This is a genomic window from Tunturiibacter gelidiferens, assembly GCF_014201335.1.
Lineage (GTDB): Bacteria > Acidobacteriota > Terriglobia > Terriglobales > Acidobacteriaceae > Edaphobacter > Edaphobacter lichenicola_E.
Window position 1 is genome coordinate 115,344 of record NZ_JACHEB010000006.1, and the last position, 57,671, is coordinate 173,014.

34 protein-coding genes (2 of these 34 cut by a window edge) are annotated in these 57,671 nt (G+C 54.6%); 24 read left to right on the forward strand and 10 right to left on the reverse strand.

Features of this window, described 5'->3' with window-relative positions:
* A protein-coding gene (locus tag HDF14_RS13840) for an ATP-binding protein (RefSeq protein WP_183977674.1) crosses the window boundary here: on the forward strand, positions 1–1,269 show its 3' portion. The gene continues 201 nt to the left of window position 1, outside the view; 1,269 of the gene's 1,470 nt are visible here — the last part of the coding sequence; its start codon lies beyond the left edge, outside the window; it ends in the stop codon at positions 1,267–1,269.
* 939 nt (positions 1,270–2,208) lie between these two features.
* Here HDF14_RS13840 and HDF14_RS13845 read toward each other — a convergent pair.
* Positions 2,209–2,625 (reverse strand): arsenate reductase ArsC, encoded by a 417-nt coding sequence (locus tag HDF14_RS13845; RefSeq protein WP_183977676.1) that lies wholly within the window; start codon positions 2,623–2,625, stop codon positions 2,209–2,211.
* 27 nt (positions 2,626–2,652) lie between these two features.
* Positions 2,653–3,555 (reverse strand): arsenite methyltransferase, encoded by a 903-nt coding sequence (gene arsM, locus HDF14_RS13850; RefSeq protein ID WP_183977678.1) that lies wholly within the window; start codon positions 3,553–3,555, stop codon positions 2,653–2,655.
* A 75-nt stretch (positions 3,556–3,630) separates the two neighbouring features.
* Between arsM and HDF14_RS13855 the strand changes: the two genes are divergently transcribed.
* The 20 genes from HDF14_RS13855 to HDF14_RS13950 all read left to right on the forward strand — a co-directional run bounded on the left by HDF14_RS13855 (position 3,631) and on the right by HDF14_RS13950 (position 30,289).
* Positions 3,631–4,050: an ArsR/SmtB family transcription factor gene (locus HDF14_RS13855; protein WP_183977680.1), complete on the forward strand. Its 420-nt coding sequence runs from the start codon at positions 3,631–3,633 to the stop codon at positions 4,048–4,050.
* A 44-nt stretch (positions 4,051–4,094) separates the two neighbouring features.
* A complete protein-coding gene (gene arsB, locus HDF14_RS13860; protein ID WP_183978045.1) occupies positions 4,095–5,189 on the forward strand; it encodes an ACR3 family arsenite efflux transporter in 1,095 nt (364 codons plus the stop codon).
* A 69-nt stretch (positions 5,190–5,258) separates the two neighbouring features.
* A complete protein-coding gene (locus HDF14_RS13865) occupies positions 5,259–5,576 on the forward strand; it encodes a PadR family transcriptional regulator (protein WP_183977682.1) in 318 nt (105 codons plus the stop codon).
* The gene (locus HDF14_RS13870) at positions 5,563–7,008 is read left to right on the forward strand and encodes a TolC family protein (protein ID WP_183977684.1); all 1,446 of its coding nucleotides are present in this window, start codon (positions 5,563–5,565) and stop codon (positions 7,006–7,008) included. Before HDF14_RS13865 ends, HDF14_RS13870 begins: the two co-directional genes overlap by 14 nt.
* An 18-nt stretch (positions 7,009–7,026) precedes the next feature.
* Positions 7,027–10,173 (forward strand): efflux RND transporter permease subunit, encoded by a 3,147-nt coding sequence (locus HDF14_RS13875; protein WP_183977686.1) that lies wholly within the window; start codon positions 7,027–7,029, stop codon positions 10,171–10,173.
* Positions 10,160–11,248, forward strand: a complete 1,089-nt coding sequence (locus HDF14_RS13880; protein ID WP_183977688.1) for an efflux RND transporter periplasmic adaptor subunit — start codon at positions 10,160–10,162, stop codon at positions 11,246–11,248. The genes HDF14_RS13875 and HDF14_RS13880 overlap by 14 nt, the downstream gene beginning before the upstream one ends.
* 100 nt (positions 11,249–11,348) lie before the next feature.
* Positions 11,349–11,792, forward strand: coding sequence for a hypothetical protein (locus HDF14_RS13885; protein ID WP_183977690.1), 444 nt, complete (start codon positions 11,349–11,351; stop codon positions 11,790–11,792).
* Positions 11,793–11,813: 21 nt separating this feature from the next.
* Entirely contained in the window at positions 11,814–12,491 is a 678-nt protein-coding gene (locus HDF14_RS13890; RefSeq protein ID WP_183977692.1) for a response regulator transcription factor, read from the forward strand.
* Positions 12,492–12,495: 4 nt separating this feature from the next.
* Positions 12,496–13,923 carry a sensor histidine kinase gene (locus tag HDF14_RS13895; protein ID WP_183977694.1) on the forward strand — a complete coding sequence of 476 codons (1,428 nt, stop codon included), beginning with the start codon at positions 12,496–12,498 and terminating at the stop codon, positions 13,921–13,923.
* A gap of 263 nt (positions 13,924–14,186) precedes the next feature.
* Positions 14,187–14,954 (forward strand): acid phosphatase, encoded by a 768-nt coding sequence (locus HDF14_RS13900; RefSeq protein ID WP_183977696.1) that lies wholly within the window; start codon positions 14,187–14,189, stop codon positions 14,952–14,954.
* Positions 14,955–15,130: 176 nt separating this feature from the next.
* Positions 15,131–17,638, forward strand: coding sequence for a TonB-dependent receptor (locus HDF14_RS13905; RefSeq protein ID WP_183977698.1), 2,508 nt, complete (start codon positions 15,131–15,133; stop codon positions 17,636–17,638).
* Positions 17,639–18,277: 639 nt separating this feature from the next.
* Positions 18,278–18,709: a hypothetical protein gene (locus tag HDF14_RS13910; protein ID WP_183977700.1), complete on the forward strand. Its 432-nt coding sequence runs from the start codon at positions 18,278–18,280 to the stop codon at positions 18,707–18,709.
* Between the two features lie 18 nt (positions 18,710–18,727).
* Positions 18,728–19,594, forward strand: a complete 867-nt coding sequence (locus HDF14_RS13915; RefSeq protein WP_183977702.1) for a hypothetical protein — start codon at positions 18,728–18,730, stop codon at positions 19,592–19,594.
* Positions 19,595–19,736: 142 nt separating this feature from the next.
* Positions 19,737–20,447: a response regulator transcription factor gene (locus tag HDF14_RS13920; protein ID WP_183977704.1), complete on the forward strand. Its 711-nt coding sequence runs from the start codon at positions 19,737–19,739 to the stop codon at positions 20,445–20,447.
* Between the two features lie 242 nt (positions 20,448–20,689).
* Positions 20,690–21,895, forward strand: coding sequence for a sensor histidine kinase (locus HDF14_RS13925; RefSeq protein WP_313899574.1), 1,206 nt, complete (start codon positions 20,690–20,692; stop codon positions 21,893–21,895).
* A 78-nt stretch (positions 21,896–21,973) separates the two neighbouring features.
* Positions 21,974–23,020, forward strand: coding sequence for a YncE family protein (locus HDF14_RS13930; protein WP_183977708.1), 1,047 nt, complete (start codon positions 21,974–21,976; stop codon positions 23,018–23,020).
* A 41-nt stretch (positions 23,021–23,061) separates the two neighbouring features.
* A complete protein-coding gene (locus tag HDF14_RS13935) occupies positions 23,062–24,531 on the forward strand; it encodes a TolC family protein (protein ID WP_260698272.1) in 1,470 nt (489 codons plus the stop codon).
* A 2-nt stretch (positions 24,532–24,533) separates the two neighbouring features.
* Complete coding sequence (locus HDF14_RS13940; RefSeq protein ID WP_313899575.1) at positions 24,534–25,862, forward strand: efflux RND transporter periplasmic adaptor subunit; 1,329 nt, start codon at positions 24,534–24,536, stop codon at positions 25,860–25,862.
* Positions 25,859–29,023, forward strand: coding sequence for an efflux RND transporter permease subunit (locus HDF14_RS13945; RefSeq protein WP_313899576.1), 3,165 nt, complete (start codon positions 25,859–25,861; stop codon positions 29,021–29,023). Before HDF14_RS13940 ends, HDF14_RS13945 begins: the two co-directional genes overlap by 4 nt.
* Positions 29,024–29,959: 936 nt before the next feature.
* The gene (locus HDF14_RS13950) at positions 29,960–30,289 is read left to right on the forward strand and encodes a hypothetical protein (RefSeq protein ID WP_183977710.1); all 330 of its coding nucleotides are present in this window, start codon (positions 29,960–29,962) and stop codon (positions 30,287–30,289) included.
* A 663-nt stretch (positions 30,290–30,952) separates the two neighbouring features.
* On the opposite strand, the gene HDF14_RS13955 is transcribed toward HDF14_RS13950, so the two are convergent.
* The 5 genes from HDF14_RS13955 to HDF14_RS13975 form a co-directional block, all read right to left on the reverse strand.
* Complete coding sequence (locus HDF14_RS13955; RefSeq protein ID WP_313899577.1) at positions 30,953–33,196, reverse strand: alpha-galactosidase; 2,244 nt, start codon at positions 33,194–33,196, stop codon at positions 30,953–30,955.
* Between the two features lie 1,509 nt (positions 33,197–34,705).
* Positions 34,706–35,911 carry a hypothetical protein gene (locus HDF14_RS13960; RefSeq protein ID WP_183977712.1) on the reverse strand — a complete coding sequence of 402 codons (1,206 nt, stop codon included), beginning with the start codon at positions 35,909–35,911 and terminating at the stop codon, positions 34,706–34,708.
* 2 nt (positions 35,912–35,913) lie between these two features.
* Positions 35,914–36,840 carry a hypothetical protein gene (locus HDF14_RS13965; RefSeq protein WP_260698273.1) on the reverse strand — a complete coding sequence of 309 codons (927 nt, stop codon included), beginning with the start codon at positions 36,838–36,840 and terminating at the stop codon, positions 35,914–35,916.
* A 311-nt stretch (positions 36,841–37,151) separates the two neighbouring features.
* Positions 37,152–38,582, reverse strand: coding sequence for a tetratricopeptide repeat protein (locus HDF14_RS13970; RefSeq protein WP_313899578.1), 1,431 nt, complete (start codon positions 38,580–38,582; stop codon positions 37,152–37,154).
* A 117-nt stretch (positions 38,583–38,699) separates the two neighbouring features.
* Entirely contained in the window at positions 38,700–42,470 is a 3,771-nt protein-coding gene (locus tag HDF14_RS13975; RefSeq protein ID WP_183977716.1) for a TonB-dependent receptor, read from the reverse strand.
* Between the two features lie 321 nt (positions 42,471–42,791).
* Here HDF14_RS13975 and HDF14_RS13980 point away from each other — a divergent pair, with 321 nt between their 5' ends.
* Both HDF14_RS13980 and HDF14_RS13985 read left to right on the forward strand, forming a co-directional pair.
* Positions 42,792–46,598: a tetratricopeptide repeat protein gene (locus tag HDF14_RS13980; protein WP_260698274.1), complete on the forward strand. Its 3,807-nt coding sequence runs from the start codon at positions 42,792–42,794 to the stop codon at positions 46,596–46,598.
* A 114-nt stretch (positions 46,599–46,712) separates the two neighbouring features.
* Positions 46,713–48,434, forward strand: a complete 1,722-nt coding sequence (locus HDF14_RS13985) for a CRTAC1 family protein (protein ID WP_260698291.1) — start codon at positions 46,713–46,715, stop codon at positions 48,432–48,434.
* A gap of 92 nt (positions 48,435–48,526) precedes the next feature.
* On the opposite strand, the gene HDF14_RS13990 is transcribed toward HDF14_RS13985, so the two are convergent.
* Positions 48,527–50,158 (reverse strand): tetratricopeptide repeat protein, encoded by a 1,632-nt coding sequence (locus HDF14_RS13990; protein ID WP_260698275.1) that lies wholly within the window; start codon positions 50,156–50,158, stop codon positions 48,527–48,529.
* 672 nt (positions 50,159–50,830) lie between these two features.
* On the opposite strand from HDF14_RS13990, the gene HDF14_RS13995 reads away from it, so the two are divergent.
* Positions 50,831–51,832 (forward strand): LacI family DNA-binding transcriptional regulator, encoded by a 1,002-nt coding sequence (locus HDF14_RS13995; protein WP_183977723.1) that lies wholly within the window; start codon positions 50,831–50,833, stop codon positions 51,830–51,832.
* Between the two features lie 142 nt (positions 51,833–51,974).
* Here HDF14_RS13995 and HDF14_RS14000 read toward each other — a convergent pair whose 3' ends face one another.
* Positions 51,975–54,380 carry a glycoside hydrolase family 2 TIM barrel-domain containing protein gene (locus HDF14_RS14000; RefSeq protein WP_183977725.1) on the reverse strand — a complete coding sequence of 802 codons (2,406 nt, stop codon included), beginning with the start codon at positions 54,378–54,380 and terminating at the stop codon, positions 51,975–51,977.
* Between the two features lie 59 nt (positions 54,381–54,439).
* Positions 54,440–57,671 carry the 3' portion of a TonB-dependent receptor gene (locus HDF14_RS14005; protein WP_221304692.1) on the reverse strand. 41 nt of this gene lie beyond the right edge of the window, so 3,232 of the gene's 3,273 nt are visible here — the last part of the coding sequence; the start codon falls outside the window, past its right edge — the gene reads right to left on this strand; its stop codon occupies positions 54,440–54,442.

Here is a 57,671-nt window from a genome sequence, read left to right on the forward strand (position 1 = left end):
AAGGACCGCCTCTACGGCCGGGTAGTGAGAGAAGTCGCGGAACTTGCAAGTAGAGAGGTGCCAAACAAACTGCGCTCGAATGGCAATGAGAACGACTCGGTCTTCTTTCTTCAGGCCGGAGACGACGGTAATCTGAAACTTTGGGTTGGTGTGGGTGACGGGACACAGCACTTAGCCGCCATTCGCGCACTTAAGGCAGTTTCCGATGTGCCTTACGACTTGAATGTCAAGGGATTCAAGCACCCCTTTCGGGTGGCGTCGGTGCGCATGGAGGATGGAAGCCACATTTACCTTGGACTCTCGGAGCGAGACGAATTGCGTGTGCTGAGGAACCTCCGATTCCGCTTCCTCTGCCTTTGGCTGCTCATCGTTTTGTTTGGCTTTGCGATCGTCTTCTACGCTACCCGACGCATGCTCAATTATGTCCGCGAGATCACTGAGGCTGCATCCAGAATTGGACAATCTGACTTGAGCAGTAGAGTTCCAACCAACAAGCGCAACGACGAGGTAGGGCATCTTGCGTTAACGCTCAACCACATGCTCGACCGGATAGAAAGCTCAATGCACCAGCTGCACACTATTACGGAGTCGCTTGCCCACGATCTTCGTAGCCCCTTGACAGCGATTCGGGGGAAACTGGAAATCGTTTTGTCGAGCGATCTAAAAGTCGAGCAGAGTGAACCAATCGTTTCGGCCATCGATGAACTGGATCGACTAACGGAATTCCTAAATACTTCGCTCGATGTTGCGGAAGCAAGGGCTGACGCGCTGAGGTTGTCCCGCACGGAAGTCGATCTCGATGAACTGCTTCGAGTCATGCTCGATCTGTACGAGCCATGTATGTCGGAGAAAGGACTTCGGGTGGATCTGCGCAGCGCCGGTCCTGTCACGGTCCTGGCAGACGCTGCCCTTCTTCATCGAGTAATCGCAAACCTGCTCGATAACGAATGCAATCATCTGCCCGCGGCATGCACTGTTTCCATACGACTTGGAGCAAGTGAGAACACGGTGATCTTGACTGTGGAGGATGATGGCCCGGGATTTGCCTCGGAGGTCGGCCTCCAGATGTTCGAGCAGCGGGTGAAAGGAAGAGATTCGAAAGGTCGTGGGTTGGGGCTTGCATTTGTTGAAGCGGTGGTGCGCGCTCATGGAGGAAGTGTAACGGCGTCAAACCCTCCACAGGGAGGGGCTCTTCTGACAATAAACTGGCCTCGCGCTGCAGAAGAGACGGTTGATGCTCCGCACTCTCTGACATTGGTCAACAGGTAGGCGCATGCGAGTTTGGCATAAGATCTGCATGACGCTCGATATGATCAAGTGGGAGCATTCGATCATCGCGCTACGCTTCGCTCTCCCGCGATGTTGGCAGCCTCGTGCTGACCTCACGCCTATCAGCCTTTCTGGATTGTTGTTAGAAGAACCTGACACGATGAGTTAGCGACCTTCCGATGGCAAATTGTTCATCGAAGGATTCATGTGTGGCAACGGACATCAATTTTGAGCCGATATCATCTGTGTTATTTATGCTCAGATATGCCTAAGGAGGTATGCGTTGAGCGATGATGAAGACTACCCATTTAGCTATTTGCTCTGTGTCATAGGAGCGCTCGTCCTCTTCGTTCTGGGAGGATAGGTGTTCTATATTTCGTCTTCAGTAGATAGAAATGTCATGCGGAGACCTGTTAAATGAACTTCCTTCGGTCTGGAGTATTCATCTTCATTTGAGAATTTTGTAATCGACGGTCAAGGGTTGCGAGTATCAAGCTGTTTCGAACTGGCAACCGCGATTCAGCGCCAAGTCGCCACAGATTCGATCTTGGCAACTTAATTCCACAACCTCAAATCTGGACAGGAGATCAAAGCTACCGTTGCCGAGCCGATATATAACTCGGACCACTCTATCGCGGTTCCCCAAGGGGGCGACCATGATCGCAGCCGTAACTCAGGCCAAGTCAGCCCTCCGCTTCGGCCGCGCCGTGGCGCTTTATTTTGACTTCCCCGCCTCGTCCTCCCCAACGACGCAAAAAACGTCCAGGCATAGCTCACAGGGGCCGGCTCGGCGGCCGGTCAGAACCTCGCCCTCGACTCCGTTACCGCGACGATGGCAACGGCTTTGGCCAAAATGCGGTGCCTGCAACAGCTCGGGGTGATCGGCTTCATCGTCGGAACCGCCGCCGGGCAGCGCAACATTGCCGCAGGGCTCGGCTACTACGGCGCAGTTACGCCACGGCTTAGTTGCTCCTGCACAATCAATTGCAAGACACGGCGCTTGATCTCTTCGCGGGTCTGTCGTACCGATTCGATCTCTTGTCCTTTGGGATCAGGCAATGGCCAGTCATTGTGTCGAAGACCTGGAACGTACGGACATTCATCCCCACATCCCATAGTGACGAGCATGTTGGCATTCTTTGCCAGCTCTGCCGTCAGCTTTTGCGGCTTGGCGTTGCTGAGATCAATTCCCACCTCGCGCATCGCGTCCACCACTACTGGATGTACACACTCGGCAGGTTGAGTTCCGACAGAGATAGCGTGCGCCAGCTCTGGATCGGCAAGTCGGTTGAAGAACGCAGCCGACATCTGAGAGCGACCCGCGTTGTGGACACAGGCAAAAATGAATGTACGCATCCCTGATGAATGTCCTTTTGACTGGGTTTACGAGCAGCAAGTTGGGCCACAGCACTTCTTGTCCGCACCAGCTGGCCTGATGGCATATACCTTGACGCTGGCCGCGGCAGAATTGACATCGTATTCGGAAAGGAGCTTTGCCAGGTCCTCATGCAGGGGAGCAGATGTAGTAGCGTCGGAACAGCAGGACGCTGCCTCCGTCCCGGTCATCGCCGGTGAGCAGCAACCGCTCTGGTTCTCGACTTTTTTATACGCGTTGAGATCGGCACCACTGTCTACGATTTGAACGTGCTCGAAACCCGCAGCCAATAGTCCCTGGTGATAATCTTCAATCCTAATAGCTCCCGCGATACAGCCTACATACGCCGCCATGCTCTGCGCAACTTCCACTGGCAGTTCCCCTTTAAGCGCAATATCGCTGACTGCCAAACGTCCACCTGGTTTGAGCACGCGTGCGATCTCGCGGAAGACCGCGGGTTTATCGTGAGCGAGATTGATAACGCAGTTGCTGATGACACAATCGACCGAAGCATCTGCAAGCGGAAGATGGTCTATAGTTCCCAGATAGAATTCGACATTCGTATAGCCGCCGCTCTGAGCGTTCGTCCGAGCGCGTTCGATCATCTCCGGTGTCATGTCGACGCCGATGGCTTTACCTTCCGGGCCGACCAGCTTCGATGCAAGAAACACATCCAGTCCTCCGCCTGATCCCAGATCGACAACCACTTCGCCCGGACGTATGGACGCGATTGCGGTAGGGTTCCCGCACGAAAGTCCCATGTTGGCTTCGGCAGGAATCGAGGTCAGCTCTTCCGCACTGTAGCCGAAAGCCTCTGCAACCGCCTTTACTCCATGATGATTGGTGGAAAGTTCACTTTCCGCGACTGCCGCGTACTTTGAGCGCACCGCATCGAGCACCTGTTCTGTCATGAGCTCCTCCTACATATCTGTCAAAAAGAATATATTCCTGCTGGACACATCCGTCAATGCAAATATAATCGGATCATGGCAGCAAGACAGAAACCCTTCAATATCGAGCGATTCTTTCAGGCACTTGGCGACAATACCCGGTTACGGCTCTTGAATCTCATGGGCGACCAGGAGATTTGCGTCTGCTATTTCGTGGAGATACTGGATCAACCGCAGCCAAAGATTTCGAGACACCTAGCCTACCTGCGTAACGTTGGCATCGTGACTACCCGGCGTGACGGCAAATGGATGCACTATAGGATCGTCATGCCACCGAACGAAGGCGCCGCAAGGGTCCTGCGCGAAATTCTGGAGTGGTTCAAAGAAGAAAAGGCCATGCAATCCGACCGAGCAAAGCTCAGCAAAGCTTGCTGCGCGCTGGAAAAGTTCGTGACCTTGCAGGGAGCGCCGTTGCCGGCTCCTATCGAAACGTCCGCAATCTTCGCTACGAGATGAATATGTCCAGCATCCCTTACACGCAAGGTCAATTATGCGCACCGATGCCGCGCAAAAAGCTGTCCTTCCTCGATCGTTTTCTCACTCTATGGATTTTTCTCGCGATGGCAATTGGCGTTGGTCTTGGGCATTTCATTCCTAGCTCGGCCACTTTCGTGAACAGCTTTCAGTCCGGGACGACGAACATTCCTATCGCTATCGGTCTCATCATCATGATGTATCCCCCGTTAGCAAAAGTACGCTACGAAAAGCTGGGCGAGGTCTTTCGTAACCATCGTGTTCTTGGAGTATCGCTCTTGCAGAATTGGGTCATTGGCCCGGTACTGATGTTCCTATTGGCCATCCTCTTTCTTCGCGGTGAGCCCGCATACATGCGCGGGCTGATTCTCATTGGCCTCGCGCGGTGTATTGCAATGGTTCTGGTATGGAATGAGCTTGCCGAAGGCGACAGCGATTATGTCGCAGGACTCGTTGCCATGAACAGCGTCTTCCAGGTCATCTTCTACAGCATCTATGCCTGGGTATTCATCACGGTCTTGCCGAAATGGTTCGGGTTCAAAGGAGCTGTGGTCAATATTGGCATCGGGCAAATCTCCAAGAGTGTCTTTATATATCTGGGCATACCGTTCCTCGCCGGGATGCTTACCCGCTTCGTGCTGCTGCTAGCCAAGGGTGAGGAGTGGTATCGGACCCGCTTCATTCCGCGCATCAGCCCCATTACGCTTGTCGCGCTTCTGTTCACCATTCTTGTCATGTTCAGTCTCAAGGGTGACCTGATCGTGAGATTGCCCTTCGATGTGCTGCGCGTCGCCGTACCGCTTGTGGTCTATTTTCTGGTGATGTTCCTCGTGAGCTTCTGGATGGGCCGAAAGCTGGGTGCCGACTACGCGCAGACGGCAACGTTATCCTTTACCGCTGCTGGCAACAATTTCGAGCTGGCAATCGCAGTATCGGTGGCCGTGTTTGGACTCAATTCAGGGGAAGCATTCGTGGGCGTGATAGGACCACTGGTTGAAGTTCCGGCCCTGATTGGTTTGGTGAACGTTGCATTTTGGCTAAGGCGTCGGTATTTCAGCTCAGAGTCCGTGGGCCTTGTAGGCCGACCGGTAGAGCATGCCCCTAAATTCGGCGGGGCCTAAGAGCTTGACGAGGCTTCATCCCAGCTTAATGTTTCTTCTGATATCGTATCTCGATAACGAGGTTCGATAATGAAGAACGATCCCGACAACCGCGATCTGTACTCCGGCATGATTCGTCTTCACATTCTTCATCATGCGGAACACGAAGCCATTTTTGGGGCGGGAATGTCGGAGGAGCTTGCCCGGCATGGATACAAGATCAGCCCAGGAACTCTCTACCCGATCCTCCACGGTTTAGAAAAGCGCGGATATCTCAAATCAGAGGAAGAGCGGTCTGGTAGGAGTATTCGCCGCCTTTACAAGATCACGGCTTCCGGTCGGCGCGCGCTCAAGACAGCAAAGCTCCGGGTCCGCGAGCTTTTTGGAGAGTTGATTGAAGGCAAATAGCCCATTCACGCGAGATGTCCGCAGAATTCGAGGGATCGTTGTCGGCTGCCTCCTCGCAGCGAGTGGCTCTACCGTTGCCTTAGCGCAATCGTCGGTCACAGCTACTCCCGCTGTGACACCTGCTCTCACGATCGTTCAAGTCGTTCAGGATGCCGAGCAGAACTATCCTGCGATTCATGTCTCTGAGCAGGATCTCAACGCGGCTGTGGCAAATATCCGGCTAGCAAGGACTGCCTATCTTCCACGTCTCGACGGGATCGTTGAGATCAACAGGGCTACACGAAACAACGTCTTCGGCACTCTGTTTCCACAGAACACGCTGCCCAGCATGTCCGGGCCGGTAATCGGCACGAACAATGCCGGCTCCGTATGGGGGAGCGCTGCAGGGCTTCTGATCAACTGGCAGCCATTCGACTTCGGTTTACGGAACGCCAAAGTGGAAGCGGCCGCAGCAGCACGTGACCGAGCGAATGCGTCTGTTCAAAGGAGCCAGCTTGAGGTCTCAAGTGCGGCGGCGGACGCGTTTCTAACGGTTGTTGCGGCTCGTCAGACTCAGAATTCCGCTCAGGTTGCCGTCGACAATTGGGAAATCCTACGGAAAAGCATCCACGCCCTCACGGCTGCGGAGTTGCGTCCCGGCGCCGACGAATCGCGGATTGAAGCGGAAAAGGCGGCTGCGAATACTCAATTGGCTCTAGCCACAGGAGCGGTCGAAATGGGAGAGGCAACTCTCGCGAAGTTTCTCTCGAAGCCGGATGACATAACGGAACCACTTATCTCCGAACATCTTCTTGGAGAGGTCCCACTGGCAGTCGAAGATGACGGAGCATTTCATCCCGAGAGTACCCCTGCGATGCTCCAGCAACATGCGGCCGTCTCACAATCCGCTTCGGAACTTCGCGCCACAGACCGAAGCTGGGTGCCACAGTTCAATCTGGAAGCGGGAGGGTACGGCCGAGGCACCGGCGCGGAGACAAATGGACAGCGCCTGAGCGGAGCCAACGGCCTCGCTCCAACCGTAGGAAACTACGCGGTCGGGTTGAACGTTACCTTTGGCTTTCTTGATTTTGCCAATATCCACGCCCGTGAAGCCTCGCAGGCGGCCACGTTGAAGGCCGAACAATCTCGCGAGACATTGGTTGGCCGACAGCTCCAGGAGCAGTTCAGCCAAGCACGAGCCGCCTTACGGGCGATGCGCGGCGTTGCGAAGAATACTCCTATCCAGGTCGAGGCCGCTCGAACCGCTCTTGCTCAAGCCACGGCTCGTTACAAGGCCGACCTTACGTCAATCGACGATATGGCACAGGCGCAGCGGCTTGTAGTGCAGGCAGAGATGGATGATTCGATTGCACGCTTGAACGTCTGGCGTGCATTTCTTCAATTGCAGTCAGTACGTGGCGATCTTCAGCCCTTTCTTCAGGCAGCTCAGTAGTTCAGGTGATCATTTGACATGCGTTTAGTCCTTGCAGCTCTGAGTCGTCCTCTCACCGTGATCGTCGCGTTGATTGCGATCATCGCTGGATTCTTTATTGCGGTCGGGAGGATGCGCATGGACATCTTCCCAGAGGTTGGCAATCCTGTGATCTACGTCGCCCAGCCCTACGGCGGCATGACGCCCGCGCAGATGGAAGGATTCCTCACGTACTACTACGAGTATCACTTCCTCTACATCACAGGCATTCAGTCGGTGGATAGCAAGAGTGTTCAAAGCGCAGCTCTGATGAAACTGACCTTCCGCGAAGGAACGAACATGCAGCAGGCGATGGCTGAGACAGTCGGCTATGTAAATCGCGCGCGCGCCTTTATGCCGGCTGGTACAGTCCCACCCTTCATCACGCGTTTCGATCCTGGAAGTGTTGCCGTTGGTCTTCTCCTGTTTACAAGCAACAGTCACACGCAAGGCGAGCTGCAAAATATCGCTCTGAATCAGGTACGCCCGCTGTTTGCGACCCTCCCCGGCGTCTCAGCGCCTCCCCCTTTTGGCGGGAACCAGCGCACTATCGTTGTCACGCTCGATCCTGACAAACTCAAGCAATATGGTGTCTCTCCTGAACAGGCGATCGCGGCGGTAACCAGCGGTACGGTCGTATCGCCCTCGGGCAATCTCTACGATGGCACTCTGAATCGCATCGTTCGAACAAACTCGACGCTAGGCCCGGAGCTCAACGATTTGATGAGTGCTCCGATCCATCCTCGCTCTGGAGCGAACGTTTATCTGCGCGACATCGGAACCATCGAAAATGGTACGGATATAGTTACGGCTTACGCGCACGTCGATGGTCACCGTACGGTCTATATCCCGGTTACAAAGCGTTCGGACGCATCCACTCTGGCAGTGATTCAGGCGGTAAAGGCGGCAATCCCGAGCTTTAAAAAGGTTATGCCAGATGACGTCGATGTCCAGCTAGCCTTCGATCAGTCCGGCTACGTATCGAATGCCATCAGTGGTCTAGTCAGAGAAGCGGCGCTTGGCGCGATCCTTACCGGACTAGTTGTCCTGTTATTTCTGAGAGACTGGCGCGGGGCTCTGATTGTCGTGGCCAATATCCCGTTCGCTCTCTTTACTGCCGTACTCCTCTTGTGGGCGACAGGCCAGACGATCAACATCATGACCCTGGGTGGATTGGCACTCGCGGTTGGAGTCCTCGTGGACGAGGCAACGGTCGAAGTCGAAAACATCCATACGCAGTTGCTTCCAGGTGTCTCTCGGGCAAGAGCGGTTCTCGAAGCCTGCCGCCGCACTGTTCTGGCGCGTCTCCTTTCGATGCTCTGCGTGCTGGCAGTGTTTGTTCCGTCCTTTTTCATGAACGGGCTGGGACGACAACTCTTTGTCCCGTTGTCTCTCGCCGTGGGCTTCGCGATGGTCGCCTCATACTTTCTGTCGAGCAGTCTAGTGCCGGTCTTCGCCACGTGGATCATGAAGGAGTCGCATAAGGGAGCAGAGAAAGAAGGCAGCTTCGGCAAGTTGAGAACACGCTATGAACGGTATCTGAATGTCATATTGGATCGCCGTTGGCCCATCATCATCGGATACTTTGCGGTGACCGCACTCATTCTCGTTTTGGTCGCGCCTCGCATCGGAAGTGAGATATTTCCGGATTCCAATGGACCTGTTCTAAGGATGCGGCTTAAGGCGCCCATTGGGACGAGAATCGAAGAGACAGAGCCTATGGTGATGCAGGCTCTCGATCTGATCCGCAAGACAGCGGGCAAGGATAACGTAGAGATCACCTCCGACTATGTTGGCGTTCAACCATCAAGCTATCCAGTCAATCTCATTCATCTCTTCACAAGCGGCCCGGAAGAGGCTCTGGTGCAGGTCCAACTCCGGCCTGGACATCCCGACGATGAGAAGCTACGAGAGGATCTTCGCGCCGCGTTTCACAAAGAGATGCCGAAGCTCACAGTGGCATTCGAAGCAGGGGACATCATTTCTCAGGTTATGAGCTTCGGATCGCCCACGCCCATTCAGATCGACGTTCAAGGCGTAGATATCGATCAGGACTACTCGTATCTCACAAAAGTGGAAACCGACCTTCGCAAGCTCGACTTCCTGCGGGACGTTTCCATCGTTCAGCCTCACCTCTATCCCACGGTCGAGGTGACGGTAAACCGCGATTATGCTGGCCAGTTCGGTCTGACGATGGCCGACGTGACGAACTCCCTGACGCCGGCTACAGGCTCGTCTCGATTCACAGCGCCCAACTACTGGCGCGATCCCAGGACGGGTAACGCATTTCAGATTCAAGTGCAACTTCCCCCAAACCGCATGCAAGGTCTCGGCGCGCTTTCTACCTTGCCGCTGATGCGCGATGGACAATCTCAGCCGCAGCTTGATCAGGTTGCCAAGCTCGAATACGGGACGATGCCCGAGATGATCGAACGCTTGAGCGGGCAGCGGATCGTCAGCGTCACTGCCAACCTGCACGGAATGCCTCTTGGCGAAGCTCGGAATCGCATCGCCGCACTCTTGAAGAACCTTCCAGCGCCTCCAAAGGGTTCAACCATTGCGGTACGAGGACAAATACCCGCTCTTGAAGAGACAATATCGGGCCTGCGCACAGGGCTCCTTTTGGCCATCGCCGCAATATTCTTGCTGCTCATGGCGAACTTCCAATCTCTTCGTCTTCCTCTCGCCATACTGTCGACAATTCCAGGTGTCCTCTGCGGTGTGGTTCTTATGCTGCGCTTCACAGGAACCACTCTCAATATTCAGTCCTTCATGGGAGCGATCATGGCAGTCGGCATTTCGGTCGCGAACTCCATCCTCCTGGTCAGCTTCGCAGAACAGGCAAGGCACCAGAATGAAGATGTCGAAACCGCAACCCGGACGGGAGCAACGAGCCGCATTCGGGCAATTTTGATGACAGCGACCGCCATGATATGCGGCATGATTCCCATGGCAATTGGCTTTGGAGAAGGAAGTGCTCAATCCGCTCCACTTGCCAGGGCTGTTATAGGAGGACTTGTCTTGTCTACATTGACGACCCTCACGGTGCTTCCGGCTATCTATGCGTTGCTGCAACGCAAAGCGTCCACCACCTCAAATTCACTCAATCCCGAAGATCCATCGAGCCGATACTATGTTCATCCATAAACGCATCTGCCTTGTCTTCCCTTTGGTGTGCTGCCTCTCAGCCTTCTCTCAGAGTCTTGCGCACGTGGAGATGGTAAAGGTCGAGAGCCGTCCATCCGCTCGAACGGTGCCTCTGACGGCCGAGCTCGCGCCATTCTTGCAGACTGATATTGAAGCCCGCGCTCCTGGATATGTGGAGAAAGTACTAGTTGATCGGGGCAGCCAGGTCCACAAGGGGCAGCTATTGGTTCAGCTCTCCGCGCCAGAAATCAATTCGCAGACGGCAGCTTCAGAGGCAAACCTCCATCAGGCGGAAGCCGAAGCTGCTCAGGCCGAAGCTCAAGAAGCCGCAGCCGAAAGCACCTCGACGAAGCTGCAAGAGGCTGCTAAGACTCCCGGTGCCGTAGCGGGAAATGAACTGTTGCAGGCCCAAAAGCAGCGGGATGCGGCGAAAGCATTAGTCGATAGCCGAAGAGCCGCGGTTCGAACCGCGAAAGAACGTCTCCAAGCGAGCCAAGCAATGCAGTCGTATCTTCGAGTGATCGCTCCGTTCGATGGAATGATTACCGACCGATTCGTGAATCCTGGAATGCTGATTGATGGCGGTCATACTCCGATGCTCAGACTCCAGCAGGTTGCGCATCTGAGATTGATTGTGCCCGTTCCGGAGACCTATACGGGCTCGATCGTCAAGGGAACATCGGCGGTCTTCCATGTTCCGGCACATCCTGGAAAAAGTTATTCAGCGAAAGTCGCACGAATTCCAAATGCTCTCGATCAGCAGAGCCGGGCCATGATGGTTGAACTGGATGTGTCCAACAAAGACGGAGGCCTGGCTCCTGGCATGTACCCAACTGTTGATTGGCCGGTAGGAGGTATTGGAGAGAATCTTCTCCTTGTTCCCGCGACTAGCGTGGTAACCACAACTGAGCGAACGTTCGTGATCGCGTCGGTTAATGGTCGAGCCCACTGGATTGATGTGCGAAAGGGCCCGCCTATGGGGGATAACGTTCCCGTCCGAGGTGAAATCTTTGCTGGCCAATCGATCGTCAAAAGGGCTTCCGATGAGATTCGCGAAGGTGCGCCGCTTAGTTGATAACTCCAGTTTCTCAGCCGCTAGAGAATCACTCGCGCTATAAGTTACGAAAACGCTTCTGCTATTAGTTTTCGGTCAACCCCAACCTCAAGAGCGTGCCATGGGAGCTATCGCAAGCGGCGGCGCGGTTGTCATCAATTCATCGCTAGTCCACAACTTGGACATTTCCTCTGAAATCATCAAAAACGGTCGCAAAACGCGAAAACTGGATATCGAACGCCGTGAACGAGTCTATCGAGACGGCCATCTTCCGATGCGGGTCGAAGGCCACGACGCCGTTCTGATCGACGATGGGTTGGCAACGGGAGCAAGCATGCTCGCTGCTGCGCCGCCTTCTGTGCCCGAATATCATTGCGTATGGACTGCGCAAGAGCGTGAGGTTCCCAAGGATAAGCAGGATGCGAATCTCTGTTGGGCCGAAGAAAACATTTTTGGCGAGGCACACGCAATCTGCAGAGACACACCGTATCGAATATCCGCCAGCACCGAGCCTATTCTGCCCTGTAACCTGATTTTCACATTGCAAACCAACATAACTTTGTAGCCTTGAAAGCAAGGGCTCGAAATGAACGTGCTGGTCATTGAAGACGACAAGAGGATCGCCAATCTAGTCGAACGCGCCCTGCGAGAAGACGGCCACCGCGTCTCTCTCTCCCATAACGGTCGCGAAGGCGCCGATATGATCCTCGCAGGCAAACACGACCTCGCCCTGCTCGACATCCTTCTGCCGGAGATGGACGGCTTTCAGATTCTCAAGCGAATCCGTGACAGACACTGCAAGATGCCGATTCTGGTGCTGACTGCCGTCGACGCGGTCCCCAAGATTCTTCATGCCTTCGACCTCGGCGCTGACGACTACCTCGTCAAACCGTTTATTCTCGAGATCCTTCTCGCTCGCGTCAGCGCTATCGCGCGGCGTGTTCCTACGATTGACCAAACGGCGATCTGCGCCAGCGGCGTTACGCTCGATCACACTCGCCGCATCGCTGCTCGCCATGGAAAAGAGATCCCTCTGACACGCAAGCAGTTTGCTCTGCTGGAGACTCTCATGCGCCGCAGCGGCCTGATCACGTCGCGCGAACAACTTATCGAAGCTGGGTGGGGCTACGAAGCCGACGTCAAGGAAAATACACTTGATGTCTACATCCACGGGCTGCGCGTGAAGCTCGAAGACCAGTCCGACAGGGACCGCCCTCTCATCCGAACCGTCCACGGCGCGGGTTACCTGTTCGTGGCGGACTGACCGGATGCGCTCCCTTTCGGTCCGCGCCAAATTGATGCTGCTTTACCTGCTGGTGACTCTTTCCGGCCTGCTACTCTTTGGCCTTATGTCGTTTGCGGCACTTCGCTACGCTCTCCTGCAGGGAAAAAAAACCCACCTTCAAGGCCGCGAAGACCGCTTGATTAGCCTGCTCAAGGAGAACAAGGCCAACGGCGGCGTCGCACCCCTTGACGAGCAACTTCGTAATTATGCGCTCGTCACTCACGAAGGCAACCTGGTCCACATCTACAATCCGGACGGCAGCATCCTGTTTCCTCTCGACAGCAAAGCGATCGACTGGCCGCTGTCTCTATCAGAAGATTGCACTGAGCCTACCTTCAGCTCTGTCGACCTCGAACAGCAGCCCGCGTTGGTCATGTGCCACATGATCCTCCTCGACGGCCGCCTCGTCCGTCTCCACGTTGGCGGCTCCCTTGAAGAAGAGACCGACATTCTCGAGAAGTATCGCAATGCCCTGCTGCTGCTTATGCCCGGCCTGCTCTTTCTCTCTTCCGTCAGCGGCTACTTCCTCAGCCGCCACGCCATGAAGCCTGTCGGCCGCATGACGCGCGCGGCCCTGGGCATTGGCATCGGCAACCTCTCCGATCGCCTTCCAGTCCCTGCCGCAAAAGACGAGATCCAAGACCTCGCCGTCGTCTGGAACCAGCTTCTCGCTCGCCTCGAAGCTGCTGTCTCTCGCCTTAGCCAGTTCTCCGCCGACGCCTCCCATGACCTGCGCACTTCCATTACGGTCATTCTCGCAACCGCCCAGCTCTCCCTGCATCGCCACCGCTCAGAAGACGAATACCGCGATGACCTCAACAAGATTGTTACGGAGTGTCGGACCGCCTCTACACTGCTCGACGCACTCCTCTCTTTGGCGCAGAGCGACAATTTCGTCCATGAAGTGGCTTTTAAGAAGATCGATCTCTGCGAACTCGTCGTGAGCGGCTGCCGACGCGTCGAAGACCTCGCCGAATCAAGCGGCATCATACTTGACTGGTATTTTCCCAAAGATCCCGTTCATATCGAAGGCGACGAGCTTCTCCTCCAACGGCTACTCGGCATTCTTCTTGATAATGCCATTCGCTATACCCCCGAGCACGGCGAGATCCGCGCCGAAGTTTCCCTCACTTCGAAAGAGGTTCTCGTCACTGTCCGCGACACCGGCATCGGTATGTCCGAAGATGTACGTCAGCACGTCTTCGACCGCTTTTACCAAGCCGATCTCCGCGAACGAAAGTCTCAGGCAGGCAGCGGCCTTGGCTTGTCCATTGGGCGGTGGATCGCTGACGCGCATGGCGCTGAGCTTACCGTCGAAAGCACGCCGTTGAGAGGGTCTGTATTTCAGATCAGATTCCCCGTGGACGCGACCCTCCACTCCCTTGAGCCGCGTTCTCACCTCGCCTCCTGAAGATCTTCAACCCTACGCGACTGCTCGCCAGAGCGGGGGCACCGCTGCACACTCTACAAAAGATCTAAGTTAGTTACAAAGTGATTTCAGCCGCGTCTCCAAAAATAAGGTCGAAGCCGGCTTAAGATTGCTGAAATAGACCTTAAGTAAACCTTAATATCAACAAAAAAATGGAAATCGGCACTGTTTTGCCGGCCATTTAACATCCTAGTTACAGAAATGAAGTGGTGCGTTCATAGTTCGACCTTACGCTCGGTTTCACGATGAGACACAAAAGACTGAGAGCCCTGCTGACGATCCTTTTTGCATCAGTAACTCTCCACGGGCAAGTGCAGCAGATCACCTCTGCTGCGGACAAATCCAACAGACCGATTCAACACAACGCTTACTTCCTCGATCCCACCCTACTCGATCTCACTCTGATCCTTCCACCGCCTCCGGCACAGACGTCGGAGATAACCAAAGCTGAACTCAGCGAAATTCATAGCATCGAGAAGGCTCGAACGCAGGAGCAGATTGCCGCAGCACAGGCCGACGACCAGGAAGAAGACATCTTCCTGTTCAAGCTGGTCTTCGAGAAGAACTTTACGGGAGCTGCTTTGCCTCTCACGGCCTCTCTCTCCGTTCACATCCGCGACGATGAGGCGGTCTTAGGCAAGCTGCTGAAGAGCTCCTTCCATCGTCCACGCCCATTCCAATTCGACAGCAGCCTTCACCCGGTCTGCGAACTGAGCAAAGAGCCGAACTCGTATCCCAGTGGGCACACACTCTCAGGCTATCTGCTTGCGTTCACGCTGGTGCAGATGGTGCCTGAGAAGAAAGAGCAGATCCTTCAGCGAGCCGACGACTACGCTCACAACCGTCTCGTCTGCGGGGTTCATTATGCGAGTGACGTCGAGGCAAGCCGCGATATCGCTTACGTCATGTTCGGCTACATGCTGGCAAATCCGCGCTTTCAGAAAGAGCTTGCGGCTGCGCGGGTAGAGACGCGACAACATCTTGGACTGCCGCTGACGACGCCTCACACCTGAAGCTTTGACTTCCCTGTTGAGTAATCAGACGCGTGATCCGCAAACAACATCCAGCTCGAAGATCGAACAGATTTGTACGGGAGGAACAATTGAAACAGAATCACAGAACTTACTTGAGTCGCGTGCTCGCGATTGTGTGTTTCGCGGCATTCTATTTGTTCTCATCGGCTTGCAACTTGTACGCACAGCAACAGGATTCTTCGGCATCCATTTCCGGAACGGTTATTGACTCGAAGGGGGCGCTCGTCCGCGATGCGGTCGTCATCGTGAAAAATCAGACGACCGGCGCGGTTACCCAGGCAAATGCCGACAACGCCGGGCACTTTGCGATGATTGGCATTCCATCAGGGCGCTACACGCTCATCGTGAACGCAAAGGGGTTTGCCTCAACAACCCAAGAAGACGTGCAAGCCTCGGCGCACCCGGCCGAAATCTCTATAACTCTTGCCATCGGCAGCCTTGCGCAAAGTGTCGAAGTGCAGGCCAACAACTCCATTGCAAGCCAGCATGCACTCTCGCAGGGTTCGCTCGACGCGGAAACAGTCCAATCCAACATTAGCGCCGAGTTCATCAGAAACTTCACGCCGGCCACAACCGATTTTTCCGAACTTATCAACATCGCCCCGGGCACCATCAGCTACAACCCCAACGGTGTGGGACTCGGACAAGGAACCATGTATTTTCGCGGCTTCCTAGACGGCGATTACAACATCACCTGGGACGGCATTCCCTTCAACGACAGCAACAACCCCACCCATCACTCCTGGTCGTTCTTCCCCGGACCGTGGATCGGCGGCGTCAACTTCGACCGCAGCCCCGGTACGGCATCGACCATCGGGCAAGCGACCTTTGGCGGTTCCATCAATCTGCTCTCTCCGGAAGTATCGTCGGAGCAGTCCATCCAGTCCCAGGTTTCGTACGGATCATTTAACACCCTGCTGGTCGATGGGCAATACAGCACCGGCATGCTGGGCCCGCACAAGAACATCGGCTTCACGCTGGATGTGCACCACATAACCAGTGATGGCTTCCAGACCTTGAACTATCTGCAACGCAACGCCGGAGATATCAAGATCTTCTACAAGCTGTCGGATCGCACCACCATTACCGGATACAGCGGTGTCGTGCGCCTCTTCGGCAATGCGCCCAACGTCTCCGCCTACCGCGCCCAGATTAACGTGTACGGCTGGAACTACCTGATGCAGAACAACGACCCCACCAGCGCGTTTTACCAGGCGTACAACCGTAACACGGTCCCGACGGACTTCGAGTATGTCGGCATTCGCTCCTCGCTCAACCACGGCTGGCAGGTGGATGTGAAGCCCTACACCTACAGCTATAACAACGCGCAGTACTATGCCAACGACAACCCGAACGATACGACCGGCCTTGCTATCGGTCCCAACGGCACCAGCGGATGGATCACCGAGGCCAACTGCTCCATTGCCGTGAATGACGCGAACGGTACGAGGGCACCTTGCGCAATCGACAAACTCAACAGCTATCGCAAGTATGGCGAGACTTCGACAGTCAGCCAGAGTTCGAAGTATGGCGTCTTCCGCGCCGGTCTCTGGTATGAGTGGGCTACTAGCAATCGCTTTCAGATCCCTTCGGATCCTCTCACCCGCCAGGACCAGTCCGTGCCCAACTTCCACGAGAATTACTGGACTAACTCCTATAACCCGTACGCCGAGTTTCAATGGCATGCGACGCAGAAACTGACCGTCACCGTTGGTGATAAGTACGCCATCTACACCCTGGACTTCAAGCAGTTTGCCGACAACGGCAAGGTCGTGGGGAATCTCAATGGCGCGCCTTTCACCACGTCCTCCGGTAGTTCGGGGGTCAACTTGCCTTCAGCGTCAGCAAACTTCCGGCTGGCAAGTAACTGGTCAGTCTACGGCCAATATGGCAAGGGCGACGAAATTCCTCCGACCAGCGTCTTCGACGTCACAGGCGGCGGCAAGGAAGTCCCCAAAATCCCTACCCCGCAGCTGACGAGCACGTATCAGTTCGGCACGGTCGTAAAGCTGAACCGCGTGACCCTGGACGCGGATTACTTTCATGTGAAATTCCAGAACAACTACATACCATTCCAAGTGGCCAACCCCAACAATCCGGGGTTTGACCTCAACGAGTACTTTCTCGGCCCGGACTCCTTCACGCAAGGTTTCGAGGCGGAGGCCAATGCCTCGCTGGGCTATGGCTTCAACGTCTATGCCAATGGAACCGTAGGGAAGGCCAACTACACCGGAACCGGCGTTCCCTCCGGTCTCAATGTGGCTGACACGCCTGCTTACACCCAGGGCCTGGGCCTGACCTATCAGGCGCATGGAATGGATTTGGGCCTCATCGAGAAGCGCGTCGGCGGCTACTACAACGACAACGGCGCGTTTCACAATCAGGCCTATGTTGCACCTTACAACAACGTCAATCTCTTCCTGAACTACACCATCCGGAAGGAATCGTTCTTCGACGGGTCGAAGATCAGTTTCAGCATCAATAACCTCTTCAACAGCGAAAACATCACCGATATCTTTCCCTTCAACAGTCCAACGCCTGTGGGCACGTCGGCATACCTTGCGACCACTGCCGTCTCGCAGCTGGATGAGCTCAACCTGACCTCAGGACGCAGTTTTGTTGTCAGCTTCAAATTGGGGATGTTCCCAGGCCGCCACAACTAATCGCACCCAGTCAGGCCGTGCTGGTGCTTTCATCGACACGGCCTGGCTCCCAAATTGAGAGTTATCTGGAATGGGGGAAGCCAACACTTCGCACACCTGGACCCGAATGCGATCCAGGAAGAAAGTTTCTTCGGTTCATTTCATCCTCTCTACCCTTGGCAGGTTTCTGTTTTGCTAGTGATGAAGCAGCTTCTGTCCTCTGCGACCTGGATGTCTTTCGCATGGCCATCCACCATCATTTCGGCGTCATAAGTAGTCTTTCTGTTTTCTCGCTCCGTGACGAATCTTTTGATGACAGCTCCCTCGGATTGAGCTTGGGGTGTCTTCTCAGCGGCAGGCTGAAGCTCTGGGCGGCTCAATGTCGTTCCTTGCCCAAACCCGATCAGAGAGAGGTCGCAAGTCAAAAGCGCGAGAGCAAACAGTGACAAATCTCTTCTCATGTCGTTTTACCTCCTTTGGCCTTCTGAGACCACAAACAGGATAATGACGTGCAATTTTTAAATGCGCCTGAAGGTTGAAGCTTACGTTGCCGAATTGTTGGGCGGCTGCCAAATTTGTTGGGCAAGGGTTATTCGATCCGAATCTTAGTAAATTCGAGCCTCTTAATGTTCAGTTAAGTCTCTGAGTTCACAATAAAGTATGGATTTGCGAAGACTCCCATGGTGCAGTTTGGTGTTGTTTGCCACAATCGGCGTTGCCCAAAATGTTACCGTCCCTGCGGGTACACCCTTTCCAGTACAGATTGAAGATCATCTCCACATGCGGGTCGGCCAGTCGATCGACGCAGAGCTTATCTACCCAATTTATGTTGATAACGTGGAGGTGCTTCCAGCGAAAACACCAATTTCAGGGACCGTGGTAGGCTTGCATTCCAATAACTCGCGCTGCATCACTGCCCGACTCCGCGGAGACTTCACTCCCTTTAAGACTCCTGTCGTTCGCTTTACGAGCATCACTCTAGCGGACGGTTCGACGATTCCTCTTGTGACCGGCGTCGCTAGCGACGGAGCACCCATCTATCGTCTGGTTGCACCGCCGCCACGGAAAGGAGGATTCCTCAAGCAACAGTGAGATAACGGTATCCAGATTTTGAAGGATAAACTTGCTATTGTGACTGGTCCGGATAAGCGTGACCGCTTAACGCAGTTTCTCTATACGCAGCTTCCCTACCATCCTCAGCGGATCGAAAAGATGACGGCTTGGACCGTTGAGCCTTCAGAACCACTTCATCTTTCGCTACGAGCCACAGACATGGTTGCAAAAACAAAGCCAGCAACACTCGCTGTACTGTCTCCAGAAGTCGACAGCAAGACATGGATCATTCAGGCTTATCTTAGCGACGCCTTGAGCTCCGCCATGTCGAAGCCTGGTGAGACGATAAAAGCAACAGTGGCTGAACCTATCTATAATGCGGACCACACCATCGCCGTTCCTCAAGGCGCGACGATCGTGGGAGCGGTAACGAAGGCAAGGCCTGCCCGCAGCTTCGGTCGCGGAGGCACTCTGCACTTCGACTTTCGACAGCTGATTCTTCCCGGCGGCAACGCGCAGAACGTTCGGGCGTCGCTTATCGGCGCAGATTCGTCTGCTCCAGACAAGCTTGCGCTCGATTCAGAAGACCAGGTAAAACCAAAGCCGCAGGGCAAACTTCTGGTTCCCTTCACGCTGCTCATGCTCGCTGCGCGGCCACTGGACGTAGACAAAGGCGACGGAGCGGGCGGAGGATTCGGAAAAGATGCAGTTGCCTCCAATAGCCTGGGAGTTATCGGGTTTATCATCGGAACGGCTTTGCCACAGCGAAATGTCGCTGCGGGAATCGGTTACTACGGAGCAGCGGTTTCTATCTACGAACGGTGGATCAAGCGTGGGCGAGACGTCACTTTTGCTCGCGACACTCGCCTGGTGCTTCAAACAACTCCACGCAACTCCGCAGTATTTCCGGCTCCGGAGCCTTAAACTTCTCGAAAGAGAATGACTAAGACTACGACGGTGTCCAGAATTCAGTATTTTGGCATTCATTATGCCACTAAAGGCTCAAAATGCTTTGAACTCTAGGCAGCTTAAGCTTGGCTTAAGCTTTCTGTGTTGAGATCTACTTATGCGTGTCTTACTTGTTGAAGACGAGATTCGCCTGGCTGAAAACGTTGCGCAGGCGCTACGCGATGGACCCGGCTTCGCAGTGGATCATGCCGAGGATGGGCAAGCGGGATTGAGTCTGGCTGAGAATCTCTGCTACGACCTGATAATTCTTGATCTAATGCTGCCGAACCTGGATGGTCAGACGGTTCTTCGCAGACTTCGCGAGCGAGGAGATGGTACGGCGGTCCTGATCCTGACGGCTCGAAGCGAACGATCTTCCATCATTCAACTCCTGAACTACGGCGCTGATGATTACGTTAGCAAGCCTTTCGATCTAGGAGAACTGATTGCCAGGGCGAAGGCGCTGATACGTCGTGGCAAGGGTACGGCAAGTCCAGCACTTCGCTTAGGCGATCTGGAACTCCACACCGGAGACCACAGCGTTTTCCGCGCAGGTACGCCGATTTTGCTTTCTCCCATGGAGTACAGAATTCTTGAGTACATGATGCACCGCCCACGCGCTGTCATCTCGAAGCGAGAGTTATTGGAGCATATGTACGATTTTAACTGGGCGCATCACTCTAATGTGATCGAAGCGCATGTTTCGAATCTACGACGGAAGCTCGGAGAAGGGACGAATCCGCCAACAATCGAAAATCTGCGTAATCGAGGTTACAGACTCGTTTTGGAGTCCACCACTTCCAGGGAAGTCGGGAACGAACCAGCATGAAGACTTACTCACTGACCCGTCGCCTGATAATAGCTATGCTTCTGGTGGAACTCTGCTCTCTCATGGCCTTGATAGGGATCGCCAGTGTCTATGAGGGGGTTTCACACTTTAGAGCCTTGGATGTAGCGCTGCGTGGTCGAGCGGATTCCTTACTTGGTGCAGTCCAAGACTCGGAAGACCCCGAAGATAATGTAATGCTATCTGGAGTAGAAGGGCTTGCTCCAAGACGAGACATTTATATCGTGCGTGACGATCGTGGCCGTGTGATCGGGGCGCAAGGATGGCCAAATGGCGAACATGAGCTGATCAGCGGTGACACGAGAGAGTTTCGTAATCTCACCGTAGGAGGAATTCGGTATCGAGTGATTCGCAGGCTCGGTTTGCGAATCGTCGATCCGGGGGATGCCAAGGGCGGCGTTGCTCGACATGTCATTATTCTCTACGGTTCTCGCACTCACCCGGTCTGGGAACGCGTCAGGAACGCAATGGCTTTCTATGCGCTCTCGGGCCTTCTCCTCCTTGTAGTAACGGGCTTCGTCCTCCTTCACCTACTGCGTCGTGGGCTTCAACCTCTATATGAACTAGCCGAGCAGGCTGGAGAGATCTCGATTAACTCTTGGAACCTTGGCCCCTCGAGTCAGGCCCGCTATGTACGGGAGCTCGAACCGCTGGTCTCGGCGATTGAGTCAGCGCTTCTCAGACTTGAGCAGTCCTTCGCTCAACAACGACAATTTGTCGGTGATGCGGCACACGAACTGAAAACCTCCGTGGCGGTTATGAAGTCGTCTTTACAGCTTCTAACGATGCGGACGAGGTCTGCAAAGGAGTACGAAGAGGGGCTCGAGCGAGTTAGAGTTGACTCCGAACGCATGGAGGAGCTTGTCGCAAAGATGCTGACCTTGGCGCGGCTTGAAGACGACTCCGAACAGCTCGAGTCCAATCGGATCGTAGAACTTGGCGATGTCCTCCGTGACGTAGCTGAGCACTTTCAAACAATGGCCAACTTCCGCCGCATCAGTCTGGTAGTCAAAGCGGATAATCCGGCCCTTGTTCTGTGTGATCCCGACCAACTTCGGCTGCTTTTCTCCAACTTAATAGACAATGCGATTCAGCATAGCGGTGTAGGCAAATCTGTCCGCGTAACCATCAGCAAACGGGGAGAGATGGCTGAACTGATCGTAGAAGACGAAGGTGAAGGAATTCCAGAAGATGTGCTTCCGTACGTCTTCGATCGATTCTATCGAGGAGATCCTTCCCGCAGCCGGCGGACGGGTGGCACGGGCCTGGGATTGGCGATCTCAAAGGCGATTGTTCTGCGATACCACGGAGCTATTCGGCTAGAAAGTCGCCTAGGGCGAGGCACGAAAGCCATCGTGGCTCTGCCATTGATTGAGAGCAGAACAGAAAGACTAGAGCATTGGAGCGCGATAACCCCCGAAAAAAGATAGCGCCGTCTTAATCTTGGCTTAAGCCAGCTCTGCGATATTTGTAACAACAGATTTCTTCTGTTCTGGAGCGTTCTTGACATGCAGAATACATGCAGACGAGTAGCCTTTTCTTTCACCTTCGCGGCGTCGACGCTAGTTCCCTTTTATTCGGCAACGTCTGCTACAGCCGAAAAGCCATTTGAGATCGAACAGAAATGGGCCGTCGGAGGCACGGCAGGATGGGACTACCTGACGGCCGACCCGATGACACACCGTCTTTACATCGCCCACATGACGCGGGTTGACGTCGTCGATACCACCAACGGAAAGGTCATCGGAGCCATTGAAGGATTGACTCGCTGCCACGGCATCATCATCTCTCCGGATGGCAAGACAGGTTTTGTTTCCGATGGCGGAGCAAACGATGTAGTGGTATTCGATACCTCCAATTTTGCGACACTAACAAAGATTCCAGCCGGAACGAATCCAGACGGCATGGCCTACGAGGTTTCCACCAATACGGTCTGGGCGTTCAATGGAGCGAGCAAGAACGTCACAGTGATTAATGCAGCGAATCGCAAGGTGGTCGGCACCGTCGCATTGCCGGGCAAACCGGAGTTTCCCCAAAGCGATGATCAGGGAACCGTCTTCGTAAATATCGAAGACAAAAATAGCATCGTCCGTCTCGACGCGAAGACGGAAAAGATTACAGCCACGTGGCCTTTGGCCGGATGTGAGTCGCCCTCGGGACTGGCCCTCGATAACGAGGGAGGCCGCCTATTTTCGGTCTGCGACGGCAAGAAGATGGTAGTCACCGACTCGCACACGGGCAAGTCACTGGCGACGCCGACGATTGGTGATGGACCTGATGCCGCTGGATATGATGCAGGTAAGAAGCTGGCTTTCTCTTCGAATGGGGATGGAACATTGAGCGTAGTTGATGCAAGCAAGACAACGTATCCAGTAGTGCAGACGCTTCCGACGATGAAAGGCGCGAGAACGATGGCCCTGGACGCGTCTTCCGGAAAGATCTACACGGTATCGGCCAAGTTCGGAGCCACCCCTACTGCAACCGCCGCGACTCCTCACCCGCGACCCGCTGCCTTGCCCGATACCTTTATCGTTCTAGTGATCAACCAAAAATAGAGCGGATATATCTCTCGCAAGGGGCGTCTGTGAAGTAGACCATGAAGCGAAGCTTTCAAATCAATACGATCTTCGCGTTTAGCTGGATGATGGCTTTCGTCATCGCGCCATCAACAGCTGAAGCGTGGCAGGCAACCACTTCCGGGATAGCTGCCTCGGACCTTTCAGGGTCCGCGCAGAACGCTGCCTCTCCGACCGGTGCCGCAGCCGCACAGGTGAACGGTGGGGCTCCGGCGCGGGTTGGCGTACAAAATGCGAGTCAAGCCGCGCCAGTGATTACGCTTGATCAAGCGCTCTCGATGGCAAAAGAGAATGAACCCGCATTTGCCGCTGCGGTGGCAGCGAGCAAGACCGCGCAGCTTGACCGCTCGATCGCCCGGGCAGCTTTGCTCCCTTCCGTCGTGTACCACAATCAGTATCTCTATACTCAGCCGAACGGCGGGTTAAATCAGGCCGGTTCCACCGGAACGCAAGCTGCCCCCAGGTTCATCGCCAACAACACGGTGCACGAGTACATCAGCCAAGGGGTCGTTACGGAAACGATTGGGCTTGCGCAGTACAGCGCACTGGCTCGTGCTGGCGCGGCGGCTGCAATCGCCAGTGCGGAGATGGAGATCAGCCGAAGGGGATTGACGTCGACCGTCATTGGGCTTTTTTATAACTCAACCGCTGCACAGGAACGGATTGTCATTCAAGAACAAGCCACGAACGAGGCTGCTGACTTTGTGAAACAGACTGAGCAACGCGAAGTAGCAAGAGAAGTGGCACACGCGGATGTCATCAAAGCACAACTGACACTGCAACAACGGCAGCGAGATCTTGGGGACGCTCAACTGCAGTCTCAGAGGGCTCGCCTTGATCTCGGTGTGCTGCTATTTCCCGATCCGCGCTCGCCGTACAGCGTGACGCTTCCTGCGGCAACTCCGCTTCCTGAACGAGGCGTGGTAGAGACGCAGGCGGCCGCGAATAATCCTGAGTTGAAGAGCGCCGTGGCAACGCTGCGATCGAAGGATCTCGACATCACGACAGCACGCGCTGCCTATCTACCTGACCTGGTGCTCAACTACTCGTATGGTATAGATGCCCCGCAATTTGCAGTGAATGGACCTGATAGCGTTCGTAACCTTGGCTACTCGGCTTCGGCGACACTCGACATTCCTGTGTGGGACTGGCTTGCGACGCAACACAAAATTAAGCAGGCCCACATTCTTCGTGATGCTGCGAAGGTATCGCTTACCTTCGCGCAGCGCACACTGATCGCTCAGCTCGAAGAGTTCTATGGAGAGGCTTCTCTCGCTCATGATCAGCTTGCTTCACTTGAGTTGAGCGTGCAGACGGCTCGGGAGAGCCTACGCCTGACCCGGATGCGTTACTCCGCCGGCGAGGCAACAGTCCTCGAGGTCGTCGACGCGCAGAACTCATTCACCACTGCAGAGCTCGCTCATCAGGACGGCACCATTCGCTATCAGCTTGCGCTGGCAAATCTTCAACTACTTACGGGGACGATTTAACCGTGGCCAACAAAATGCCAACTACGGCGACGCGACGCGCTGGGACACCGGCATTGGCCGCATCTTTGATGTTCCTGTCCGCTTCCCTACTGCTTCAGAACGGCTGCAAGAAGGCCGACGATACGGTCGATAAGCCCGTGGTCACAGTTCAAGCCGTCCATCCCCGAAGCGGCCCGATCACCGACGAGATTGAGACAGATGCCACTCTCTACCCTGTTGCGCAAGCCGCGATCTTACCTAAGGTGACTGCACCTGTACGTAAATTTTATGTTCAACGGGGAGACCATGTGAAGGCCGGCCAGCTAGTTGCAACACTTGAAAACGAAGATCTGGCCGCAGCCGCAATGGATAACAAAGGCGCCTTCGACGCGGCGCAAGGGACCTATGCAGCGGCAGCGCAGTCTGCGGTCCCTGAAGAGCAAACCCGATCTCGGCTTGATCTGGAACAAGCCAAAGCTACCCTCGACCTCGACAACAGCATTGTCGAAGCCCGCAAGCAGTTGTTGTCGCAGGGAGCGATACCGGGCCGCGACTACGATACTGCGCGAACAACTGCACTTCAGGCACAGGCAGCTTACGATATTGCGAAACAAAAGTACGAAGCTCTTGGCAAAATTGGAACCAGCGCTTCGCTGGAGTCGGCGAGGGGTCAGCTCGCCTCCGCGAAGGGGAAGTACCTGGGTGCGGCGGCACAACTTAGCTATACCAACATTAAAACGCCGATCTCTGGCGTCGTGACGGATCGCCCACTCTTTGCGGGCGAGACAGCTGCCGCAGGGGCTGCGGTTGTAACGGTGATGGATACCTCTTTCATGATCGCGAAGCTGCATATCGCTCAGATCCAGACGCAGCAGCTGAGCCTCGGTTCTCCGGCCACGATCACGGTACCGGGAATCGAGGGACTCATAGATGCCAAGGTTTCGCTGATCAGTCCGGCTCTCGATCCTGGCAGCACGACGGTTGAGGTATGGCTTCGAGTACCCAACCCCAACGGCCACCTCAAAGCCGGGACTTCGGTTCACGCCACTCTCAAGGGAAAGACCGTTGAGAACGCGCTGCTGATCCCGACAGAAGCACTTCAGCGCTCGCCAGAGGGCGCGGGCAAGATCGTTATGGTGGTCGGCGCGGATGGTGCGGCTGCAAAACGAGCTGTCACTGTCGGCATACAAACTGACGAGTCGACACAAATACTCACCGGTCTCAAGCCGAGCGATAGGGTGATTACGACTGGTGGCTATGGGCTGGACGAAGGCACGAAGGTGAAAGTGGGATCAGCTGAGGAAAAAGGTTCGGCAGGCAAGAGCGACGACAACACGGAAGGCAAAGAGTGAGCCTTTCGAATCCACCTGCTGTCGACGAAAAAAACTTCTGGCTGACGCGCACCGCCAAGCCGATCTTCTTCTTTCTTATCGTGCTCACGATTGCTGGCACATACGCGGCCTTCCGAGTGCCAATCTCTGTCTTTCCTGATACTAACTTTCCGCGTGTGGTTATCGGTGTCGATAACGGTGTAATGCCGGTTGAGCAGATGCAGGTCACGATCACGAAGCCGATTGAAGACGCCGTTAACTTTGTCCCCGGGCTCGTGACGGTTCGCAGCACGACCAGTCGTGGATCCGCCGAGGTGAGTCTATTTTTTGACTGGAACGTTGACATGTTCCGCACACTGCAGCTCACTGACGCCGCATTGGCAAAGATGCAATCGAGTCTCCCCAGCACCGCGAAGATCACGACGAACCGGTTGACCTTCGCGACTTTTCCTATTGTGGGGTATGCGCTGACAGCAGATGACCGCGGCCCGAATAGCGTGTCGCCCACAGCTCTATGGCAGATCGCAACCTACGATCTCAAACCTCCTTTGGATCGCGTCACCGGTGTGAGCACGGTTGTTGTTCAGGGTGGCAAGGTTCCCGAGTTTCACATCGTGCCGGACCCTGCGCGCTTGCAGAGCGCGGGTATTACCATTCTCGATCTGGTGAACGCGGTGCAGACGTCAAATATCATCGACTCTCCCGGACTCTACGAGGCCGATCACCAGTTAATTCTCGGGCTAGTGGGTGCACAGGCGCACGATGTCGAATCGCTTGGACGACTCGTGGTTAAGACGACGACCGCCGGCGTTCCGATTCGCATCTCGGATGTGGCAACCCTAGGGCCGGCGACTCTTCCCGTGTATACCTCGGTAGACGCCAACGGGATACCGTCTGTGTTGCTCAACGTAACGAGGCAACCTACGAGCAACACGGTTGCCGTGGCCGCCGCGGTAGCCGCGGAGATCGCTCAGCTCAGCAGGACACTACCTCCGGGGGTCCGTCTCACACCATTCTACGATCAATCAGAGCTTGTTCGCGAAAGCATTGCCAGCGTTCGCGACGCCATTCTGATTGGCCTATTGCTAGCGTGCGTGATTCTATTTTTATTTTTGCACGACTGGACCTCGTCACTCATCGCTGGCATGGTGATACCTGTCACCGTCGCAGTTACAATTCTTTTTCTCTGGGTCATCGGACAGAGTTTTAATCTGATGACGCTTGGCGGCCTCGCCGCCGCTATTGGCCTTGTTATCGACGATGCCATCGTAGTCGTGGAAAATATCGTCGTGCACCGGGATCGCGGGCAGTCTCGCATCGATGCGGTACGTACCTCGCTGCACGAGATCACGATGCCCCTCATAGGGTCTACCGTCACACCTGTAGTCGTCTTTCTTCCTCTGATCGCGGTTACCGGAGTGACAGGCAGCTTCTTCCGGGCATTAGCTGTAACTATGACTGCGGCGCTTCTCACGTCACTCCTGTTGGCTCTGACCTTCACTCCTGCACTCTCTCTGTCGCTTTTGCGACAAGGGCCCGAAAGTTCACACTTGAAGCCGTCCGTAGAGAGCGCAGACGGAGATAATGATGAGAACGGCCCCTTCATGCGGCGTGTTCTAAGCTTGCACAACCGCGTGCTGAGCTGGACAATTCGTCGAAGTTGGGCATTGGCAGCCATCGCTGCCGTTCTGATCGCAGTGGGGTACTTTGCATACAACGCACTTGGATCAAACCTGCTTCCAGAGATGGATGAAGGGAGCTTCATCCTTGACTACATCATGCCTGCGGGCAGTTCTCTTGCAACGACGAACAAAGCGCTCGATCGAGTGGAAAAGATTCTCCGCGACACGCCAGAAGTTTCGATCACAACACGACGCACTGGTCTGCAGCTTGGACTCGCGGCCGTCACAGAGGCAAACACCGGGGATATATCGGTACGCCTGAAGGCGAAGCGATCACGCGCGATTGATGAGATTATCTCTGATGTAAGGGAAAAGATTAAGGAACAGGAGCCTGAACTTGACGTCGAGTTTGTACAGGTTCTTGAGGATATGATCAACGATCTTTCGAACTCTCCCGAACCGATTCAGATTAAACTCTTCTCGAACGACACCATACTTCTGCACGATCTTGGACCGAAGGTGCAGGCGGCCATTTCAGCAATTCCGGGAGTCGTCGATACCCAAAACGGCGTCGACAACACACTGAGCGGCCCAGCGACCACGTTTCAGGTTGACCCAGCTCTGGCTAGCCGATTGGGCTTCACGGTTCAGGAGGTGGCTGAAGATGTGACCTCGCTGCTGGATGGCCTGCCTTCGACCGATCCGGTGATTGTGGCTGGCCGGCCTTACACCGTCCGCGTGCGCATGTCAGACGAACATCGCGTCTCGTTGAGCACGATCGAGAACACAGTCTTCAACTCTGCGACGGGACGCACTGCGACGTTGGGTGCACTCGCTGAGATCAAAGAGCTGCCTCCGCAGAATGAGATCCGTCGCGAAAATCTTGAGCAGGTTGTACTAGTAAGCGGTCGGTTGGAGGGTTCTAATCTGGGCGGTGCCATGGTCAAGGTGAAAGACGCGATGGCTAAGCTGAATCTTCCGGCGAGTGTTCGGGTAGAGTACGGCGGCACGTATGAGGAGCAGCAGAAGTCTTTTCGCGAGCTCGTCCAGGTTCTCATTCTTGCGCTTGCACTGGTCTTTGGTGTTCTGCTTGCTGAATTTAGAAACTTCTCCGCGCCGATTGCAATCCTTACGAGCTCCGTTCTTTCCATGGCGGGAGTCGTTCTGGCGCTGCTGATTACACGAACCGACTTCAATGTCGCAAGCTTTATGGGCTTGATTATGGTGATCGGGATTGTAGCCAAAAATGGCATCCTGCTGCTGGATGCGGATGAACGTGCGCGGGCTGAGGGCGCAGAGGCGCTCGATGCGATGATGCATGCGGCTCAGAGACGGTTGCGGCCAATCTTAATGACTGCAACGGCGGCGATGTGTGGGATGCTGCCGCTGGCTTTTGCTCTGGGTGCCGGATCGCAGATGCTGCAGCCACTGGCGATTGCCGTGATTGGCGGTCTTTTGATCTCGGTGGTACTGAGCCTGATCGTTACGCCTGCGATGTATTACCATTTGACTTCCAAAGGCGAGCGGGGAGGGGTGGAAGAGCCACAGGCGATTGTATGAGCCTCAGTGTCTGAGCCTCATAGAACCGAAAGTCCGCCATACCCCCGCATATTATTCTCCACCCTGTTTCTATTCGCACTTTAGTGACACGCTCGTGGCTCTGTATCGGTTGGGGGTAGAAGGAGAAATCGATTCTGCCAATTCTGGGACGGCCTCGGTCAGGCCCAACCCGACACGCAGTCATGGGGATAGTCGCAACAATTCAACATGATCTCCTTCATCAGGCTGCTACTCCGTAGAATGGGAGGTATGGCTCCTGGGTGTTCAAGATGCGATGAAGCAGTACTGCCAATTTGCGAGCGACGGCGACGATGGCCCGATTGCGGGACCGCTTGCCTCCGCGCGATGCCAGGTGCAGACCCACTGTCGTAAGGTCGGATCTCTCCCATGCGGACCGAGCACTTCCTCAATCTATGAAGACCACATCATTAGGTTTGACTTATGACCGGACATCCCGACCGACAAAATCCAGCACTTCGAGTTTCACGTTGCCGTCTACTGCGATTGTCTTATGCGGCGAGATCTGGGTATAGGACTCTGAGCGGCGTAACCTGCTCCCACAATGGTCTTCCATGGCTTCGCACCCTCGATTCGCGAGTGTTGCGTGCTAGCGAAAAATTGACGCAACAAAAACAGCCATTTCGATTAAGCGACAGAGTTGTTGTCAGATTGCGAATTAACATCTTATTTATCAGCTATTTAACTACGCAACGCTCTTCCGAAACTACCTAGAATAGGTCACGAAGGTAGTTTGAGTCCTGTTGCTTTTCAAGTGCTTCAAGTACCTTTAACCCGGCAACACGCCAAGTGGGAATCCCGCGTTCTCAGCGGGATTCCCAAGTTTGGTGGGAAAGTCCGTCTTTGCACTTTGGACTTTTCCGCCACACTTCTTTTCCATAGCCCGTTTTTCCCGGTTTCGATATCTAGGGGAGGGTGATGCTTGCCAAGGTCCGCAGCTCCATTTTTCCGCCGATCAGTGGCCTTGTCCTTCTGGATGGCATGGGAGTTCCGAGGTACTGGAGTGACCTCGCGCCGTCAACGCTCGGCAAGAAACTAATCCAGCGTGAGTCCTTCTACCCTCGCGCGGATGAAGTTCTGGGTGTCGGGAAGCTGGACGACGCGCTCGCTGAACTTGACGTCGAAGTTATCTGTCGCGCCCTCGAAGCGTACTTTCTGACGCTTAGAAGCCGGCCTGTCACGCCCGCCACAGAGGAACGGTCCAAATCACCAGTCGCCCAGGCTCTTTCCGACCTTCCCGCTCTTTGAATCGCATCAGTCGGCCACCTCTTGCGGCAGCAGTCATCCAGGCGTTGATTCCCTGCTTGACCCAGACCGGGATTCTGCGCTGCGTTAGCGGGTAATGCGCCAGAGTTCATCAAACGTCAGAATCGCTTTGGCAGATGAGCTGGCCGCTCGTGGCAAGGCAATGCCCGGTGGAAGGTTTGCTCTGAACTGAGTCAATGAATTTATTCAAGCGCACAGGAAGCGCAGCACGTTTCTCAAGAAGACACCACCGTCAGCTTTCATCGATCTGAATAAGAAAAAACAAATTCACAACAAACATGTGAACCACAGTCGGCAGGACGACGAGCAAGATTTTGATCTTTGACTGCTACAACCGGCGCAGTCGAACGAGATTGAGTGATGGCAGGTTGAGCGCACGACGCTCCATCTGTTCCACGCCAACACGCCTTTGCGTAGAAATGCTGGTTCTTGCAGGCGGGACACAGGGATGCCGCCATCGATTCGCGTGGTTGTTGCGTGCCAGTGAAAAATTGATGCAACAAAAACGGCCATTTCGATCAAACAACAGGTTTTCTGAAGAACGAACTTCGCGAAACGGCGTTATCAGCAACTTCGGAATGCCGAGACACGGATGGAGTTTAATCTCCCCGTTTTCCGAGAACCGTGTCGACATTGTGGATCAAATCACGGGAGCCGCTCAAGGACTAAAGCAGTGCTGTCATAATCGCCCTCGAGCTTCAGGTTCACACCGGCGTCCATCAGCACGGAGCCCGATACGACCTCCTCCCCCGTGTACTTCTCCGGGTCCAACGGACGAAGGCGGTACATCGCGTCGGGGTCAATCCCACGCAGGCGAACGGTGGGGTAGGGCAGCCGCAATCGCTGGCTATGCTGAAGTGCCAGCAGCACGGCCTGCGAGCCATCCTCTGCAACATATTCCATCTGCGATGGATCGCCTGTCAGCGGCGATGCAAGCCGATACAGCCTGCCTTGTTGCACCGTAGTACGAACGGTCTTGTAAAACTCTGTGAGCTTCGCCGAGAGCGCCAGGTCGGCATCGGAAAACTTCGTCAGGTTTGCGCCAATGCCGAGCGCGCCCTGCATGGCCACAACAAAACGATACTGCAGCGGAACCATGCGGTGATCCATGCTTGGCACGTCCGTCACCCACGCCACCATGGTCTGTGACGTGTACGCCTGCGTGTAGCCAAACTGAATGTCCTGCCGGTCGAGCGCGTCCGTATTATCACTCGGCCAAACCTCATCCGTGCGCTCAAGAATGCCGAGGTCCACGCGTCCGCCGCCGCTTGAGCAGGACTCGATCTCGAGCTTCGGATGCTTCGCGCGAAGTTGGTCGATCACGTCATACAGATTACGCACAGCTTCGAGATAAATTGCCTTTTCCGCATCCGGATTGGGGTGTGTCGGCGAGGAACCCGGCGCCATGTTCCAGCCCGGTTCCGACCAGATGCGGTTATAGTCCCACTTCAGAAAAGCAATATCGTTCTCGCTCACCAGCTTGTCGAGCCAGTTGAACATCCACTCCTTCACATCGGGCCGCGCCAGGTTCAACATCAGTTGGTGGCGCTCTTCTGAGTGTTCGCGATTGGGGAACTGCATCGCCCACTCCGGATGCTGACGATACAGATCGCTGTCTGGATTTACCATCTCCGGTTCTACCCAGATGCCGAAATCCATGCCGAGCGCATGCACGCGATCGATGACCGGCTTCAACCCCTGCGGAAACTTCTTCGGCGTGATTGTCCAGTCGCCAAGTCCGGCATGGTCGTCATCACGCTTGCCGAACCAGCCATCATCGATCACGAACCTCTCCACACCTACCTTCGCGGCGCGTTCGGCGAGCGCGATCTGCGTTTCGCCCGTGAAGTTCATCTCCGTCGCCTCCCAGGAGTTGTAGATGATTGGACGCGGCTTGGGTTCACGCGCTTCACCGCGTTTGGGCAGAATCTCCCGCAACTGAAGTTGGCTCAGGATGCGCGACGCCTCGCCATCGCCGCCATCCGTATAGCCCGCGTAGAACTTAGGGGTCTCAAGTGATGCGCCGCCTGCAAGCGTCCAATGAAAGTCGAACGGGTTGTATCCGCCGGTCACACGCGGTTGGCGCAGCGAAGTATATTCGGTGACGATCTGCCAGTTGCCGCTCCAGCCAAGCTCGCCAAACCAAACCGGACCTGCCTCTTCGGTTGTCTGCTCCTCCTTGCCGATCGAAAACCACGGGTTCGCCTCGTGCGATGTGTGTCCAGTACGGCTCTCCTGCACGCTCTTTCCAGTCTTCAGCGGCTCCTCGTTCAACTGGAATTCACCGCCCCACATTCCCGTCAGCCAGCGGTGCGTATAACCCGTGCCGGCAGGCAGATTCCATGTAGCCGACGCGGCATTCTCAATGCCGAAGCTGCCTTTGCCTGTGTTTTCGATGCGTGACCAGCGCGCCAGGACGCCCTCGGGAAAGGTCTGGTAGTACAGGTGTACGCGCAGAGGCTCCTGCGTATCCTTCAGGACGATCTCGAGTTGCGAGCCAGTTACCTTTGCCGACTCGTATTTGAGGATCAGCGTCCGATCCCCGTTCGGCGAGTTGACCTTAAGCGCTGTCTCCGGGAATATCCCGGCCCCGAATGCCGGATACTCCTGTGGCGTTGTGGCTGCCGGAGCATACTGGGAAGCGCGTTCAGGCAGGCTCTTCGCCACCGGTACGAGACCGCGGTCGCTCAGCTTCGGTCCCCAGTAAAGCGATTGCAGGATGCCCTGTTCATTGACGCCGACCACGTAGGTCATCTTGCCGGCATTGAGATACCACTGCTGACGGTCCGGTTGGGGCCGCACCGCCGTCTGAGCCGAGACAGGGCTGGGCACAAACAGACCCAACGACACGAAACTACAGCAAGCAACAGCAGCAAGCGCTTTCAGCACAAAGTTCCTCCAGTCATGGAATCGTACGAGCAATCTACGACTAGAAACAACAACAATTAACTTACCTGCCTGAACCAGGAAGGGACAGGTAGCAATCGCTCCCCGTGAAGTCGGATTTCCGGAAGCTTTAACGGGAAGAGAAGCGCGTAAGTATCTCTGCTCTCGACTGAAGTACCCAAGTAACAATCTTTTGCATGATCACCCTGTCTGTCCTCTACCCCAAGAGCGCGTCCTCTCACTTCGACCCGTTTGTTTGATCGTTGAGGAGTAGCTTGGGCCTTGAGCGGATCGAGCTTCTGCGTGGCATGGCCACTTTGCACGGCTCCCCCCGCATACGAACTAATGGAGCAATCAACTAGGCAGAGATTTGCAGCGCGATCTCATCGCTGAGAGACTTGCTCGGAGTACCCGCGATTTCGATATCTTGCACGGAACCGCTTCGGGCGACAGTACTTCGCTATCAGTGCCGTTGAAAGCTGTGACGTTGTAAGGGCGAAAAGGAAGAGCTATGCTCCTCCACTTACCTGTGTTGGGGACCGCTCTGGAAGCTCCAAATGAGGGCTTGGTAACGGCCGTTAGCAACAAACTAAGGAGGGCTACGGTGTGTTGCGAACCTGTCATTTCTATCTCTCGCTGAGCCGAAAGTCTAACATTGCCGCCATCTCCGACCCGCCGGGTCTCGGAAACGTGGTCTTGGGAAACGTCCGGTCGAAGTTGCCGAAAGTGTGACTTTGCGGGAGTCAGAGCCGTGGAGACGCTTGCAAAAGTCGTGCGTGTACTTCTAACTTCGTCTGGCGACAAGCAGGAACAAAGACCATATCGCTCGCAATAGAAAGAAGCATACGAAGGTTAATAGCATGGTCCACTTTCGATTAGAGAAGAACCAGCACAGACAAAAGATCGCTAAACAAATGAAGAATCGGTGTCGGTAGGGCAATCCGAAAGTTGAAGGTTGGTTGACGACAACAGTCAGTATGGAGTGACCGGCGCCGATGCGCTGACCGTGGCTTAGGCTCTGCTCACACTGGCGTTCAACACCGCCATCGCAAATCCGCTTTCCGTCTTGACCAACGAAAAGGCGCGGAAACTGGCAATCAGGATTGTTGGGCCCACTCTGCCTTCCAATTCCGATACAGGCTCCGCGTGAATGGGAATAAGCCTGTTCTCCCTTCATGGTTTCGCTGGCAAAAGGCACACTTGTCATCCGATGAATGAGCGCTCTGAAAACGCCAGCGAAGCAGGTCTTCCGTCATGTACGTATCCAGCGGGACCGGCTTAGCTGATGCCTCCGTTTTACAGTAGCCCGCCACCTGGTGCCAAATGGACCGGGGCACATTGAGCTCAAGGTTGTCGAAATCTGCATTCTGCCGGCCAAGCGCCAGTAGTTCGCTCACGCGAATTCTGGAGGCAACAGATGCTGATGGTTAAGGATAATCTGTGCGCTTTGATCGAAGCCTGACGCCGCTAGGCACTTGATTGGGAACCTGGCTTGTGGTCGATATTGTCCGGTTATCCGGTAGCCAATGAAAGCAACTGTCCAAGATCGAGGGTTGAGTTTGACTCTGTGCCTCGAGGCAAGGACGGAGAGACTACGAGGGCTTGATTATGGCCTTCAAACCACACCAGAAATGAAGACTGTTCGGATTGCGGGAGTCGCTGCTGGTTGATCCACTGATAGTAGGCGGCCATGTTCGCATCAATCAGGGAGCCAACAGGATCGAATTCAAGGTTGCTCCCGGTTCCGGACAACAGCTCGTTCATCGGTCGCTGTCGTTGACGGGGAGCAAAGCGCACGAACAAGGTAACCGCCTGCGCCCGTCGTAAGACTTCCCGCGTGGCCCATTGGACGAAGGTAGTGCTGAATATCTGGGTCCCGGAGCCCTCTGTGAGCAACTTGACCTGGAAACGTTCCAGCACTTCGTCACCTGTTTTATCGATTCCAAGGTCTGCGGGGGAGAGACGCGCCATATGCGTGTGCAGTTCCTCAGGGCCCATCCCCGGCTTTGCAGTTTCAGTCTGAATGTCTCTCAGCAATGCGGCGCGTACGGGTTCCATCTGCTGAAAGGAGAGGCAGCTGAGCAACGAACTGTGACCTGCCGCGTGGCCTCCATCGACGTACCAATGTCCATATGGAACGGGATGCGCCTTTGCCCTGGCTTCGACTGCGGCCAGCAGGAGTTCCACTCCGTTTTCCGGCTTGATTTGCCTGAAGTAGGTGCCGTGCTTCCGAAGATTGAGAAAGAGTGGCTCATCATACGAGACAACACCCTGTCCGATGATCGCAATACCCAACCTGTGTACGGCTATCTGTTCGGGCTCGCCCTTTTGAAGGCGATTCCCGTAGGTTACTGCTGCCTCGCGGAACGCATCCAGTTGGTGAGTTGTCCACAGGTACGCCGACAGCTGTTCGACAAACTGGGCCGGTTGATTGATCCAATCAAGTTTTTCAAATTTCGACGACAGTGACAGTTGCGAGAACCCTTGAAACCAATTTTTGAGCTGTGCGTGTGTCAGAGAGCTGAGCGTGAGAAGCTCCTGATCGATTGCGGTGCGCTCTGCGGGAAATTTGAAGTCATAGTCGATGATCTCCCGCAGAAAACTCGGCAAAAAGCTGAGCGGCAACTGTTGCAGCGTGCCCAAGTGAGCTACGGCGAGCTTCCGTGCCTTGGGCGGATACCCGGCGAACTGTTCGGCTTTGAGATCGGTTGGCAACATAACTACAACAACTCGTGGATCGGGGCGCCTTGTGACAGCTTCGGCGAGAAGCCCATCAGAGCGCCGAGAGTCGGTACGAGATCAATGGATTGCAGTGGGCGATCATACACCATCCCCGGTCGAACACCTGCGCCCAGGGCCATCATCCAAGTTGTGCGCGAGGCTGGATCGCCCGTGCGATGATGCTGAAATCCGTTGCCGCCGGCGTCCTCGTCAGCGTCTCGTCCAAAATCCGGGAGGATGAACATCGTCGTATTACCGGCATATTCAGGTTCGGCCTGGACCACCTTCCAGAGCTCCGCACAGAGACGGTCCGTGCGTCGAATCGCATCCACGTAAAGGGAGTATGCGCCCGAGTGAGCGATATCGATATCGTGCATCGTGATCCACAGCAGATTGGGCGACTCCTGCTGCATCAGTCGCTTCGCAACGTAAATAGAAAGCTCGTCCGGGCTCGAGACGGTTCGTGCATGCGCCATGAAATCGTCGACCGAAAGCTTCAGTATATTTTCCATCTGCTGGAGTTCGACTTCGCCCCCTCCAATTTGCGGCGCGTAGAGCGGGGTCTCATAGTTGTCGTGCAGCAAATGGTTATAGTCGGCTGCCGCTCCGGCTGTTGCTGCACTGAGTAGATGCTTTGGCAAAATAACTTTGGCCCCAAGGCCCGGCCCATAGGATCGATAGTCGCTTTCGCCGATTCGGTTAAATCCGTTGCTGGGGGCAACCACCCACGTGCTTGACGGCGGACGATCCAGGTCCTTGCGAAAATACTCGAACACGGTTGGATGTTCGGGTGGAACTGCAGAAAAGTTATTGAGTGTTTCGTAGACACCGGTCGCCAGACTCGCGGTCGCCACGTAGTGGCCCAGTATTCCCTGGTTCATTACTTGCGTGAAGAAACTGGACTGCGGGGCCAGTTCCTGGAGCATGTGTGGAATGTTCTGCTGTCCATCGGGTGCGAACGTTTCCTGATCGCGAGCGCCTCCTCCAAATGTGATGACTATAATTTTTCGTTTTTTTGCCGCTGCCTCTCCATAGACAAATGGGCTGGCGCTTGTAAGGGTGCTTCCAAGTGCAAGCCCGGCCGTAGTACGCAGAAATTCGCGCCTGGTGAGACCCAGATGCCGGGCCATTTCGTGTCGTGCTGGAACCGCCTTACTGAGTGATGAAGCCTTCAACTGAGATCCACCTTCTGACCCTTTCGGTCCGTTCGCCTACTTCCCTTCCTCGCAGATGCACCTCAAGGCTTGGTGATAGATGCGGGCTTTGCTGAATACACAAACTGTTGCACTTCAGCCCTTTCCTTGTCGACTGCCGCCATATGTTGCGCCTGCAGTTGCTGATAGACGGTGAATTCCTTTTGTGCCTGATCCTTCTGCCCGGCTCGGGCATAATACTGGCCGAGACGATAGTGGGCATCGGGAAGATTGGGATTCAGCTCCAGAGCTCGCAGATACTCCGGCAACGATTTGGCTGACTCGTGCTGGTCGGCGTAGAGGATGCCTAACTGCAAGTGCGAGTCGGCAAGTGTTCCATCTAACGCGATCGACTTTTGCAGCAGGGACTCCACTGTGCGGTAGTCTACGCTGGTTTCTTCGAGCCGTTTTCCCTTCCATAGACTCACGGCGTAATAATACTGTGCCAACGCGTTGTTTGGCTTTAACTCCGAGTAGCGTCGGAATTTTTGGATTACATCGTCGGCCTGAGTTGGAGAACTAAGGTACGACTTAGATAGAAACAGATAGCAGCGGGGGTCGGTTGGATCCAGATCTGCTGCAGATAACAAGGACTTGATCGAATCCTCATACCTGCCTCGTGAGTACAGCGCCATTCCAAGCCCGATTAACAGTCGCGGTGAAGTCGGGTAGCGCTTGGTTGCTTGCTGGAATACATCGATGGCTGGCTCGTATGTTCTGTGGAGAAGAAGCTCGCTTCCCCAGGTGAAGAGATTGTCCTCACTCGGATCCATCTGAGCAGCGACTTGGAACTCGTTCGCCGCCTCCACGAATTTACCATCCTTCTCTTCAATTTGGCCTAGCAGGTTATGGAGTTCTCCGGCGTCCTTCTGCTGCATCATGGTCTGAATCAGCAACCGCGCGTCGCTGCGCTTTCCCACAAGAAAGTATGCGAGCGCGAGATCGTATCCGTTGTTGTAAGACGAGGGATTGATTCGCTGGGCCTGCTCGAGAAGAGGAAGCGCGTCCGACATCCTATTTCCCTGAAGATAAAAATCGGCCAGGTTATGGTTCGCGTCGAAGTCTCGAGGGTCGAGAGCGAGTGCTTTGCGAAACTGTGCCTCGGCTAATTCCAACTTTCCTGAGCTCGCGAGAGCCGTTGCCAGATTCGTTTTCGCAGCCGCTGAATCAGGTTTTAGTCGAGTGGCTATTTCCAGCTGCTCTATAGCTTTTTCGTCCCGCGATTGCGCAGCATACGTTAACCCCAGGAGCTCGTGGATTTCAAAGCTCTTCGGTACGTGAGGTAAGAGGCTCTCTAGTTGTGTGGAAGCTTCTGCAAACTTTCCTGCATGATATTGGGCTACTGCGGACTGAAACTGTTGATCGAGGTTTTGGCCCGAATTCTCTTGGGCCAACGCGCCTTGGGCAGACAATGCTGAACAGACCAGAAGCGAGCCGCCAAGGACTACGAGCCGCAACCGGGGCCTCTTGCTCACAGTTCACCTCTGTCATCGTGGCGCGAGCAATCGCTACACACGAGTAATCCTTTGGAAAAAACAAATCCGGGTAGACACCTTTGCAGGTGCATCTTCCGGAGTTGTTCGACTTTAGGATTAATAGTACAGCTTGAGAGCAAATTGAATCTGTCGCGGATCGTATGGTGCATCGCGGGTCGACCCGATTTCACCAAAGGTGGAACTAGTGAAATTGCCCGAGTTTCCGATCGCTGTCACGCCGTTACCGCCGAAGTTAGGTGAGTTAAAGTTCGGGTGATTCAGGATGTTGAAGAACTCGGTCCGGAACTGCAGCGAGAAGCGCTCGCTGAGTTGCATGGCCTTGAACAATGAAAAGTCGAACCGATGGAATCCTGGCCCTGTGGTGGTTGACGGTCCGGCTCCCAGAATTGCACTTCCAGTTAGAGGGAAGCATCCAGCGGGTGCGACTGCTCCCAGCGGACACGGTTGCTGGAAGGCTGCCGGATTTCCGAACCAATTGAGTTTGCCGTTTGAGTCCGTGTGCAGGCCAAGTTTCTGACTCTGTCCAGGCACTTGCACATCGTTGCAATACGTTCCAGAGGTTGTTGCGGTTGGGCAAGTGAGAGTGATCGGTTGACCGCCCTGCAGGGTCACAATCCAGTTCACGCTCCACCCACCGATAACTGCATTTTCGAGCTTGCCAGCACCCGCCATGAACTTCTTATTGTTGCCGAAGGGTAGCTGATATCCGCCGCTCAAATGGGCCACATTTCGGATATCGAAGCTGGCCAGACCGTAATCGAATCTTGGACCGAGTCCAGGAACATACGCTGCTCGGTATCCACTTGAATTCCCTGTACTACCTCCGTTGAGGAGGTCGGCGGCATCTGTAAGCGTCTTCGAATAGGTGTAGGTAACAAGAAAATTCAAGCCACTAGCAAACTGTTGTTCAAGTTTGGTTTGCAGGCCGCTGTAGTTGCTGATTCCGAGAGTCTGCTCATAGCTCCCGTTCTGACCAAAATCTGGAAACGGCAGGAACGGAAGCACACTGGTGTTGGCTGGTAACAATTGGGAGACATTATTGTTACCTATACCGACCTGTAAGTTATTGACGTTCGTAAATACGTACGCAACCTGTGCGGACATAGAGGGAGTGATCGCGTATTGGAAAGTGAAGTTAGTACTGAGAGTAACCGGTGTTACGTATTTGAACTGAAGCCCCTCCAGACCCAAACCTTTAGCGTTCACCGCAAGAGGAGTAAAGGAACTGCAGCTGAGACCGGTACCGATGGGAGCGCTTCCTCCCGGACTTGCTGCGCACGTACCGTAGGGGTTGGAACCAGAACTGAAGGGCGCGGAGTCGGTGGTTCCCTTGTAGTCGAAGTTGTAGACGAAGGGATAGTTCTCACCAATGTTGGGTGAATAGCCCTGGTTCTCGAAGGCGTTGTAGAAGAGTCCAACGCCGCCGCGGAAGACAAACTTCGGGGTAATTTGGTAGGCAAAGCCTGCGCGCGGCGCGAAGTTGCTCCTTTGAGCCTTGGTGAGCCCCTGGCCGTATCTGTTGGTCTGATCAAGCGCAATTCCGTCTTTGGCTAAGAGATCGATAAAGCCATTGCCAGCAAGAGAAGGATTATTGGCGGTTGAGGACAAAGACCTATCGGCCTTCCCTGACGCCGGGATTATATAAGTTGGTATTCCGTTTGGAGGACCGCTCTGAACAAAGTTGGCCTGGCCACCATTCGTTTCGGAGATTGGGCTGAAGTAGTCCCAGCGCAGGCCTAGATTTAGGGTCAGCCTTGGACTCACCTTCCAGTCGTCCTGGAAGTAGAGAGCGGTGTACTTCCTTGTGTCATAGGTTTTGCTGATGTTGGATGCATGTATCTCGTTGGCGCCTCCCACAAAATCGACTCCACCTGGATAAGCTGCTGCCGTCGGCGTCAAAAGAAATTGTGCACGCCCGGTCTGGTCACCGGATTGGCCCGGAACCCCGGCGAAGTTGCCATTGAAGTCGAACTCACCTCGTGAGTATGCGGGCTGCAGCGTGTTGAAGTGTACATTCTGGTACTCGATGCCCATCTTGAAGTTGTGCTTTCCATAGATTTTCGTGAAGTCATCCGTGATCTGAAGGGTCTGGCTGACCTCATCGGAGGGCAAGAAATCGTTGCTGCCCAGCTCTTGTAGACCGCCGATGACGATCGCCGGAAGGCCCCCGTTCTCGGAGTTTTGGGGAATGCCCTGGATGCCGTATTGAGCCGGGATGCCCTGGGTGGTACCCTCCGGGCCTAATCGAGTGGTGTGCAGGTGGTTGAAGCCAGCACGCGCCACATTTACAGTGTTGGGAGTGAAGACGTGGGTCCAAGCGGCAACAGCCTGATCGGACTTCGCTGTCTGGAGGCCCTGTTGGAAGCTGCCTCCGTCTGCAACACCGCCAAAAGGCCCCGGGATAAACTGGGGGTCGTCCACATAACTAAAGCGGACGAATATCTGTTCTTTTTGCGTCGGATTGTAGTCGCCGCGCACGTCAAAGGCGTTGCGATGTTCAAACAAATTTGGACTTATTACATAGTTCGAGGTGATGCCCGAAGCGGTCGTTGGCAGTGGATATAGATTAAGCAGACCGATTGCGTTCGGATCCAGGCGGGAGCCAGGAATTTGGTTCAGGTTGCAACCCGCCAGGGTGAAGGTCTGCGTACCTGCTCCGCACGAGCCGAACGGATCACGAACGTAGCCAGTCTGCGTAGCGACGAAACCTGAGACAGGATCGAGCACACCTGCTGTGACCGGGCGCGTTGTTGCCGGGTCCATGATCGCGCCAAATGGTACTGACCGGCCTATATTGTCAATGCGCGGCTTTCCCGACTGACCAGTGATGAGGTCAGAGAGATTTGTGTAGCCACTGGTTCTCTCTAGGTTTGTCGGCACAGCAAGACCGGACTGAGTATTCCCCTGGACGCGCCGAAAACCTTCATAGTCGCCAAAAAAGAAGAGTTTGTTCTTGATGATTGGTCCACCGATGGTGGCTCCAAACTGATTGAACCGCAGCTCTCCTTTTTTGGTTTCGAAGTAGTCTGCCGCGTCGAGTACGTCATTGCGGAAGAACTCCCAGACCGCGCCGTGGAGGCTGTTTGTGCCGGACTTGATCGTGGCGTTGAGAACGGCTCCGGCCGAACGACCCAACTCGGCGCTGAAGTCGGCCGTCTGTACTTTAAACTCCTGGATCGCGTCCAACGGAGGGAGAATGACGAAGTTCGTTCCGTTCAGAAAGTCGACTGCGTTGGAGTTGTTGTCGATGCCGTCGAGCAGGTAGTTATTCTGTGCCGGTCGCAGACCGTTTGCCGTAAAGGCTCCGGAGGCCGCGTTTCCGCGTGTGTCCGCCTGCGATGTGTTCACACCTGCGCCAAGCTGGGCGAGAAACGTGAAGTTGCGCCCATTCAGAGGGAGACTATTCACGGTGCGTTCAGTCATAACCTGTCCGACCGAGGATTCGTCCGTCTCCAGCTGCGGTGGCGCAGTCGTAACGTCTACCGTGGTGCTGGTTTCGCCGATCTTCAGTTGGACATTGACCTGCAGGTTCTGTCCCACCGACACCGTCAGGTTTTTCTGACTGGTGGTGGAGAAACCCGGAGACGTGACCGTTACGGTGTAGTGCCCGATCCTCACGGGAGAGAAGATATATACGCCACTGCTGTTCGTAGTGGTCTCCAGGGTGATCCCTTGATCCGTATTCAACAGGGTCACATGCGCATTGGGAATATTCGCATCGGCGGCATCCTGGACGGTGCCATTGATCGATCCTTCATCCACCTGGCCGAATAAAGTCTGAGTCTGCATTAGCAAAAGAGCCAAACATGTGACGGCTAGGTAGCCAAGATTTTTAAACCGCCTCATTGCGTTGCGATCAGTAGCCATCCGAATAACCTCAGTGTCTTCGTTCCGTGGGTCATTGCGCGTTGCCGAACTTGATGCGCTGATTGGGTATGGGCAGTGCGTTTCTAATGCGCTTCTCGGGGATGTAACCGGTTACTTCACTGCCGGGAGGAATCTAGAACAAACAAATAACTTTTGTCAATCAAAAGGTTTAGATTCTTTTCGTCACCTCGATAGGCATGGTTTTGGGCTGAATCCAGCCTGGTGCTAACATTGCCGCAACACGGAACCCCCTTTGAAATGACGCATTACCAGAGTGAGAACCTTCTTTTTTCCCGCCGTAGGCTCCTCAAAAGCCTTGGTTTGACGCCCATACTCTTCCATCCGACTACTTTCTATGCGTCGTCCTTTTTGTTTCGTCCATCAAAGGCCTTCCCAAGTTCGGATTCGAACTTCTCCTCCGCCGATATCAGGCTGATACCCCACTACCCGGAAAAATCTTCCCTGGACGATATCCTCCGCCTGGTTGCCCCAGGTTCGGATGAATACATCACTGAGAAATACGCCTTTGAGATCGGAGCACAACTCAACGGGTGGAAGCGGACACTTGAGGCATCAGTACACGACTTTTCAGCCCTGGCTCGTTCGCTGGATCCTTCCATTGAAGCCTCGTCGTTCGTTCCGGTAGAGAAGAAGACCCTGCGCTCTGGAGGGGGGATCGATGTCGTACGGAGACGGTTTGGGAGTAGTGTCGTTCCCGGGCGTGGGCAATTTCTACAGGAGATCCAAGACTGGCTGGGGCAGGTCTCTCGCGTGGAGACAGCGGAGTTCGAAATTACCAGCATCGAAGTGGTTGCTAACACTCCACTCACCGTCCGGCTGGATATTCGATATGACATTGTTGGTGTTCGAAGCGATCAACGCCGCGAGGAGCGGGTTGGATCGTGGCGCACTGTGTGGGCGCATGATGAATCGCGCAGTGTCCCCGGGGCTTGGAAGGCTAACCGATGGGAGGCTGGCGAGGAGACCCTGAGCGTTACGAATGGGCAGGTATTTGTCGACGTTACGTCTCACGCTCTCGGTGGTACTGAGTCGTATAAAAACCAGATGCTTCGAGGGTCCGATTATTGGCGCACCGTCCTCGACGGCGCATGCGGAATTGATGTTTACGGCAATAACGGTGTTGCCGCGGGTGACTTCGACAACGATGGATTCGACGACCTCTATGTCTGCCAGCCGGCGGGACTGCCCAACCGGCTCTACCGCAACCGGGGCGACGGATCCTTCGAAGACGTAACGGAAAAGTCTGGCGTCGGAGTGCTGGACAATACCGCGTGCGCGCTCTTTGCCGACTTTCAGAACAACGGGCTTCAGGATCTTCTGGTGGTTTGCGGCAGCGGTCCCCTGCTCTTTCTGAACAAAGGGGACGGGACGTTCGCTCTCAAGCGCGACGCATTCAAGTTTGCAAACGCTCCTCAAGGATCGTTCACACATGCGTCTGTTGCCGACTACGATCGCGACGGACGTCTCGATATCTACTTCTGTCTGTACAGCTACTATTTAGGGCTCGATCAGTATCACTACCCAGTTCCCTACTTCGACGCACGCAACGGCCCGGCCAATTGTCTGTTGCACAACGAAGGGAATGCGATCTTCGTCGAGAGGACCGAAGCGGCGGGATTGAACGTCGATAACAATCGCTACAGCTTCGCTTGTGCGTGGGGCGACTCTGGCTCCAGCGGCTTGCCCGACCTTTATGTGGCCAATGACTTCGGTCGGAATAATTTGTACCGCAACAATGGTGATGGAACGTTCAGCACAGTTTCGAGTTCTGCCCACGTTGAGGACGTTGGTGCCGGAATGAGTGCGTGCTGGGCAGACTTCGACAACGATGGAAAGCAGGATATTTATGTCGCCAATATGTGGTCGGCTGCTGGCCAGAGGGTTTCAACACAAAATCAGTTTCAGGTGGGAGCTCCGAAGGATATCCGGGCGCTCTATCGGCGGCATGCACGAGGCAATGCACTTTATCGAAACTTGGGAACTGGGGAGTTCCAAAACGTCAGCCAGCAAGCCGGGGTCGAAATGGGCCGCTGGGCCTGGTGTTCCGATTTCTGGGACTTCGATCACGACGGATACCCTGACCTGTACGTTGCCAATGGGTACATCACAGCGCCGGAGCGAAACTCAGAACGGAGCGATCTAGGCAGCTTCTTCTGGCGACAGGTGGTGGCAAAATCTCCCAATGACTCGACTCCATCTCTTGCCTACGAGAAGGGATGGAACGCTCTCAACGAATTGATTAGGTCGGATACATCCTGGAGTGGCCACGAAAGAAATGTAGCTTTTGCGAATAACCGCGATGGCACGTTCTCCGAAGTTTCGGGCGCGCTTGGACTGGATTTTCCTGAGGACGGTCGCTCCTTCGTTCTCGCCGATCTCGACCATGACGGCCGCTTGGAGCTTATCCTCAAAAACCGAAACGCGCCGCAGATTCGGATTCTTCATAACGGGATGAAGGACCTCGGCGACTCGGTCGTATTTCGCTTGCGTGGGACTAAGAGCAATCGCGATGCGATCGGAACGGCCCTTACAGTCGAAGCAGGAACGCTCAAGCAGACGAAGTATCTGCAAGGGGGCTCTGGGTTTCTGGCTCAGCACTCGAAAGAGGTGTTCTTCGGACTTGGAAAGCCGGAGGGGCCGATTCGGTGCACTATCCGCTGGCCTAGCGGTCTGTCTCAGAGCTTCGAACACCTACCTGTAAACCATCGGATTGAATTTGAGGAAGGTGCGGACACCTTTACCGCTAAGCCTTTCGGTCCGACAAACTCTTCGTACGCGCAAGCGACGCTGCCGGCGGTGTTAGAACCGTTACCATACCAGGTAGACACATGGCTGATTGAGACCCTGTTGGCACCGGAGTTCTCCCTGCCCGATCTAACGGGCAACATGCAAAAGCTCCGATCGTTGAGGGGCAGCTTCGTGCTGCTCAACTTCTGGGCGACAACGTCGCCTCTCTGCCGCGAACAGTTGAGACTTCTTCATCGTCACGAGTCAGTGCTCGCCGCAGACCAAATAAAACTTCTGGGGGTAAGCGTCGACGAGCCAGGCGATGTTGATAAGGCTCGCTCCTTTACGGCGCAGGAAAAATTCTCCTTTCCCGTTGTTTTTGCTACAGAAGATGTGGCAGGAATCTATAACATCATCTACCGTTACTTGTTCGATCGACGCAGGGATCTCGCAATTCCAACCTCCTTCCTGCTGGACAGAGAGGGGATGATCGTTAAGGTGTATCAGGGACCGATTAGCCCTGAGCGCCTGCTTGATGATGTAAGAGCTGTCCCAACCACGACATCTGGTCGCATGCAGAAGGCGATGCCCTTGGGCGGAGTGCTCTATCGCGGAGGGTTCCAGCGTAATGACTTCACCTACGGTGTAGCGCTCTATCAACACGGATACCTGGAACAGGCCGCCGAGTCATTTCAACAAGTTATCACCGCAAAACCGGAAGATCCCGAGGGCTATTACAACCTTGGAACGCTCAACTTGCGGAAAAATGATTTCAAGCAGGCGCGACAATATCTTCAACAGACTTTGAAGCTGCGTCCAGACTATCCCGAGGCATGGAACAATCTCGGAATGATGGCTGCGCAGGAGGGACATCCGGACGAAGCCATCCAAAGCTTCCAACAGTCGTTGCTCCTGAGACCGACCTATGCAATTGCGCTGTTGAACCTGGGAAATGTCTACCGGCGGCAGGGGGCTTTTGAGAAGGCGTTAGATTGCTTGAACCGTGCGCTCGCAATTGAACCCGACAATCCTGAAGTCAACTATAGTCTCGGCATGTTCTACGCCCAGCAGAGCCAGATGCAGAGTGCATCGGACTACCTGCAGAAAGCGGTTGAGCTGCGTCCGGATTATCCTGAAGCGCTGAATAATCTTGGAGTTCTCCTTGTGCGTGAGCAGGATTATGCGAAGGCGAAGGAGTGGTTCGAGACTTGCATGCGTCTTGCCCCAACATTTGATCAGTCTTATCTCAATCTTGCTCGACTCTATGTATTGCAGAATGACAAGGGAAAAGCTATTGAAGTCTTGCAGCAACTGCTGAAGATGCAGCCACAGAACGTTGGCGCGATTCAGGCAATGGAGATGTTGAACAAAACGCCTTGATGGGCGTTTCAAAGATGAGGTCGAAGGCAGGGTGTGCCTTTATAATCGCAGCCTATGAATCTTCCCCGCCGGCGTTTCCTCGGCTCATCTCTTTTTGTATTTGGCAGTACGTTGATGGAGACTTTGGCGACTCCACTTTGGCAGTGGAGAGATCCAACACTCGTTGAAGCCGCTGTTTCGAATCCCGCTCAACCTCAGGTCCAGTTTGTAAACGTCGCGCAGCAGGCAGGACTGAGTGTCCCCAATGTGTGGGGTGGTATTGACCACAAGCGTTCCATCATTGAGGCCAAAGGAAGCGGCCTCGCGTTTTTTGACTACGACCACGACGGATGGCTGGATATCTATCTCACCAATGGAAATCGGCTCGACGCACATTGGCCGGCTGGAAAGGCGCCGACATCTCATCTCTACAAGAACAATCGAGACGGCACTTTTACCGACGTCACGGAGAAGTCAGGGCTGGGAGTTACAGGCTGGCAGACCGGCGTCTGTGTCGGCGACTACGACAACGATGGATGGGACGACCTGTTTTGCACTTTCTGGGGGCATAACATTCTCTTCCACAACAATGGAAACGGAACTTTTACTGATGTTACGCACAAAGCCGGCCTCCGGCAGGAGCGGGTTCGTTGGGGCGCGGGCTGTACCTTTCTCGATTACGACAGGAACGGTCACCTCGATCTCTTTGTATGCAATTACATTAAGCTGGATCCTGAGAAGATTGCCGGCGCAGCCGACACGCACTATTGCCAATGGAAGGGGGTTCCTATCATGTGTGGCCCGCGCGGTCTTCCTGGCGATACGAACATTCTTTATCACAACAATGGAGACGGCACCTTTACCGACGTTTCGGAGAAGTCTGGGATTTTAAAACCTGGTCCTCGGTACTCAATCACTTCCGTCTCATACGATTTCGATAACGATGGATGGCCAGATATTTATGTCGCAGTAGATTCTCAACCGAGCATTCTCTTCCAGAACAACCATGACGGCACGTTTACCGATGTTGCTGTGATGGCTGGTTGCGCCTATAGCGATGGCGGCCATGAACAGGCCGGAATGGGCGTCGCCGTCGCCGACTACGACTGCGATGGTTTGTTCGATATCTTCAAAACTAACTTTGCTGATGACACCTGCAACTTGTACCACAACAATGGTGACGGGACTTTCAGCGACGTGACATTTGCGGCAGGCGTTGGAGTCAACAATCGCTACGTCGCATGGGGATGCGGGTTTATTGACTATGACAATGACGGTTGGCAGGACATTCTTCAAGTGAATGGACACGTGTACCCGGAGATCGATAAATACCACTTCGATCAAACTTTCAAGAATCAGCGCTTGGTCTACAAAAATCTTGGCAATGGACGCTTCAAGGATGTCTCGTCGGAGATGGGACCCGGCATTACCGAACACTTTTCCAGCCGGGGTGCGGCCTTCGGAGACTATGACAACGATGGCGATATGGATGCGCTGGTTTTGAATATGAACGATCTGCCATCGCTCCTTCGCAATGACGGAGGCAACAAACAGAACTGGATCAAGATCAAGCTCGTGGGGACCAAGTGTAACCGCACAGCTATTGGAGCGAGGGCGCGGGTTATCACGGATAAGCATATCCAGATGGACGAAGTTAATAGCGGTTCAAGCGTCATGTCACAAAATGACCTACGCCTTCACTTCGGACTTGGGAAGGTGGATACCGTGGATGCGATCGAAATTAAGTGGCCGACTACGCAGAAGATTGAACGATTCACGCAGGTGAAAGCAAATCAGATACTCACTATTCGCGAAGGGGATGGTATTGTCGGTAGTCTGAAGCCAGCTTCACCTTAGAGTCTTTTGAAACTAGACCGACATAGATAATCTTCGCCTCAACGTACGAGGCAGTCGCGAATTAATCCTTGCTGAATAATGTTCTTGCGTATTCATTGCGATGTAGTATCAGCCGGCTGCCCTTGCAGAACAACCAGAAATTGCTTGATCTCGCGCCTTTGGCTTTCAACAGCAGCAGCTTGCTTCTTCTCGATGTCATCATGGAGCATGAACTCTTGTTTAGCCTTTGTCGGCTCATCCGTCCGGTCATAGGCCACGCCCAGCCGATAATGTGCCTCAGCTAATTGTGGATCCGCTTTGATTGCCTTCATGTAGAAGTCGATAGCCTTTTCGTAACTACGTTGCGACGAATAAATAATTCCAAGTTGCAGGTAGGCGTCCACGCAATTGGAGTCGATCGTCACGGCCTTTGTAAGCAGCGCTTCTACTTGTTCTAAGACCTGCTTGTCTGCTGGTTGTTCCCGTCGTTTCCAAACAGCCATCGCATAGAGGTAATTCGCGAGAGAGTTTTCAGGTTGGTCCCGCACAAATCGCGCTAGTCTCTGCTCTATGCAGGGTAATCGCGTGGGTGCCGCTATCTCTATTTTGCCCATGAAGACGTAGGGCTCCGGATCCGTCGGATTCAAATCGGACGCATCACAGAGTCGAAGTGCTGCCTCATCATAGAGAGCGCCTGCAAAGAGAGAAGTACCGAGCGCAGTTAGCATTCGAGATGATTTTGGATATGCTTTAGTTCCATCTCTGAAAACCTCTACAGCTTGCCACACGGCCCGGTGCAGCAATAACTCCGAGCCCCATTCAAAGTAATTTTGCTCGCTTGGATCTAGGTGAACGGCCTGCTGCTCTTCCCGGACTGCAGCCAGCGGATCGCCAAGCTTCTCATCAAGTTCCCCCATCAAGCGATGTAAGTCTGCAGAGTCATTGTGAACTTGTAGTTTATGGACTTGCTCACGGGCACGCGAGAAGTCGCCTGTCTCTTTGTAAGCCAGCGCCAGATCGTATGCATTGCCTTCCATGGTTGGATTCATCCGGTAGGCAGCCAGCAACAGCGGGATAGAGTCCCGAGATCTACCAACATGAAAATAGTATTCACCAAGCTGATGATTTGTTTCGAAGCTTTCCGGAGCGCTTGCGCGGGCGGCAATCAGTTTGCTCTCGAATTCATTCCTTTCTCTTGCGCTGTCCGGTACTGCCAACCCGTTAGATTTGGAACTCTCGGGTTTCAGAGTGAGAGTTTCACGCGCAAGATCTTCGCTGGTTCGCAATGCAGAGTCCGATCCATGCCCTCCTGCGGCTGTCCAGTCAACGACTCCCGCAATGGTGAAATTCGGCTTATCGGAAAACTCCATCGCCTGAGGGGGAGGCCGCGAAGAGCCTATTGAATTCAGCTGAATATCTCCAGGGACCTCGAGGATCAGATCGATAATTTTCAGATCTCCCTTAAACAGCGCGAGAACGGTAGTCGCATGACTCCTTTGCCCTGATTTCTCCACACTGAGTAGATAGTGACCCGTTGGTAGAGCGGTAAACGCGAAGGCACCTGCAGCATTCGTCTTTGTCTCCACAGGCTCTAGAACACCTTTTTGTTCAAGCCGTACCGATGCATCACTAATCGAGTTGCCTGCCTGGTTAAGGACGTTCCCTTGGATCGTGACTTCATCCGAGCGTTGTGCGTGAGCTTTCCTGGCAACTGACGTGAAAGACAGTACGCCAATCAAAGCCATGATGACTGCGAAAGCTCCCGGGAGACAGCGAGAGCCCCCAATTTCAGAGGAAGGCCGCGATTTGTGAAAGCCATTCACGCTCGGACTGATTTCACTTTGGTCGCTCATTTTGCGGAGTTGCACCTTTTTCGTCTGCCATCGCACATTCACTAGCAGGACTATCGGCTCTCTCAAAATATTCGGTCCTTACGTGACTGCCGCCATCGACTAGGAACATGGTAGTCTCGCGCTTCGTACCGAATGTAAATCAGATTATCGCTTGGTGCTTGATGTGTCGATTTAAGGGAACCGCTACCGAATCAGAACCAAATGATTAGTATTTCTTCAAAAGCTACGGATTGACGCTCTGTCGTCTGATGTGACACTCAATTTTCATACCCTACATGACGACTGCATCCCTTTGAATGCAATCGGTTACAGAACTACCGACATGGCATTTGAAGCTGGTGCGTGGCTGAAACATTCAGCAGATTTGTGACGTCTCCAACAATAAGATCCGTTCGGCGTCGAACACATCTAAACCACTTTGTTGCAAGATGGATGTTCAGCGATGGGCTATAGTGACTGTGATTCCCCTGAGGGAATGGGGTGGCTGTAATGCATTGGTATAGTTCAAAATTGCATTTGCCATTCAGGCAAATACAGAAAGGGTGATGGATCCCCAACCTATACGTGAACATTCGAGAAGTAGCAAAAAAAGCTGGGGTCTCCACAGCCACTGTATCCCGAGTTGTCAATGGAACCGTTCCGGTCAGCGCTCAGATTGAGCGCCAAGTGCGTAGCGCAATTAAGTCCCTCGGCTATTATCCCAACACACACGCACGTACCTTAGGCTCCGGCAGAAGCCATATGTACGGCCTGATCATCTCGGATATTGCGAACCCATTCTTCCCCGATATTGCGAAGTGCTTTGAGCGCATCGCGGTAGAGCACGGGCAGGAACTTTTGATCGCAAATACTGATTATCAACCAAAAAGAATGCAAGTATGCGTCCGCAGGATGCTAGAGCGCAAAGTGGATGGCGTCGCCATCATGACATCGGAGATGGATCCCAAACTCGTACAGTTGCTGAACAGGCGTGGAGTCCCAATTGTCTTCCTAGACACCGGACGAGTGGGACCAAATATCAGTAACATCTTCATCGACTATGTCAGTGGTATCGAACAAGCCATCGAACACTTGGTTTCATTGGGACACACTAAAATTGCTTTCGTGAGCGGCCCGCGGACCCTCTCGTCTGCCAAAATCCGCAGCAACGCATTCACGCTTTCTCTTAAGAAGAAGGGGCTTAGGTATAGCGCCGACTATATGCAAACAGGCAACCATCGAATAGACGGGGGGCAGGTCGCGATGGCACGACTATTGAAATTGCGCATACCTCCAACCGCCGTGATGGCTTCGAATGACCTAACGGCGATCGGGATGATGCGTGCGATTCACGCCGCGGGACTGCGCGTGCCGGAAGATATCTCCGTGATGGGCTTCGACGATATCGAGATTAGCAATTTTCTACAGCCTCCGCTGAGCACGATTCGTGTTCCTCGTGTGGAGATTGCGGTGAGCGCTTTCACTGCTCTCTACGCGGCCAGCCACAAACACGTAAACAATGGAACAGAGTACCGGATCTCGACCGAACTCGTTATAAGGCAGACGACCGGTTTAGTCAAAGGTTAGATGCACGGCAAGTCCCAGCATTCAAGGCCTTCTTCGCAAGAACTAATCACGCAAATGGGTGATCTCGCACAGTAATCGTAAGAGCGATCAGGTCGACGCTGAGAAGCCGCGCGGGAAGCTACACTCACCACGTCGCGACTCCCTAGAGCGGTTCTGCTGCGACAGCCGTGAGGTTTAGGTCAATCGTCTGGGAGCCAAGTCGTGGATGGGTTGCCGTTAGCCGAACCGTTCCTGCTTGTTCCTTCGCACGTAACCAGACGGCGCCGGTTCCTCCGATCAACGCAAAGGGATTGTCTCCGATCAAGGTTGCTGGGCCCTCCAGTTTGAATACAACCGGATCGTTCGCATAGGTTCGCATGGCCCCAAACTCGTCCGTTACACGCATCACGACGCGTGTCGTGTCTGCGCCATCAGCCTGGAGCGTTGTGTCGTCAGTCAGCAGGACAAACTTCTGGTCGACACCTAATCCAGACAGAGTCTTGGACACAACCTGCTTTCCCTGCAGGTAGCCATCGATCCTGAGGTCGCCCCAGCCATGCCGGTTGGTACGCTTCACCTGGCTCCGATCAAGGATGAACGGTGGATATTTTAGGTGATCAAACTCTCCTCGGTCTGGATCGAGTTCCGCGATTAGATCCCACGGCTTGGTCGCAGCGCTATCTGTGCGTTCATAGAACTTCAAGTGGTCGCAATTCGAGCAGACGACGGCTTTGGTGAAGTTAGTCGACTCGTCGCTGTTGGCCCAGTGGAAGGCTGGTTCGAGAACAATCTCCTCTGAGGGGTCACACTGCGACTTGTAAAATCCCCCAGCAGGTTTCAGTTCACGGAAGATGTCCGTCACGCCGTGATAGCAGATACGATCCCCTGCCCCAAAATTCGCATGCGTGTTGTAGTCAAACGCACACCATCCGATGCCGCCCGCGTACTGCGGGTCGGATGCGAGTTGATTGTGGATGCGGGCGTGCCGCAACGTGTGTTCACGCTGGCGCTCGTCGTCATCGGTCGTCTTGGTAGGAAAAGTGTGTCCAACGAACTCGGTGTTGAGATACAGGGGATGATTTGGCTTTCTCAACGGGAAACCGAAGTCGTTGATGGTGAAGACATCCTCCAAAAGCTCCGACTCCTTGAAGTTACGAATGCCACCCGTTTGGCGTGTGGTATCCAGCGCGTGGGCGAGCGCGTTGGTGCGCGTGTAGAAGCTGTGATCGTCTGGAGATTCATTGATTCGCACGCCCCAGAGAATGATCGACGGATGGTTCCAGTCCCGTCGGACCATGCGCCCGACATTATCAATAGCAATAAGCTTCCACGGTTCGGGGCCGATGTGTTGCCACCCTGGAATCTCCTCGAGCACAAGCAGACCGATCTCATCACAGCAGTCGAGAAAATGCCGCGACTGAGGGTAATGCGAGGTTCGAACGATGTTGCAGTGGAGGGTATGACGAAGAATCTTTGCGTCTTGGCGTTGCACGCGGGCCGGCATGGCCTGACCCACAAAGGGAAAAGTCTGGTGACGATCGAGGCCGCGCAGTTTGATGATTCTCCCATTCAAAGAAAAGCCGTGATCGGTGAAGGTCGCGTCGCGGAAACCCATACGGCGAGTGTCCTCATCCATAATCTTTCCGGCATGCAGTAGACGCACCCGAATGGTGTAGAGGTTTGGTGTTGCGATATCCCAGAGTTTTACCCCGTCAATCTCCTTGAGAGATAGCGTCTGCTTCGCGGGGTCATCGACCGTCTCCGTGCTTGAGTAAGCAGGAGCGCTTGTGAACGGGTCCGCTGCTGAGTTCGGATCGCCAGCCGCCAGTACTCGAATCGATTTGCTTGTCTTTGCGAGAGTACGTTCACCATCGAGCAACTCTACCTCAAGCGACAAGTCAGCGCGAGGAGACTTACCCGCAAGAAAGCAGTCCACGTCGAGGGTGGGCTTACCACTCAGCACGTTCTTCGGATGCGCAAAGATATTGTCCAGATAGAGGCTTGGAACCACGCGCAAAGAGACTTCGCGATAGATGCCCCCAAAAGTCAGGTAGTCAATTTCGTTGCCGAACGGGGGAATATCACTCCGCTCCGTGGAATCTACCTGCACGGCGAGAACGTTCTCGCCCTCTCTCCGAAGATGTGGAGTCAATTCGAAAGAGAACGGGGTAAAGCCACCTTTATATTCGCCAAGCGAGACCCCATTGATCCACGCGGTTGAGGCCGTCATAGCACCTTCGAAGTCCACGAAGATACGTTTACCGGCAGAACCGGGTGGCGTGTTGAAGCGGCGACGATAGATCGAGATAAACTCATAGTCCTTGTCGTCAAAACTGTGCCACGGAAGGCTTATGTTCGTGTGCGGAAGAACAACGCGCTCGAACGAGGAGTCGTCGAACTCCTGTGTCTCGGCCCCAGCCACTTGTGCCGGGTGAAATCGCCAGTTACGGTTGATTGGCAAAATCGCTCGCCCATAAGTGGGAGGTTCTTCGGCGAAGGCGGTAACGTCCGGTAGTGTCGCCGCTGCCAGCAACGTTCCCGTCCCCCGGAGAAAATCGCGTCTATCCATGAAATCAGCCATCCTAAGTCTTTCTAAAGACCACGTCTCGCCGACAAGGCGGATTTATTCTAAAAGCTTAGCTTCAAGGCTCCCTGCATGACTCGAGGAGCTATTGGACCGATACTGGTGATTTGGCCGAAGTTCGCACTGGTGGGATCGTTGTTAGGCGTTGCAAAGCTAGCATGGTTGAACGCATTAAACAACTCCCAGCGGAACTGTACACCATAACTCTCACGCACCTTCCAGTTCTTCACAAACGCGAGGTCCGAGGTAGCGATTCCTGGACCGCGCAGGAGGTTCTTGCCCGAGTCACCGAAGGTGCCAGGCGCGTTGGTCACAAAGGCAGCGGGGTTCACAAAGTGCGCCAGCCACTGCGCCTTGCCCCCCTGATGTACGTTCAAGGGGATCCCGGGTACAACATCCGCGCGATCACCGAACTGCAGTGACCCCGAGTTGTTGTTGCCGTTGCCACCCGAAATCCCGAATGGCTGGCCAGACTGCAGGGTCACGATTCCGCTCAACTCCCACGCCCCGAGCAGCTCCCGCATCATGACTCCATGCCCCTGCAGCTCTGGTGTCGTATAGACCAGATGGCTAACCGAAACATAGGGAAAGTTCAACAACGAGATGCCACGGTTGAACCTTATATTGAATGGATCCGGAACCTGCGGAGAACCGAACGACACGTTGCCCGACCCTGCCAGATCAATGGTCTTCGCCCAGGTGAAATTCGACTGGAACTGTAGCCCGTGCGAAAACCGCTTCTCCACTCCAACTTGCAGCGAGTTATAGGAGGCAGTGCCAATGCTCGCCAGAGTCAAAATATTGCTAAAGGCTGGGTAGATCGAGCGTGTACCACCGGTTGCGAAGATGCCGGGGTTCTGGTCGATCACAGTCTCCTGGTGATAGCTTTCGCTCCCTATATACGCCAGGTGAAGCGCAATGTCTCTTCCAAACTGCTGCTCGACTGAGGCGTTCCAGCTTTGAGTGATCCCAAGCCGGAAGTTGTTTGAGAAAATTGCCTGCACCGCTATGGGACTGGTTCCGAAGTTTGTGTTCGACGGAGGCACAAATCCTATGCTGGCAAAGGGTGGAAACGGACTTGTGGTCCCCAGGAAGCTATATGGATCGTCGAACGATATGAAGTTTGTCGCCGTCGCGTCGAAGCCCAGTGTAGGGCTGAAAGGCGCGATGTCCGCAGCGTGGTTGTATACCGAATACGGCAACGGTGCGGTAAACATCCCAAAGCCGGCGCGGAATGAGGTGCCCGGGAGAGACCGCGGCTGCCAAGCCACACCGACACGCGGTTCGATGTAACCGTAGCTCGTCGGCATCAGAGCAGAGTTCACGCCTTTGTCACCTGGAAAGTTCAGCCCAAGCGGAGCGCCCGGAAACTTCTGGCTCTGCTGACCTGGCACGAACGCTGCACCCCGTCCTCCAGCCGAGGTCGGAGGCAGGTTGGGGTCCCATCGAACGCCTGCCGTCAGCGTCATTGTTGGACGGATACGATATTGATCCTGGGCGAAGAGGCCCAGGACGATGCCAGAGACATCGGCGATCTCGCCAGCGCCTTGAGTGAACTGCGCTGCCTTGCCCAATAGAAAGTCCGCGAGTCCGAAGCCAGTGTACGATCCGTTGAAGTTAACGATTGGCTGGGTGGGGTATTGGGTAAGTTCCTTTGCATATTGATGCCAGAGATCAACTCCAAACGAAAGTGAGTGGTTGCCGATCGTCTTGGTCACCGCATCCGACACGCCGAAGCTCGTCCTTATCTCCTGGGAGGGCTCGGTGTAGGCGGTGCTGAAGCCATTGTTGACCGAGAGTCCCTCGATATAACACTGACCCGGCAACTCGTTTACCTTGATGTATCTCGATAGGCAGACAGGTTGGCCGCTTTGATCGAATACCTGCGCCGAACTGTGTGCCGACTCCTGCGTCCAAAAACCCGAGACGACGTTCACCAGCGAAGGATTGATCGTCCAGGTATGAGTCAGGATCTGGTTGTAGTACTTGATCGGATTGTTTTGAATCGCATTGTAGGGAGTCTCCTGCAGTACGGAGAGGATGTTTCCGTTGACACTGCCCGCCGGCTGATCAAAGTTGTTGATATAGGTTCGCAACACAATATGCTGCTTGCTCGTGAGCTCCCAATCGAGACGGAATGTCCCTTCATCAAGCGAGTTCTCGATACCGCCGCTTGCATAGTTCGTCAGGCCGCTCGCCGGATCGCCGCCAAGCGGGAGTGCTGTCTTCGCGATCGTCACCGCAGCGGGGCTAAATAGGGCCGGGTTCACCATGTTGTTCACGAACGGCCCCTGCAACTTGACCGGTACCGCGCTGAAGTCTCCATTTAACATCGCGGCCGTCGGAGTATAGGTAGGGTTGGTTGCACCCTGGCTGCTCGAGCGAGTTCCCTGATAGTTCGCAAAGAAGAACAACTTGTTCTTGATTATCGGACCGCCCACATACCCGCCAAACTGATTGCGCCGTAAGGTATCCACCGTGTGAGAGAAGTAGTTGCCTGCGTTGAGGTCGCTATTGCGGATGAACTCGAAGGCCCCCCCATGCCACTGATTGCTACCCGGTTTCGTCTGGATGCTGACCACTGCGCCCGGAGAGAAGCCGTAGTGTGCGTCGAAGTTGTTTGAGATGACCCGGAACTCCTGTACTGCGTCTGAGTTCGGGAAGGGCGCCGCCAATAGCAGGTAGGTATCCATGTTTTGTACGCCGTCCAGCAGATAGTAGGTGCTTCCTTGTCGACCGCCATTGGCTGAAGCGCCTGTCTCAGTGGGGAACGAGAAACCCGTTTGAAGATATCCCCCGCCGGTGTTAAGCACATTGGTCACACCTGGTGCCAGAAAGACAAGGCTCGACGGATCGCGGCCGTTCAACGGAAGTTGCGAGATCGCATGTTGGTCGACAACAGTGCTGATCTCCGCTGTCGTCGCATTGATTAGTGCTGCATCAGCTGAGACCGAAATAGTCTGTTCTAAATCTCCGATCTGCAGCGGTATATTCAAAGTAGCCGATTGGTTGACCGTCAGCACTATGCCGGTCTCCACTGCTTTGCGAAATCCTGTCCTTTCGACGGTCACGGTATAGCTGCCCGGCGCCAACTGCCCTATCGAATACACGCCCTGGTCGTTGCTCTCACCGGCTTGCGTCGCATTTGTCCCGGTGTTCACAACCGTAATGTGAGCGCCTGGTACTGCGGCTCCGGCATTGTCGAGAACAGTGCCGTTGAGCGTTGCGTTCTGAGCTAAGACTACGCGACCGAAAAGCAAAATACATAGAACCACG

Excerpts from the sequence above, each read along its gene's own strand:
- HDF14_RS13935 (WP_260698272.1), top strand. The coding sequence starts at position 23,062 with ATGAAGCGAAGCTTTCAAATCAATACGATCTTCGCGTTTAGCTGGATG.
- HDF14_RS13930 (WP_183977708.1), top strand. The coding sequence starts at position 21,974 with ATGCAGAATACATGCAGACGAGTAGCCTTTTCTTTCACCTTCGCGGCG.
- HDF14_RS13960 (WP_183977712.1), bottom strand. The coding sequence starts at position 35,911 with ATGTTGCCAACCGATCTCAAAGCCGAACAGTTCGCCGGGTATCCGCCC.
- HDF14_RS13950 (WP_183977710.1), top strand. The coding sequence starts at position 29,960 with ATGCTTGCCAAGGTCCGCAGCTCCATTTTTCCGCCGATCAGTGGCCTT.
- HDF14_RS13885 (WP_183977690.1), top strand. The coding sequence starts at position 11,349 with ATGGGAGCTATCGCAAGCGGCGGCGCGGTTGTCATCAATTCATCGCTA.
- HDF14_RS13875 (WP_183977686.1), top strand. The coding sequence starts at position 7,027 with ATGCGTTTAGTCCTTGCAGCTCTGAGTCGTCCTCTCACCGTGATCGTC.
- HDF14_RS13900 (WP_183977696.1), top strand. The coding sequence starts at position 14,187 with ATGAGACACAAAAGACTGAGAGCCCTGCTGACGATCCTTTTTGCATCA.
- HDF14_RS13920 (WP_183977704.1), top strand. The coding sequence starts at position 19,737 with ATGCGTGTCTTACTTGTTGAAGACGAGATTCGCCTGGCTGAAAACGTT.
- HDF14_RS13965 (WP_260698273.1), bottom strand. The coding sequence starts at position 36,840 with ATGCTCCAGGAACTGGCCCCGCAGTCCAGTTTCTTCACGCAAGTAATG.
- HDF14_RS13890 (WP_183977692.1), top strand. The coding sequence starts at position 11,814 with ATGAACGTGCTGGTCATTGAAGACGACAAGAGGATCGCCAATCTAGTC.
- HDF14_RS13845 (WP_183977676.1), bottom strand. The coding sequence starts at position 2,625 with ATGCGTACATTCATTTTTGCCTGTGTCCACAACGCGGGTCGCTCTCAG.
- arsM (WP_183977678.1), bottom strand. The coding sequence starts at position 3,555 with ATGACAGAACAGGTGCTCGATGCGGTGCGCTCAAAGTACGCGGCAGTC.
- HDF14_RS13855 (WP_183977680.1), top strand. The coding sequence starts at position 3,631 with ATGGCAGCAAGACAGAAACCCTTCAATATCGAGCGATTCTTTCAGGCA.
- HDF14_RS13880 (WP_183977688.1), top strand. The coding sequence starts at position 10,160 with ATGTTCATCCATAAACGCATCTGCCTTGTCTTCCCTTTGGTGTGCTGC.
- HDF14_RS13985 (WP_260698291.1), top strand. The coding sequence starts at position 46,713 with ATGGAGACTTTGGCGACTCCACTTTGGCAGTGGAGAGATCCAACACTC.
- HDF14_RS13865 (WP_183977682.1), top strand. The coding sequence starts at position 5,259 with ATGAAGAACGATCCCGACAACCGCGATCTGTACTCCGGCATGATTCGT.
- HDF14_RS13990 (WP_260698275.1), bottom strand. The coding sequence starts at position 50,158 with ATGGCTTTGATTGGCGTACTGTCTTTCACGTCAGTTGCCAGGAAAGCT.
- HDF14_RS13910 (WP_183977700.1), top strand. The coding sequence starts at position 18,278 with ATGGATTTGCGAAGACTCCCATGGTGCAGTTTGGTGTTGTTTGCCACA.
- HDF14_RS13895 (WP_183977694.1), top strand. The coding sequence starts at position 12,496 with ATGCGCTCCCTTTCGGTCCGCGCCAAATTGATGCTGCTTTACCTGCTG.
- arsB (WP_183978045.1), top strand. The coding sequence starts at position 4,095 with ATGCCGCGCAAAAAGCTGTCCTTCCTCGATCGTTTTCTCACTCTATGG.
- HDF14_RS14000 (WP_183977725.1), bottom strand. The coding sequence starts at position 54,380 with ATGGATAGACGCGATTTTCTCCGGGGGACGGGAACGTTGCTGGCAGCG.
- HDF14_RS13975 (WP_183977716.1), bottom strand. The coding sequence starts at position 42,470 with ATGGCTACTGATCGCAACGCAATGAGGCGGTTTAAAAATCTTGGCTAC.